The sequence below is a fragment of the Neisseria sp. P0007.S010 genome (genome assembly GCF_051962875.1).
Lineage (GTDB): Bacteria > Pseudomonadota > Gammaproteobacteria > Burkholderiales > Neisseriaceae > Neisseria > Neisseria subflava_A.
On the sequence record NZ_JBQCUX010000006.1, the window covers coordinates 1 to 55,722 of the forward strand.

Annotated in this window: 55 protein-coding genes and 1 other RNA gene; 30 read left to right on the top strand and 26 right to left on the bottom strand. The window is 50.5% G+C overall.

Features of this window, described 5'->3' with window-relative positions; all coding sequences use genetic code 11:
• Positions 1-250: 250 nt before the first annotated feature.
• The 4 genes from dksA to ACTHR7_RS05610 all read right to left on the bottom strand — a co-directional run bounded on the left by dksA (position 251) and on the right by ACTHR7_RS05610 (position 3,029).
• Positions 251-667, bottom strand: coding sequence for an RNA polymerase-binding protein DksA (gene dksA, locus ACTHR7_RS05595; protein WP_049344904.1), 417 nt, complete (start codon positions 665-667; stop codon positions 251-253).
• Positions 668-899: 232 nt separating this feature from the next.
• On the bottom strand, positions 900-1,457 hold the full coding sequence (locus ACTHR7_RS05600; RefSeq protein ID WP_440370489.1) for a YggT family protein: 558 nt from the start codon (positions 1,455-1,457) through the stop codon (positions 900-902).
• A 2-nt stretch (positions 1,458-1,459) separates the two neighbouring features.
• Positions 1,460-2,257 (bottom strand): pyrroline-5-carboxylate reductase, encoded by a 798-nt coding sequence (proC, locus tag ACTHR7_RS05605; protein WP_293203672.1) that lies wholly within the window; start codon positions 2,255-2,257, stop codon positions 1,460-1,462.
• Between the two features lie 76 nt (positions 2,258-2,333).
• On the bottom strand, positions 2,334-3,029 hold the full coding sequence (locus ACTHR7_RS05610) for a YggS family pyridoxal phosphate-dependent enzyme (RefSeq protein ID WP_293203671.1): 696 nt from the start codon (positions 3,027-3,029) through the stop codon (positions 2,334-2,336).
• Positions 3,030-3,146: 117 nt separating this feature from the next.
• Between ACTHR7_RS05610 and ACTHR7_RS05615 the strand changes: the two genes are divergently transcribed.
• The 3 genes from ACTHR7_RS05615 to yccS all read left to right on the top strand — a co-directional run bounded on the left by ACTHR7_RS05615 (position 3,147) and on the right by yccS (position 7,808).
• Positions 3,147-4,193, top strand: a complete 1,047-nt coding sequence (locus ACTHR7_RS05615) for a type IV pilus twitching motility protein PilT (RefSeq protein ID WP_004519239.1) — start codon at positions 3,147-3,149, stop codon at positions 4,191-4,193.
• Between the two features lie 85 nt (positions 4,194-4,278).
• On the top strand, positions 4,279-5,508 hold the full coding sequence (locus ACTHR7_RS05620; protein WP_440370490.1) for a PilT/PilU family type 4a pilus ATPase: 1,230 nt from the start codon (positions 4,279-4,281) through the stop codon (positions 5,506-5,508).
• A gap of 164 nt (positions 5,509-5,672) precedes the next feature.
• Positions 5,673-7,808 (top strand): YccS family putative transporter, encoded by a 2,136-nt coding sequence (gene yccS, locus ACTHR7_RS05625; RefSeq protein WP_440370491.1) that lies wholly within the window; start codon positions 5,673-5,675, stop codon positions 7,806-7,808.
• Positions 7,809-7,971: 163 nt separating this feature from the next.
• On the opposite strand, the gene ACTHR7_RS05630 is transcribed toward yccS, so the two are convergent.
• Positions 7,972-9,150, bottom strand: coding sequence for a phosphoglycerate kinase (locus ACTHR7_RS05630; RefSeq protein WP_004519232.1), 1,179 nt, complete (start codon positions 9,148-9,150; stop codon positions 7,972-7,974).
• 195 nt (positions 9,151-9,345) lie between these two features.
• Here ACTHR7_RS05630 and ACTHR7_RS05635 point away from each other — a divergent pair, with 195 nt between their 5' ends.
• The 3 genes from ACTHR7_RS05635 (at position 9,346) to ACTHR7_RS05645 (ending at position 12,543) form a co-directional block, all read left to right on the top strand.
• Positions 9,346-10,695: a M16 family metallopeptidase gene (locus ACTHR7_RS05635; protein WP_440370492.1), complete on the top strand. Its 1,350-nt coding sequence runs from the start codon at positions 9,346-9,348 to the stop codon at positions 10,693-10,695.
• Between the two features lie 58 nt (positions 10,696-10,753).
• Complete coding sequence (locus tag ACTHR7_RS05640) at positions 10,754-12,052, top strand: M16 family metallopeptidase (protein ID WP_039861906.1); 1,299 nt, start codon at positions 10,754-10,756, stop codon at positions 12,050-12,052.
• 131 nt (positions 12,053-12,183) lie between these two features.
• Positions 12,184-12,543: a DUF2628 domain-containing protein gene (locus ACTHR7_RS05645; RefSeq protein WP_036492509.1), complete on the top strand. Its 360-nt coding sequence runs from the start codon at positions 12,184-12,186 to the stop codon at positions 12,541-12,543.
• 77 nt (positions 12,544-12,620) lie between these two features.
• Here the strand turns inward: ACTHR7_RS05645 and glmS are convergent, their stop codons facing one another.
• The 4 genes from glmS to ACTHR7_RS05665 all read right to left on the bottom strand — a co-directional run bounded on the left by glmS (position 12,621) and on the right by ACTHR7_RS05665 (position 17,086).
• Positions 12,621-14,459, bottom strand: a complete 1,839-nt coding sequence (gene glmS / locus ACTHR7_RS05650; RefSeq protein ID WP_440370493.1) for a glutamine--fructose-6-phosphate transaminase (isomerizing) — start codon at positions 14,457-14,459, stop codon at positions 12,621-12,623.
• Between the two features lie 161 nt (positions 14,460-14,620).
• Entirely contained in the window at positions 14,621-15,994 is a 1,374-nt protein-coding gene (gene glmU / locus ACTHR7_RS05655) for a bifunctional UDP-N-acetylglucosamine diphosphorylase/glucosamine-1-phosphate N-acetyltransferase GlmU (protein ID WP_440370494.1), read from the bottom strand.
• A gap of 98 nt (positions 15,995-16,092) precedes the next feature.
• A complete protein-coding gene (locus tag ACTHR7_RS05660) occupies positions 16,093-16,377 on the bottom strand; it encodes a hypothetical protein (protein ID WP_107868174.1) in 285 nt (94 codons plus the stop codon).
• A 61-nt stretch (positions 16,378-16,438) separates the two neighbouring features.
• Positions 16,439-17,086, bottom strand: coding sequence for a pyrimidine 5'-nucleotidase (locus ACTHR7_RS05665; protein WP_070646408.1), 648 nt, complete (start codon positions 17,084-17,086; stop codon positions 16,439-16,441).
• A gap of 64 nt (positions 17,087-17,150) precedes the next feature.
• On the opposite strand from ACTHR7_RS05665, the gene ACTHR7_RS05670 reads away from it, so the two are divergent.
• From ACTHR7_RS05670 to ACTHR7_RS05680, 3 genes are all read left to right on the top strand, one after another.
• Complete coding sequence (locus ACTHR7_RS05670; RefSeq protein ID WP_440370495.1) at positions 17,151-18,152, top strand: thiamine ABC transporter substrate-binding protein; 1,002 nt, start codon at positions 17,151-17,153, stop codon at positions 18,150-18,152.
• Positions 18,153-18,265: 113 nt separating this feature from the next.
• Positions 18,266-19,111 (top strand): mechanosensitive ion channel family protein, encoded by an 846-nt coding sequence (locus ACTHR7_RS05675; protein WP_440370496.1) that lies wholly within the window; start codon positions 18,266-18,268, stop codon positions 19,109-19,111.
• Positions 19,112-19,186: 75 nt separating this feature from the next.
• Complete coding sequence (locus ACTHR7_RS05680; RefSeq protein WP_070646414.1) at positions 19,187-19,654, top strand: CinA family protein; 468 nt, start codon at positions 19,187-19,189, stop codon at positions 19,652-19,654.
• Positions 19,655-19,732: 78 nt separating this feature from the next.
• Here ACTHR7_RS05680 and efeB read toward each other — a convergent pair whose 3' ends face one another.
• From efeB to efeU, 3 genes are all read right to left on the bottom strand, one after another.
• Positions 19,733-20,998 (bottom strand): iron uptake transporter deferrochelatase/peroxidase subunit, encoded by a 1,266-nt coding sequence (gene efeB / locus ACTHR7_RS05685; RefSeq protein WP_107848557.1) that lies wholly within the window; start codon positions 20,996-20,998, stop codon positions 19,733-19,735.
• 134 nt (positions 20,999-21,132) lie between these two features.
• On the bottom strand, positions 21,133-22,299 hold the full coding sequence (efeO, locus tag ACTHR7_RS05690; protein ID WP_070606591.1) for an iron uptake system protein EfeO: 1,167 nt from the start codon (positions 22,297-22,299) through the stop codon (positions 21,133-21,135).
• Between the two features lie 12 nt (positions 22,300-22,311).
• Entirely contained in the window at positions 22,312-23,136 is an 825-nt protein-coding gene (gene efeU / locus ACTHR7_RS05695; RefSeq protein WP_049335644.1) for an iron uptake transporter permease EfeU, read from the bottom strand.
• Between the two features lie 380 nt (positions 23,137-23,516).
• Between efeU and ACTHR7_RS05700 the strand changes: the two genes are divergently transcribed.
• The 3 genes from ACTHR7_RS05700 (at position 23,517) to ACTHR7_RS05710 (ending at position 25,535) form a co-directional block, all read left to right on the top strand.
• Entirely contained in the window at positions 23,517-24,692 is a 1,176-nt protein-coding gene (locus ACTHR7_RS05700) for a cytochrome-c peroxidase (protein ID WP_440370497.1), read from the top strand.
• A 138-nt stretch (positions 24,693-24,830) separates the two neighbouring features.
• Positions 24,831-25,160 carry an FKBP-type peptidyl-prolyl cis-trans isomerase gene (locus ACTHR7_RS05705; RefSeq protein WP_094192864.1) on the top strand — a complete coding sequence of 110 codons (330 nt, stop codon included), beginning with the start codon at positions 24,831-24,833 and terminating at the stop codon, positions 25,158-25,160.
• A gap of 126 nt (positions 25,161-25,286) precedes the next feature.
• Complete coding sequence (locus tag ACTHR7_RS05710; RefSeq protein ID WP_003686612.1) at positions 25,287-25,535, top strand: BolA family protein; 249 nt, start codon at positions 25,287-25,289, stop codon at positions 25,533-25,535.
• 300 nt (positions 25,536-25,835) lie between these two features.
• Here ACTHR7_RS05710 and ACTHR7_RS05715 read toward each other — a convergent pair whose 3' ends face one another.
• Both ACTHR7_RS05715 and bioH read right to left on the bottom strand, forming a co-directional pair.
• Positions 25,836-26,630 carry a class I SAM-dependent methyltransferase gene (locus tag ACTHR7_RS05715; protein WP_440370498.1) on the bottom strand — a complete coding sequence of 265 codons (795 nt, stop codon included), beginning with the start codon at positions 26,628-26,630 and terminating at the stop codon, positions 25,836-25,838.
• 55 nt (positions 26,631-26,685) lie between these two features.
• Entirely contained in the window at positions 26,686-27,432 is a 747-nt protein-coding gene (gene bioH, locus ACTHR7_RS05720) for a pimeloyl-ACP methyl ester esterase BioH (protein ID WP_440370499.1), read from the bottom strand.
• Between bioH and ACTHR7_RS05725 the strand changes: the two genes are divergently transcribed.
• The 7 genes from ACTHR7_RS05725 to rnpB all read left to right on the top strand — a co-directional run bounded on the left by ACTHR7_RS05725 (position 27,431) and on the right by rnpB (position 31,551).
• Positions 27,431-28,147, top strand: a complete 717-nt coding sequence (locus tag ACTHR7_RS05725; protein WP_440370500.1) for a ComF family protein — start codon at positions 27,431-27,433, stop codon at positions 28,145-28,147. The genes bioH and ACTHR7_RS05725 overlap by 2 nt on opposite strands.
• A 64-nt stretch (positions 28,148-28,211) precedes the next feature.
• On the top strand, positions 28,212-28,676 hold the full coding sequence (gene trmL, locus ACTHR7_RS05730) for a tRNA (uridine(34)/cytosine(34)/5-carboxymethylaminomethyluridine(34)-2'-O)-methyltransferase TrmL (RefSeq protein ID WP_070461542.1): 465 nt from the start codon (positions 28,212-28,214) through the stop codon (positions 28,674-28,676).
• A gap of 48 nt (positions 28,677-28,724) precedes the next feature.
• Positions 28,725-29,444 carry a septal ring lytic transglycosylase RlpA family protein gene (locus tag ACTHR7_RS05735; RefSeq protein ID WP_315039115.1) on the top strand — a complete coding sequence of 240 codons (720 nt, stop codon included), beginning with the start codon at positions 28,725-28,727 and terminating at the stop codon, positions 29,442-29,444.
• 98 nt (positions 29,445-29,542) lie between these two features.
• Positions 29,543-30,127 (top strand): Holliday junction branch migration protein RuvA, encoded by a 585-nt coding sequence (gene ruvA, locus ACTHR7_RS05740; RefSeq protein ID WP_049322986.1) that lies wholly within the window; start codon positions 29,543-29,545, stop codon positions 30,125-30,127.
• A gap of 13 nt (positions 30,128-30,140) precedes the next feature.
• The gene (locus ACTHR7_RS05745) at positions 30,141-30,374 is read left to right on the top strand and encodes a methionine-binding protein (protein ID WP_440370501.1); all 234 of its coding nucleotides are present in this window, start codon (positions 30,141-30,143) and stop codon (positions 30,372-30,374) included.
• 54 nt (positions 30,375-30,428) lie between these two features.
• Positions 30,429-31,136 carry a hypothetical protein gene (locus ACTHR7_RS05750; protein ID WP_293203653.1) on the top strand — a complete coding sequence of 236 codons (708 nt, stop codon included), beginning with the start codon at positions 30,429-30,431 and terminating at the stop codon, positions 31,134-31,136.
• A 53-nt stretch (positions 31,137-31,189) separates the two neighbouring features.
• Positions 31,190-31,551, top strand: an RNA gene (gene rnpB / locus ACTHR7_RS05755) — RNase P RNA component class A.
• 106 nt (positions 31,552-31,657) lie between these two features.
• On the opposite strand, the gene mltA is transcribed toward rnpB, so the two are convergent.
• The 4 genes from mltA to ACTHR7_RS05775 form a co-directional block, all read right to left on the bottom strand.
• Positions 31,658-32,980, bottom strand: a complete 1,323-nt coding sequence (gene mltA, locus ACTHR7_RS05760; protein WP_440370502.1) for a murein transglycosylase A — start codon at positions 32,978-32,980, stop codon at positions 31,658-31,660.
• 91 nt (positions 32,981-33,071) lie between these two features.
• Positions 33,072-34,991, bottom strand: a complete 1,920-nt coding sequence (gene tet(M) / locus ACTHR7_RS05765; RefSeq protein WP_063856397.1) for a tetracycline resistance ribosomal protection protein Tet(M) — start codon at positions 34,989-34,991, stop codon at positions 33,072-33,074.
• A gap of 15 nt (positions 34,992-35,006) precedes the next feature.
• Positions 35,007-35,093 carry a tetracycline resistance determinant leader peptide gene (locus ACTHR7_RS05770; RefSeq protein WP_011058339.1) on the bottom strand — a complete coding sequence of 29 codons (87 nt, stop codon included), beginning with the start codon at positions 35,091-35,093 and terminating at the stop codon, positions 35,007-35,009.
• A gap of 237 nt (positions 35,094-35,330) precedes the next feature.
• Positions 35,331-35,903 (bottom strand): RDD family protein, encoded by a 573-nt coding sequence (locus ACTHR7_RS05775; protein ID WP_070587859.1) that lies wholly within the window; start codon positions 35,901-35,903, stop codon positions 35,331-35,333.
• Positions 35,904-36,143: 240 nt separating this feature from the next.
• Here ACTHR7_RS05775 and asd point away from each other — a divergent pair, with 240 nt between their 5' ends.
• Entirely contained in the window at positions 36,144-37,259 is a 1,116-nt protein-coding gene (asd, locus tag ACTHR7_RS05780; RefSeq protein ID WP_049344926.1) for an aspartate-semialdehyde dehydrogenase, read from the top strand.
• 91 nt (positions 37,260-37,350) lie between these two features.
• On the opposite strand, the gene ACTHR7_RS05785 is transcribed toward asd, so the two are convergent.
• Positions 37,351-38,148, bottom strand: a complete 798-nt coding sequence (locus tag ACTHR7_RS05785; RefSeq protein WP_440370530.1) for a factor H-binding protein — start codon at positions 38,146-38,148, stop codon at positions 37,351-37,353.
• A gap of 197 nt (positions 38,149-38,345) precedes the next feature.
• On the opposite strand from ACTHR7_RS05785, the gene ACTHR7_RS05790 reads away from it, so the two are divergent.
• The gene (locus ACTHR7_RS05790) at positions 38,346-38,828 is read left to right on the top strand and encodes a dihydrofolate reductase (protein WP_440370503.1); all 483 of its coding nucleotides are present in this window, start codon (positions 38,346-38,348) and stop codon (positions 38,826-38,828) included.
• An 84-nt stretch (positions 38,829-38,912) separates the two neighbouring features.
• On the opposite strand, the gene ACTHR7_RS05795 is transcribed toward ACTHR7_RS05790, so the two are convergent.
• On the bottom strand, positions 38,913-39,179 hold the full coding sequence (locus tag ACTHR7_RS05795; RefSeq protein WP_003686685.1) for a DUF3079 domain-containing protein: 267 nt from the start codon (positions 39,177-39,179) through the stop codon (positions 38,913-38,915).
• Positions 39,180-39,346: 167 nt separating this feature from the next.
• Here ACTHR7_RS05795 and ACTHR7_RS05800 point away from each other — a divergent pair, with 167 nt between their 5' ends.
• A complete protein-coding gene (locus tag ACTHR7_RS05800) occupies positions 39,347-39,802 on the top strand; it encodes a GNAT family N-acetyltransferase (RefSeq protein ID WP_440370504.1) in 456 nt (151 codons plus the stop codon).
• A 68-nt stretch (positions 39,803-39,870) separates the two neighbouring features.
• Here ACTHR7_RS05800 and dinG read toward each other — a convergent pair whose 3' ends face one another.
• Complete coding sequence (dinG, locus tag ACTHR7_RS05805; RefSeq protein ID WP_440370505.1) at positions 39,871-42,021, bottom strand: ATP-dependent DNA helicase DinG; 2,151 nt, start codon at positions 42,019-42,021, stop codon at positions 39,871-39,873.
• Between the two features lie 164 nt (positions 42,022-42,185).
• Positions 42,186-42,404: a DUF2061 domain-containing protein gene (locus ACTHR7_RS05810; RefSeq protein ID WP_003686746.1), complete on the bottom strand. Its 219-nt coding sequence runs from the start codon at positions 42,402-42,404 to the stop codon at positions 42,186-42,188.
• 128 nt (positions 42,405-42,532) lie between these two features.
• Between ACTHR7_RS05810 and ACTHR7_RS05815 the strand changes: the two genes are divergently transcribed.
• Positions 42,533-43,483 carry a D-2-hydroxyacid dehydrogenase gene (locus ACTHR7_RS05815; protein ID WP_107868150.1) on the top strand — a complete coding sequence of 317 codons (951 nt, stop codon included), beginning with the start codon at positions 42,533-42,535 and terminating at the stop codon, positions 43,481-43,483.
• 195 nt (positions 43,484-43,678) lie between these two features.
• On the opposite strand, the gene gnd is transcribed toward ACTHR7_RS05815, so the two are convergent.
• A complete protein-coding gene (gnd, locus tag ACTHR7_RS05820) occupies positions 43,679-45,127 on the bottom strand; it encodes a decarboxylating NADP(+)-dependent phosphogluconate dehydrogenase (protein ID WP_440370506.1) in 1,449 nt (482 codons plus the stop codon).
• Between the two features lie 481 nt (positions 45,128-45,608).
• On the opposite strand from gnd, the gene ggt reads away from it, so the two are divergent.
• Positions 45,609-47,378 carry a gamma-glutamyltransferase gene (gene ggt / locus ACTHR7_RS05825; protein ID WP_107868149.1) on the top strand — a complete coding sequence of 590 codons (1,770 nt, stop codon included), beginning with the start codon at positions 45,609-45,611 and terminating at the stop codon, positions 47,376-47,378.
• A 236-nt stretch (positions 47,379-47,614) separates the two neighbouring features.
• Here ggt and lpxC read toward each other — a convergent pair whose 3' ends face one another.
• Positions 47,615-48,529 (bottom strand): UDP-3-O-acyl-N-acetylglucosamine deacetylase, encoded by a 915-nt coding sequence (gene lpxC / locus ACTHR7_RS05830; RefSeq protein WP_440370507.1) that lies wholly within the window; start codon positions 48,527-48,529, stop codon positions 47,615-47,617.
• A gap of 651 nt (positions 48,530-49,180) precedes the next feature.
• Between lpxC and gap the strand changes: the two genes are divergently transcribed.
• Positions 49,181-50,185 carry a type I glyceraldehyde-3-phosphate dehydrogenase gene (gene gap, locus ACTHR7_RS05835; RefSeq protein WP_049335677.1) on the top strand — a complete coding sequence of 335 codons (1,005 nt, stop codon included), beginning with the start codon at positions 49,181-49,183 and terminating at the stop codon, positions 50,183-50,185.
• Between the two features lie 95 nt (positions 50,186-50,280).
• On the opposite strand, the gene tsaA is transcribed toward gap, so the two are convergent.
• Positions 50,281-50,955 carry a tRNA (N6-threonylcarbamoyladenosine(37)-N6)-methyltransferase TrmO gene (tsaA, locus tag ACTHR7_RS05840; protein ID WP_107868148.1) on the bottom strand — a complete coding sequence of 225 codons (675 nt, stop codon included), beginning with the start codon at positions 50,953-50,955 and terminating at the stop codon, positions 50,281-50,283.
• A gap of 169 nt (positions 50,956-51,124) precedes the next feature.
• Here tsaA and ACTHR7_RS05845 point away from each other — a divergent pair, with 169 nt between their 5' ends.
• The 5 genes from ACTHR7_RS05845 (at position 51,125) to ACTHR7_RS05865 (ending at position 55,316) form a co-directional block, all read left to right on the top strand.
• Positions 51,125-51,757, top strand: coding sequence for a nicotinamidase (locus ACTHR7_RS05845; protein WP_107868147.1), 633 nt, complete (start codon positions 51,125-51,127; stop codon positions 51,755-51,757).
• A 40-nt stretch (positions 51,758-51,797) separates the two neighbouring features.
• Positions 51,798-52,766, top strand: a complete 969-nt coding sequence (gene waaC, locus ACTHR7_RS05850) for a lipopolysaccharide heptosyltransferase I (protein ID WP_107868146.1) — start codon at positions 51,798-51,800, stop codon at positions 52,764-52,766.
• 184 nt (positions 52,767-52,950) lie between these two features.
• Positions 52,951-53,700, top strand: coding sequence for an electron transfer flavoprotein subunit beta/FixA family protein (locus ACTHR7_RS05855; protein ID WP_107868145.1), 750 nt, complete (start codon positions 52,951-52,953; stop codon positions 53,698-53,700).
• A gap of 10 nt (positions 53,701-53,710) precedes the next feature.
• The gene (locus tag ACTHR7_RS05860; RefSeq protein WP_107868144.1) at positions 53,711-54,643 is read left to right on the top strand and encodes an electron transfer flavoprotein subunit alpha/FixB family protein; all 933 of its coding nucleotides are present in this window, start codon (positions 53,711-53,713) and stop codon (positions 54,641-54,643) included.
• A 61-nt stretch (positions 54,644-54,704) separates the two neighbouring features.
• Positions 54,705-55,316 (top strand): IMPACT family protein, encoded by a 612-nt coding sequence (locus ACTHR7_RS05865; protein ID WP_049333071.1) that lies wholly within the window; start codon positions 54,705-54,707, stop codon positions 55,314-55,316.
• Between the two features lie 54 nt (positions 55,317-55,370).
• Here the strand turns inward: ACTHR7_RS05865 and ACTHR7_RS05870 are convergent, their stop codons facing one another.
• On the bottom strand, positions 55,371-55,682 hold the full coding sequence (locus ACTHR7_RS05870; protein WP_107868143.1) for a DUF4298 domain-containing protein: 312 nt from the start codon (positions 55,680-55,682) through the stop codon (positions 55,371-55,373).
• Between the last annotated feature and the right edge of the window lie 40 nt (positions 55,683-55,722).

A 55,722-nucleotide genomic window follows, 5' to 3' on the forward strand; every position in this document is an offset into this window, starting at 1 on the left:
CTGTCTGCTTCGTTTTCTTCACCGCGTCAGCAGCGAAGAACCGAACTATACGCCCCATCACAAAACCAGTCAACACCTTTCGCAAAATTATTTTCAGAAATTTAACCACTTCCCTGTTTTAACAGGGTTTTTATTTTATAAAAAATACAATCAAACTTCCTACACAATCCATACATACAAAAAAACACAAAACAAAGGCCGTCTGAAATGCTCTTTCAGACGGCCTTTTGAGGTTTCTATATCTATATTCTTAGTCGGCGAACTGTTTTTTCATTCGTTCGCGTCGCTCTTGCGCTTCTACGGACAATGTCGCGGTCGGACGTGCCAGCAGGCGTTTGAGGCCGATGGGTTCGCCGGTATCGGCACAGAAACCGTAATCACCTTCGTCAATGCTGCGGATAGTCGCTTGCACTTTATTGAGAAGTTTACGCTCGCGGTCACGGGTGCGCAGTTCTAAAGCGTATTCTTCTTCTTGAGTAGCTCGGTCGGCAGGATCGGGAGCGGATTCGTGCTCTTGAAGATGGCCGGTAGTGGTGTTTGCATTTTCAATCAGCTCTTCTTGCATTTTAACCAGTAGTTCGCGGAAGAAGGCCAATTGGTCGCTGTTCATGTAGTCCTCTTCAGGACCATCCCAGTTTAAAATATCTTGTTCTGTCAGCTTTGCCATGGTGTCTGCTTTCGGTTTGTTGTTAATGATTTGGATGCTACGGGTTTGCTTTTATTGGGTTTTCTTAAATTTCCGTTTTGGAAATTGGGCGAATCATATCATGTTTTACCTATTCATTTGTTCCTTATATTTCGATTTGCACTTTTTTGCACTACCTTACATCTAAATGTATTAAAGCGCTTTTTAGGACGTTGTATTTTTGGTCGTTAATACCTGTAGCCTTTCAGACGGCCTATTGAAGCAACCACAGATTGGTTTGCTGGATAAATTGGGGAAACCACCTGGCCAACCACAACCATAATAAGAGTGCCAACAAACTGCCTGAAAAATCGTATCGCCCTACGCGTAAGAAGGAAAACGGTTTGAGCAATGGTTGCAGGATTCGTTCAATGGCATAAGTCAACGGCGAATAGCGGCCCTGTATGCTGGACACCATTCTAATAATCAGACCGATAAGTAATGTATAGGCCGCGGCTTTCAGCATATGGAGTACGGCAAACCAGAAGTTTGCCAAAATCAGCTTATTGCTGATGGACAGCGCCGGCGAGATGAAAATAATGGCGGTACAGGCAAGGTAGTACACCAGAAAACCTGCTGGCAGGCAGTACCAATCGGTTTTCGCGCCGGATGGAAATGCTTTTTGCCAAGGTTTGGTCAACCAGCCTGTTGCCTGTATGCTGAATTTAAGCAGGGGGTGTTCTGCTGCCAATCCTGCGTATCGGAGCAAAAAGCGCGTGATACACAGGATGGCAATAGCGTCTGCCAATAATAAGAGCAAGTCGCCTCGCATGTTCAGACGGCCTTATATTGTTGCGCCATTTCTTGCGAACGTTTGACGCAGGCTTCTACGCCCTGTTCGATGGCTTCGGCAACGTGACGGGCTTTGAAGGTTTCGATGGCTTCGTGTGTCGTGCCGCCTTTGGAAGTTACGTTTTGCTGTAATTGTGCGAATGCTTCGCCGGTTTGTTCGGCCAAAGCCACTGCGCCTTTAAATGTGGCGAGGCTCAGTTCGCGTGCATCTTGTTCGTTGAAACCTTGTGCCAAAGCCGCATTTTGGAGCGCGCCCAACAGATAGAAAACATAGGCGGGGCCGCTGCCGCTGATGCCGGTAATATTGTGGAGTTGCTCTTCCTCGTTCAGCCAAACGGTCGTGCCGACAGAGCGCATGATGCCGTCTGCGGCTGTGCGGTCGGCTTCTGAAACGCCTGCATCGGCAAACATACCGGATACGCCCAAGCCGATTTTGGCCGGCGTATTGGGCATGATGCGCACGATACGGCGTGTGCCGCCTAGATAATGGCTGAGGGTATCGATGGACAAACCTGCCGCTACGGACAACACCAGCGCTCCATTTAAACGGATGTTTTGACAGGCTGCCTGCATGTCTTGCGGTTTGACGGCGAGAATAAGGACGTCGTCCGCACTCAATTCGGGCAGGTTTTCAGAAGTGGTTACGCCCAATTCTTGCACCAGTTGCGCACGTCTTTCAGCGCCGCGTTCGACAATGTGGACACGATAGCCGTCTTGTTTGACCAAACCGCCTGCAATGGCCGTCGCCATATTGCCACCGCCGAGAAAATAGATATTCATATATATGTCACTCCTTTGTGATATCGATCAGGCCGTCTGAAACTGCTGTCTGCCCTGTTCAGACGGCCTATTACTTTTATTGAGGATAATGCCGCTTGCCGAAAATCGCGCTGCCGATGCGGACATGGGTTGCGCCGCATTCTACCGCGATTGGCATATCTCCGGACATACCCATAGACAAAACATCTGCTTCGACGCCAGCCGCATTCAACTCAGCCAACAGCCACTGCATAGTGTGAAACTGGCTGCGCAACTCATCGTCGCTGCTGTCGGCCTTGGCCACACACATCAATCCGCGCACTTTAATATTCGGCAACTTGGCCACTTCAAGGGCCAGCGCAACCGCTTCATCGGGCGCCACGCCGTGTTTTGCTTCTTCCGCGGCAATGTTCACTTCAATGCACACCTGCAACAGCGACATTTCAGACGGCCTTTGTTCACTCAACCGCCGCGCCGTTTTCAGACGGCCTATCGTATGCACCCAATGTGCGCGTTCGGCCACAAATTTGGTTTTATTAGACTGCACATCGCCGATAACGTGCCAAACAATATCCGGCAGATCGGCCAACGTTTCCGTTTTTTCAAACCATTCCTGAATATAGTTCTCGCCGAAATCGCGCTGACCGGCCGCATACACTTCACGGATATCGTCTGCCGGAAAGGTCTTGCTGACCGCTACCAGCTTTACCGCATCCGCAGGCCGTCCGACAGCCTCAGCCGCCTGTTCAACCGCCCGGCATACGTCCTGATAGTTTTGTTGCAATACCGACATGGTTTTCTCCTTTAACCCGTTCATCACTCGGCATTTTGAAAATTTTACTTGGTCGAACGGATTTATCTATTTAAAATAAAGCGATTTTATTATTCTAAACCAAAACAAGGCCACATTATGCAGATTACCGACTTACTCGCGTTCGGCGTGAAAAACAAAGCCTCCGACCTCCATTTGAGTTCGGGCATTTCCCCTATGATACGCGTACACGGCGACATCCGCCGCATCAACCTGCCCGAGATGAGTTCGGAAGAAGTCGGTACCATGATTACCTCGGTCATGAACGACCACCAACGCAAGCTCTATCAACAGGATTTTGAAGTCGATTTCTCATTTGAGCTGCCTAATGTTGCCCGTTTCCGCGTCAACGCCTTTATGACCGAACGCGGCCCGGCCGCCGTATTCCGTACCATTCCGAGCACCGTCCTGACGCTGGAAGAATTGCGTGCGCCGCGCATTTTCCAAAAAATTGCCGAAAATCCACGCGGGTTGGTCTTGGTAACCGGCCCGACCGGTTCGGGTAAATCCACCACGCTGGCAGCGATGGTCAACTACATCAACGAAACCCAACCGGCCCACATTCTGACCATCGAAGACCCGATTGAGTTCGTCCACCAAAGCAAAAAGGCACTCATCAACCAGCGCGAACTGCATCAGCACACCCACAGCTTTACCAACGCCCTGCGCTCCGCCCTGCGCGAAGACCCCGATGTGATTTTGATCGGTGAGATGCGCGACCCTGAAACCATCTCCCTCGCCCTGACCGCCGCCGAAACCGGCCACTTGGTTTTCGGCACGCTGCACACGACCGGCGCCGCCAAAACCATCGACCGTATTGTCGACGTATTCCCAGCCGGCGAAAAAGAAATCGTGCGCTCCATGTTGTCCGAATCCTTGCGCGCCATCATTTCCCAAACCCTGCTGAAAACCCGCGACGGCAACGGCCGCGTCGCCGCACACGAAATCCTGATTTCCACACCGGCCGTGCGCAACCTCATCCGCGAGAACAAAATCGCTCAAATCAACGCCGCCCTCCAAACCGGTCAGGCCCACGGTATGCAAACCCTCGATCAAGCCCTGCAAACCCTTGTCCGCCAAGGCACCATCAGCCCCGAGCTGGCACGCAGCAAAGCGCAAAACATCGAAAACCTCTCTGTTTTCTAAACCATACCCAGGCCGTCTGAACCCATCATCCCGTTTTCAGACGGCCTTTCAGCCTGACCGAATACCCGTTTTAAAGAGAATCATCATGAGCGACCTCGCCCCTCTGCACGACCTGTTAAGCGAAATGGTGCAAGCCTACTCACAAAAAAACCAAGCACCGCACATCCCCACCCCGGCCGAAATCGGCACACATCTTCACCCCCTGCTCGACCGTATGTGTGAAGAGGCCGAAAAACGCAACGCATCCGACATCTTCATCAGCGCAGGCTTTCCCCCAGCCATCAAAGTCGGCGGCACCCTCACGCCCATGCCCCACAAAGCGCTGACCGGCGCGGACACCGCCGCCATCGCCGAATCCACCATGAACCCCGACCAGCTCGAAGCCTTCAACCGCGACTGGGAAATCAACTATTCCGTCCAATCGCGCAGCAACACGCGCTACCGCGTCAACGCCTACCACGAGCAAGGCCGCGTCGGCATGGTATTGCGCCGCGTCAGCCAAGACATTCCCGAAATGAAGACACTCGGCTTACCCGAAAAGCTCCAAGAGCTTGCACTCGCGCCGCGCGGCCTACTGATCCTCGCCGGCCCGACCGGTTCGGGTAAATCCACCACCATGGCCTCCATGCTCAACTACCGCAACCAAAAGCTGCCCGGCCATATCGTTACCATCGAAGACCCCATCGAGTTTATCTACAAACCTTGCCGCAGCATCTTCACCCAGCGCGAAATCGGCATCGATACCGACAACTGGAAAACCGCCGTTCAAAGCGCCATGCGTCAAGCACCCGATGTCGTCTGTATCGGCGAAGTCCGCAGCGAAGAAAGCATGGAATACGCCCTCCAACTGGCTCAAACCGGCCATCTGTGCGTTTTCACCATCCATGCCAGCACGGCCTCCCAAACCATCGAGCGCATCATCAACTTCTATCCGGAAGACCGCCGCCAACAGGTTTTGATGGATTTGGCGTTAAACCTCGTCGGCATCATCGGCCAACGCCTCACCATCAAGAAAAACCGCCAACGCACGGCCATTACCGACCTCCTGCTCAACACGCCGGCCATGCAGGACTTGATTTTCAAAGGCGAATTGCTAGAAATCCGCGACCTGATGGCACGCTCAGGCAGCAACGGTATGCAGACTTTCGACCAAAACCTCTTCAACCTCTACGCACAAGGCCAAATCGAACTCAGCGAAGCCCTGCGCCAAGCAGTATCCGCCAACGATTTGCGCCTGCGCATTCAAATGCACGACGAGGGCAACAATACCGAACGCCTCTACGACCGCATCAGCGACCTCAACCTGATGACCTAATGGCGCAAGCCAAAAAAAGGCCGTCTGAACGGACGTGGAAACGAAATCAAGTATTTCCCCGTATCCGTTCAGACGGCCTTATCTCATTTAAAGCATTCTGAAACCGACTGAAAATCCTGTTAAAATCCAATCATTCATCTCATAACAAATAAAACAACCCAATCATGAAAACTCCGCCGCTCAAACCTCTGATCATTGCCTCCCTACCCGTCTTCGCCAGCGTGTTCATCGCCGCCACCCTCGTTTGGCACTTCGACACGCCCAAGCTCGTCATGCCCTTCGTACTCGGCATTATTGCCGGCGGTTTAGTCGATTTGGACAACCGCCTCACAGGCCGTCTGAAAAACATCGTCATCACCGTTGCCCTGTTCACCCTCTCCTCGCTGCTTGCCCAAAGCACCATCGGCACAGGCGTTCCCTTCATCTTGGCCATGACCCTGATGACTTTCGGCTTCACCATCCTCGGCACCGTCGGCCTCAAATACCGCACCTTCGCTTTCGGTGCGCTCGCCGTCGCCACTTACACCACGCTGACCTACACACCCGAGACCTACTGGCTGACCAACCCCGTCATGATTCTGTTGGGCACTGTCCTATACAGCGTCAACACCCTGATCTTCCAAATTATCCTGCCCCACCGCCCCGTCCAAGAAACCGTCGCCAACGCCTACGACGCACTCAGCAACTACTTCGATGCCAAAGCCGACTTTTTCGATCCCGACGAAGCCGCATGGTTGGGCAACCGCCAAATCGACTTGGCCATGAGCAACACCGGCGTGATTACTGCCTTCAACCAATGCCGCGGCGCACTTTTCTACCGATTGCGCGGCCAACACCGCCATCCGCGTACCGCCAAAATGCTGCGCTACTACCTCTGCGCGCAAGACATGCACGAACGCATCAGCTCCGCCCACGTCGATTACAGCGAAATGGCCGAGCAGCTCAAAAATACCGACCTCATCTTCCGCATCCGCCGCCTGCTCGAAATGCAAGGCCAGGCGTGCCGCAACGTTGCCGCCTCCCTGCGCAACAACAAACCCTACGCATACAGCAAACGCCTCGGCCGCGCCATGGAAGGCTGCCGCCAGTCCCTCAGCCATTTTGCCGAGACCCATGCCGACAATGCCAACCTCCACAATATCCGCCGCCTGCTCGACAACCTCAGCAGCGTCGATTACCAACTGCGGCAACTGCAAAACGATGCGTCCCTTGCCGAAAACGACAACGCCGACACCCGCATCGCCGCCCTTGAAAACACCAAGTTCCGCAATATCGGCGAAACCGTCCTCAGCCAGCTCAATTTCGACTCCGGCGTCTTCCGCCATGCCACCCGCCTCTCCATCGTCGTGGCCGCGGCCTGTATCATTGTCGAAATCCTTCATCTCAACCTCGGCTACTGGATTCTGCTGACCGCCCTTTTCGTCTGCCAACCCAACTACACCGCCACCAAAAGCCGCGTGTACCAACGTATCGCCGGCACGATTCTCGGCGTGATTGTCGGTTCGCTCGTCCCCTACTTCACCCCGTCTGTTGAAACCAAGCTCTGGATTGTCATCGCCAGCACCACCCTGTTCTTCATGACCCGAAGCTACAAATACAGCTTCTCCACCTTCTTCATCACCATCCAAGCCCTGACCAGCCTCTCGCTTGCCGGTCTGGACGTGTACCACGCCATGCCCATCCGCATCATCGACACCATTGTCGGTTCCGTTATCGCATGGGCCGCCGCCACCTACCTCTGGCCCGATTGGCGTTACCTCACCCTCAGCCACACCGCCGCCCAAACCATTACTGCCAACGGCCGCTATCTCGACGCCATCCTCGACCAGCTGCAAAACGGCAGCCGCGACGATTTCGACTACCGCCTCACCCGCCGCCAAGCCCACGAAAGCATCGCCGCCCTCAGCAGCACCCTGTCGGACATGAGCAGCAACCCGAAAAAATACCAAGACCGCCTGCAAGACGGTTTTACCCTGCTCAAAACCAGCTATGCGCTGACCGGCCACATTTCCGCGCTCGGCGCATACCGCGACCAAGTCCGAATCGACGGCAACGACGGCTTTGCACCCTATGCCAAGCTGACCCACCACATCGCCGAGTTGCTGACCCAAATGCCCCAAACCGACCCCGAGGCTTTTGAAACGGCCATGACCCAAATCCGTCAGGAATTTGCCGAGCTTGAACAAAACACACAAGCGCAACAAGACCACATCCTCAAACACCAGCTCGACCTGATCATCCGCCAGCTTACCCCGTGCTACCAGGCATTGCACCGACAAGCCGACGTGGAGGCCGTTTGAAAAGAGCCGGACACTTTCCAGCCTGTTTAGCAACAAGTCTGCCAATCATCGGCGTTGAGTCCAGCTAAACACTTACTCGAATAAAAACCAAAACAAAAGGCCGTCTGAAACCTGATTTCCAGATTTCAGACGGCCTTTATTCAGCCATCGATATTAAAACCGATTATGCGCCGCGTTTTTCCAAAGCAGCAACGGCAGGCAACTCTTTGCCTTCCAAGAATTCGAGGAACGCGCCGCCGCCGGTGGAGATGTAGCTGATTTGATCGGTTACGCCGAATTTAGCAATTGCCGCCAAAGTGTCGCCGCCGCCGGCAATCGAGAACGCATCGCTTTGGGCAATCGCTTCGGCCAATACTTTGGTACCGCCGGCAAATTGGTCAAACTCAAACACGCCGACCGGGCCGTTCCATACGACCGTACCGGCAGCTTTGAGCAAATCGGCCAAAGCAGCGGCGGATTTTGGGCCGATGTCCAAAATCATGTCGTCTTCGGCAACGTCGGCAATGTCTTTCACCACCGCTTCCGCATCGGCGGCAAAGGCTTTAGCGACAACCACATCGGTCGGCAGCGGAACAGAGCCGCCTTTGGCCGCCATTTTCGCCATGATTTTTTTGGATTCTTCCACCAAATCGTGTTCGGCCAAAGATTTGCCGATGGCTTTGCCTTCTGCCAACAGGAAGGTATTGGCAATACCGCCGCCGACGATGAGTTGGTCGACTTTGTCGGCCAAAGATTCGAGGATGGTCAGCTTGGTGGACACTTTGCTGCCGGCAACGATGGCAACCATCGGATGAGCCGGTTGTTTCAGGGCTTTGCCCAAAGCGTCGAGTTCGCCCGCCATCAACACGCCGGCGCAGGCAACGGGCGCGGCTTGGGCAACGGCTTCAGTTGAAGCTTGGGCGCGGTGGGCGGTACCGAATGCGTCGTTAACGAATACGTCGCACAAAGAAGCGTAGGCTTTGCCCAGCTCCAAGTCGTTTTTCTTCTCGCCTTTGTTGATGCGCACGTTTTGCAACATCACGACATCACCGGCGTTCAAAGTTGGTTTGTTTTCACGCCAGTCGTTCAATACTTTCACGTCTTTGCCCAACAGTTTGCCCAAATGCGCGGCAACAGGCGCTACATCGTCTTCAGGATGGAATTCGCCTTCGGTCGGACGGCCGAGGTGGGTCATCACGATCACAGACGCGCCGTTGTCCAAGCAGTATTTGATGGATGCGAGCGAAGCACGGATACGGGTGTCGTCGCTGATGTTGCCGTCTTTGAACGGTACGTTCATATCGGCGCGGATCAGAACGGTTTTGCCTTGAACATTTTGTTCGGTCAGTTTCAAAAATGCCATGATGATTCCTTTGTGATGATTGGGAACGGGAATGTTTGGGATTATCCGCGAATGAGGCGCGACGGTAAAGATTGGCAACGGCCGTGCTTGATGTGAATCAGCAGATAAAGCCGCAGGCCGTCTGAAACATTCGGCCAATCTTTGCAGATTTTCCGCTATACTTTGGCGATTGATTTTCATTTTACGGATTGAACCATGTTACGCCGAATTGCTTTAATGCTTGCCTTCGCGCTGCCTGCCGCTTCATGGGCGCAGACGCTTTCTGAAACCCTGCCCAACGGTCTGAAAATCATCGTCAAAGAAGACCACCGCGCGCCTGTGGCCGTTTCGCAGATTTGGTACAAAATCGGCAGCGTGGATGAGAAACCGGGCAAAAGCGGCCTGAGCCACGCTTTGGAACACATGATGTTTAAAGGCACGAAAGACGTTCCCTCCGGCGAGTTCAATCGCCGCGTGTCCGAGCTGGGCGGGCAAAACAACGCCTACACCAGCCGCAATGAAACGGTGTATTACGAAAACGTCGCCGCCGCCAACCTGCCCGAGATTCTGAAGCTCGAAGCCGACCGCATGCACAACCTCAACTTCAGCGACAAAGAATTCCTCAACGAGATGAACGTCATCCGTGAAGAACGCCGCCAGCGCACTGAAGACACGGCCGACGGCAAAATGTGGGAGCAAGCCTATCTTGCCGCCTTTACCCAACCGTCGATGCGCGCCTCCGTCATCGGCTACATGAAAGATTTGCACACCCTAAAAGCCGATGACCTGCGCGCGTGGTACAAACAATATTACGCGCCCAACAATGCCGTATTGGTCATTGTCGGCGATGTCGATGCCAAACAAACGCTTCAGACGGCCGCCAAACTCTTTGGCGATATTCCGGCCAAAGCCCAGCCGCCGCGTAACAAGCTCCATACCGAACCCTATTTGCGCAAGCCTGTTACGGTCAAAGCCACTTCTCCGGTCACACACCAGCCGCTGATTGCCATCAACTTCCGTGTGCCGAAACTCCAAAAATTCGACGACGCAATGCCTTTTGCCCTCGACGTCCTCTCCGATATTTTGGCAGGCAACGCGTCCAGCCGTTTTGATAAAAACCTCGTGCGCGGCAAGCAAACCGCATTGAACGCAGGCACGCATTACGACATCATCAGCCGTGAAATGCCGCTGTTCAGCGTCATAGCCATGCCTGCCGAAGGCGTGAAAACCGATACTCTGATTGCCCAGCTGCGCCAAGAAATCAAAGACATTGCCGACAACGGCGTTTCCGAAGAAGAATTGCAGCGCGTCAAAACCCAGGCAGCAGTCAACGAAATCTACGCCAAAGACTCCATGTCTTCCCAAGCCTCCATGATGGGGCGCCTCGAAGCGCGCGGTTTCCAATATACCGACGAACAAGAAATCCACCGCCGCTTACAGGCAGTCAGCGCGCAAGAAGTACAGGTCGCCGCCCGGATGTTGACCGACGAGCGCATGAGTACCGTCATCATCGAGCCGCAAAAAACAGCCACCGCGCCAAGCAAAAAAGCTGCCAAACGCCGATAAACATCAGGCCGTCTGAAAGCCCATACCCTTTCAGACGGCCTTAACAGAAAGCCACAACATGAAACCCACCCTGCTCGCCCTTGCCCTACTCCTGCCCTTAAGCGTCCAAGCCGCCACCGACATCCAGCGCTGGCGCAACCACGACGGCACCCAAATCCTCCTTGTCGAACGCCACGAAAACCCCATCATCGACCTTGAAGTCAGCTTCAAGGGCGCAGGCAGCGTCGCCAATCTGGACGGCAAAAGCCAAGTTGCCGAATTTACCGCCGCCCTTCTGACCGACGGCACCCAAGAACTGGACGAAGAAGCCTTCAATGCCGAAGCCGACAACATCGGCGCACAAATCAGCAGCGACAGCAATGCCGAAAGCGCATCCGCAGGCTTCCGCAGCCTCAGCAAAGCCGACATCCGCGACAAAGCCGCCAACTTGCTCAACCACTCGCTGACCCGTCCGCGCTTTGACGAAGCCGTTTTCCGCCGCCGTCAAATCCAATCCATTACCGGCTTGCAACAACAGGAAACCACCCCCGACTACACCGCCACGCGCGAACTGACCAAGCTCATCTATCCGAACCACCCCTACGGCAGCGGCGCAAACATAACCGTCGACAGCCTCAAACAAGTTAGTCTGGACGACATCCGCGCCTTCCACCGCACCCACTACGGCAAAGACAACGCCATCGTCGCCATCGTCGGCGACCTCAACCGCAAACAGGCAGAGCAACTGGTCGAGCTCGTCCTCAAAGACCTGCCGGTCAAAGCCACTGCAACCCACGCCATCCCTCCCGTTTCCAAACAAACCGCTCAACGCCGCGACATCCCCTTTGCCGGCACACAGGCACAAGTCCTGCTCGGCACCTCCCTCATCAAACGCCATGACCCCGACTACTACGCCCTCGTTGCCGGCAACTACATCCTCGGTGGCGGCGGTTTCGACAGCCGCCTCATGAAAGTTTTGCGCGACCAACACGGCTACACCTACGGCGTATACAGCAGCCTCGCCCCGGCGACAGAAGAAGGTACGTTTGCGGTTTCCTACTCCACCCAAAAGAAAAACACCAAAGCCTCACTGGCCGACACCCAAGCCGTCATCGAGCAGTTTATCGCCGAAGGCCCGACCGAAGCCGAGCTGAAACAGGCCAAAGCCAATATCGTCGGCGGCTTCCCCCTGCGCTATGACTCCAACGACAAACTGCTCAACTACCTGAGCCTGATCGGCCTCTACGACCTGCCCAACGACTACTTGGAAGCCTATCCCAAAGCCATCAACAGCCTGACCGTCGAACAAGTCCGCGACGCATGGCAACGCCGCATCAAATTCAAAGACCTCAACACCGTCGTTGTCGGTGCAGAATAAAACGCTTTAAAACAACAGGCCGTCTGAAAGATTTTTCAGACGGCCTGTTTTCTTAATTATTCAAATCGTTTATGTTATCGTGATACAATCACTTGTTTTTTCAATTTTTGATCGTAAAAGGAATATATTTTATGAAAACTTACAAAATATTCAAAAATCCGACAGGTCAATATGAAGCTGTCAAACAAGGTTGGTCTTGGCCTGCATTTTTCTTTGGCGGCATCTGGGCATGCGTGAAAAAAATATGGGGTTTGGGTATCGGAATCTTTGTTGTATTTATAATTTTGAATTTAATCGCCGGTGACAATCCGGCCATGGGAAGCCTTGTCAGCGCACTTGGCTTCGGTGTAGGCATTGTACTTGGCTTACAAGGCAACAAATTGCGTGAAGGAAATCTGAAAAAACGCGGCTATCAAGAAGCACCTAAAATCATTCAGGCCAATAACCCGGAAGCTGCTGTCGCACAATACATTTCCGAATACGAAAAATAAATCGGATTCTTAAAACATAAAGGCCGTCTGAAACCTTGAAACAAGTTTCAGACGGCCTTTTTTTACCGGTTTATTACTTACTCAACCGTTACCGATTTAGCCAGGTTACGCGGTTTGTCCACGTCTGTACCGCGTGCGAGGGCGGCGTGGTAAGACAGGAGTTGCACGGGGATGGTGTGCACGATCGGCGAGAGTACGCCGACATGGCGTGGGGCGCGGATAACGTGCACGCCTTCGGTGGCGTTGAAGTTGCTGTCGAGGTCGGCGAAGACAAAGAGTTCGCCGCCGCGTGCGCCGACTTCCTGCATATTGGCTTTTACTTTGTCCAACAGGCTGTCGTTCGGGGCAATCACGACAACAGGCATGTTCTCGTCCACCAAAGCCAACGGACCGTGTTTCAACTCACCCGCAGGATACGCTTCGGCGTGGATATAGGTAATCTCTTTCAGCTTCAATGCGCCTTCAAGGGCGATTGGGAAGTGGATACCGCGACCCAAGAATAGTGCGCTGGTTTTCTTGGCAAAATTTTGCGCCCAAGCGGCGATTTGCGGCTCCAGATTGAGAGCGTGCTGAATGCTGCCCGGCAGTTGGCGCAATTCTTCAACGTATTCACGCGCTTGTTCGTCAGAAACCAGGCCGCGCTGTTTGCCCAAGGTAACGGCCAGGCCGAACAAGACAACCAGTTGGGTCGTGAACGCTTTGGTAGAAGCGACGCCGATTTCTGCGCCGGCGCGTGTGTACAGTACCAACTCGCTTTCACGCGGCAGGGCGGATTCCATCACGTTACAAATAGACAAGCTGTGTTTGTGTCCCAAGGATTGCGCGTATTTCAGGGCTTCCATGGTATCCAAGGTTTCGCCGGATTGGGAAATGGTGATGACCAGTTGTTTCGGATCGGCAATCACGTCTCGGTAGCGGTATTCGCTGGCAATTTCCACGTCGGTTGGCACTTTGGCAATGGATTCGAGCCAGTATTTGGCGGTCAGTGCGGCATAGTAGGACGTACCGCAGGCAAGGATTTTGATGCTGTGGATATCGTCGAACACTTCGCGTGCATTCGCGCCGAAGTTTTCAGGTTCGAAACCGCCGTCCAAGAAGACTTCGGCAGTATCAGCAATGGCGCGGGGCTGTTCGTGGATTTCTTTTTGCATGAAGTGGCTGTATGGGCCCAACTCCAAAGAAGCCAGAGACAACTCGGACACTTTAATCGCGCGTTCGGTTTGCGCACCGGTTTTGTCGAGCAGTTTTTCGATACCGTTTGCGTTCAGCAGGGCGATGTCGCCGTCTTCCAAGTAAGCGATGCGGCGGGTAAAGGCGATCACGGCGGATACGTCGGAAGCGATAAAGGTTTCTTGGTCGCCCAAGGCCACCAACAGCGGGCAGCCCATGCGTGCAACAACCATTTGTTCAGGGTTGTCTTGTGCGATAACGGCAATGGCGTACGCACCGTGGAAACGGGCAGTCGCAGCTTGGACGGCTTCAAACAGTTTGCCGCCGTTTTGCGTGTATTCGTGGTTGACGCTGTGGGCGATGACTTCGGTATCGGTTTGCGATTCGAAGGTGTAACCCAACGCTTGCAGGCGTTCGCGTTCGGCTTCAAAGTTTTCGATGATGCCGTTGTGGACAACCGCGATCATGCCGCCGGAAATGTGAGGGTGGGCGTTAGGCTCGGTTACGCCGCCGTGGGTTGCCCAACGGGTATGGCCGATGCCGATATGGCCGAACACGCCATTTTCACGTGCTGCATCTTCCATCAGCTGCACACGGCCGACACGGCGGACGCGTTTGATTTTGCCGTCCATGTTTACGGCAATACCCGACGAATCGTAGCCTCGGTATTCAAGGCGTTTGAGACCGTCGGTCAGAAAATCGACTACATTGTGATTGGCGCGAATAGCACCTACGATACCGCACATATAAGTTCCTTAGTATCAAAAGTTTGAAAAAATGACTGCTGCTCCGGCTCCCGAAAGCGGCAGTCGGAAAACGCCGTTTTATATTCATTGAAACGGCAAATCTGGGTTTCAGACGGCCTGTTGTTTCTCAAGGCCGTCTGAAAACAAATAAAAGACCAGCCTTACTTCTTATCGCCTTTTTCCGGACGCACCCAGCCTTCGATGACGGTTTGGCGCGAACGGGCGAGGACGAGTTTGCCGCCTTCGCAGTTGCGGGTAATCGCGCTGCCCGCGCCTGTCGTCACTTTGTTGCCGAGGGTAACGGGGGCAACCAGTACGCAGTTTGAACCGATGCGTACTTCGTCACCGATGACGGTTTTGTGTTTGTTCACGCCGTCGTAGTTGGCAATAATCGTGCCGGCGCCGAAGTTGGTTTTGCTGCCGATCTCGGCATCACCGATGTAGGTGAGGTGGTTGGCTTTGGTGCCGTTGCCGATGGTGGCGTTTTTGACTTCGACGAAGTTGCCGATGTGTACGTCGTCGGCCAGTTTGGCTTGCGGACGCAAACGAGCGTATGGGCCGATTTGGTTGTTTTCGCCGACTTCGCAACCTTCAAAATGGGAGAATGGGGCGATTTTGGTGTTGGCACCGATTTTGGCGTTTTTGATCACGCAGTTGGCACCGATTTCGACGTTGTCGCCGAGTTCGACTTCGCCTTCGATGACGACGTTGACGTCAATCACGACATCTTGTCCGTATTTCAGACGGCCGCGTAAATCGAAACGCGCCGGATCGCGCAGGGTTACGCCTGCTTTGAGCAATTCTTGCGCCTGCTCGGTTTGGAAAATACGCTCGAGTTCGGCCAGTTGGAGTTTGTTGTTCACGCCTGCGGCCAGATGGGAGGCGCGGACTTGGACGGGATGAACTTTGATACCGTCGGCAACGGCTTTGGCGATGAGGTCGGTCAGATAGTATTCGCCTTGGGCATTGTTGCTGGAAAGGCTGTTCAACCAAGCTTCGAGTTTGGCGTTGGGCAGAACCAAAATGCCGGTGTTGATTTCTTTCACGGCTTTTTGGGCGGCATCGGCGTCTTTTTCTTCGACAATGGCGGTTACGCTGCCGTTGCTGTCGCGGATGATGCGGCCCAAACCTGTCGGGTCGTTGGGCACGTCGGTCAGCAGGCCGACTTCGTCGCCTGCGGCTTCGAGCAGGGTTTCGAGGGTGGCTGCGTCAATCAGGGGGACGTCGCCGTACAACACCAGCGTGCGGCCTTCGGCAGACAGGTGCGGCAGGGCGGTTTTGACGGCGTGGCCGGTACCGAGCTGTTCGGTTTGCTCAACCCAAACGACATCGCGTTTGACGGTGTCCAAGACTTGCTCTTTGCCGTGGCCGATGACGACGCAGATGTTTTGCGGATTCAGGGAGGCGGCGGTGTCGATAACGCGCTCAACCATGGGAAGGCCGCCGATGCGGTGCAGCACTTTGGGTATTTTGGAGTACATGCGCGTGCCTTTGCCGGCGGCGAGGATGACGATATTTAAAGCTGTCTGAGCCATGATACGGTTTCCGTTGTCGTTGTTTGAGGCCGTCTGAAAAGTGGGGCAACAAGTGTTGATTGTTTTTCACTCCGTTTCAGACGGCCTTGGGGATATTGTTATTCGGTTGCTGGCTGTTGGTTGGCAAATTGCGGTTTTTGCCAGTGCTGGCCGCGTTCGCCGTGTTCAGCGTGATCCGCTTGATGGGATTGGACGGCGCGGCGCTCTGGGCGGAACTGGTTGTAATTCATGTTTTTAGAATAAGTACCGTCCTGATAAACGATAGGCGTGCCGTTAGCATATTTTTGGCGTACGGCGGTACGGCCGGATTCGTTGGTGTAGGTTTCCCAAGAGCAACCGGCCAAAACGGCGGCGGCGGTCAGAATTAAAGCGAGTTTATGCATGATGTTGTCCTTGTTTTTAAATGTCGGCAATACCGTGTATTGTACTTGTTTTTGCAAAACTTCACGGCAGTTTTGTGCAAACTTCAAGCAAACCCTGCATATCTTTCGCTATGCCGTCGGCAAATGGCAGCGGATGGGCCTTTTCGCCGTACCAAACGGTCTTCATGCCCAAGGCTTTGGCTTGGTGCAGATTGTCGGCGCTGTCGTCCACCATAATGCACTGTTCGGGTTTGACGCCCAACAGGCGGCAGACGTTGAGATAGGCCTGCGGATTAGGTTTGTAGAGCAGGCCGAAGTCGTCCGTGCCGAACAAGCCGTCAAAATGCGCTTCCAAGCCCAACGTTTCAACCAATGCGCGGACATAAAACGAAGGCCCATTGGAAAATACGGCTTTTCGCCCTTTCAGACGGCCTAAAACATTATCAGTTCCATCCATACCCTCCACCTTTACCAAAATTTGCTTAAGTGGATGACTTTCAAGCAGAAATTCATCGATATCAACTTCGGGATGGTGGATTTGCAAACCAGCAAGCGTCGCGCCGTATCGGTGCCAATAATCTTGGCGCAGTTGGGAGGCGGCTTCTTCGGAAAGCTTCAGACGGCCTGCCATGTATTCGGTCATGGCGCGGTTGATGATGTAGAAAATGCCGGCTTCGGCATTGTGCAAAGTATTGTCGAGGTCAAACAGCCAAACGGGGGAATGATTCATATCGTGCCTTGATATGCAGATTTTGTTATGATATTTCGTATTTTACCCGCACAAAGGAAAGAGAATGAAACTGAAATTGTCCGCAGTGGCTCTATTACTGGCCTCGGCAAACCTGTACGCCCAAACCGAAGTACGTCTGGCCGTGCACAAATCCTTCAGCCTGCCCCAATCCGTCATCGCGCAATTTGAAAAAGCCAACGATGCCAAAGTGTCCGTCATCAAGGCAGGCAGCGGCAACGAAATGCTCAACAAGCTGATTTTGAGCAAAGCCAACCCGATTGCCGATGCAGTTTACGGTTTGGACAACGCCAACATCGGCAAAGCCAAAGCCGCCGGCGTCCTCGCCGCCAGCCAACCCAAATCCGCACCCGTAACCGCCTCCCTGCCCGATGCGCTGGCCGTCGATTACGCCTATGTCGCCATCAACTACGACAAAAAATGGTTTGAACAGAAAAAACTGCCCCTGCCGCAAACCCTGCAAGATTTGACCAAACCGGAATATAAAAACCTTCTGGTGACCCCGTCTCCCGCCACATCCTCGCCCGGCCTCTCCTTCCTCTTGGCCAACATCGGCGGCATGGGTGAAGAAGGCGCATTCAAATGGTGGGCGCAAATGCGCCAAAACGGCGTAAAAGTTGCCAAAGGCTGGAGCGAAGCCTACTACACCGACTTCACCCAAAACGGCGGCGCCTACCCCCTCGTGGTCAGCTATGCCACCAGTCCGGCGGCCGAAGTCCACTACTCCAAAGGCAAATACAGCACCCCGCCCACCGGCAACCTCTTCCTCAAAGGCGGCACATTCCGCCAAGTTGAAGGCGCGGCCGTTTTGAAAGGCACAAAACAACCCGAGCTGGCGGCCAAACTGGTGAGCTGGCTGCAAAGCGGCGAAGTGCAAAAAGCCCTGCCTGCCGAAATGTGGGTCTATCCGGCAGTCAAAAACACGCCGCTGCCCAAAGTATTCGAATTTGCCCAAACCCCGAAACACAGCGATTCCCCCAACCGCGCCGACATCAACACCAAACAAAAACAATGGGTGAGCCGTTGGAGCAAAACCGTTTTACGTTAAGCTGAAAAGAATTTAGGAAAGATTAAAGGCCGTCTGAAAAAACAAATCATTAGTTTTTCAGACGGCCTTGTTTTACAATGACCTTTTAAACAACTTCACACGCACACACAATTATGAATTTCGATCTTCAAGTCCTCTCCTCCTTCTCCGGTTGGGAACAACTCGCCCAAACCGGCATGTCTTTCGGCATGAACCTGCTGGCCGCCTTGGCCATCTTCTTTATCGGCCGCTGGGTCGCCACGCGCGTGGTGACACTGATGAAAGCCGCGCTGACTCGCGCCAAAGTCGATAAAACACTGGTCAGCTTCCTCGGCAACGTCGCCAACATCGGCCTACTGATCCTCATCATCATCGCCGCACTGGGTAAACTCGGCATTCCGACCACTTCCGTGACCGCCTTGATCGGTGGCGCAGGCTTGGCCGTGGCTTTGTCTTTGAAAGACCAACTGTCCAACTTCGCCGCCGGCGTGCTGATTATCCTGTTCCGCCCGTTTAAAGTCGGTGACTTTATCCGCGTCAACGGTTTTGAAGGCATCGTCCGCGAAATCAAAATGGTGCAGACCTCTTTGAGTACGCCGGACAACGAAGAAGTCGTCCTGCCCAACAGCGTGGTCATGACCAATAGCATCACCAACCGCTCCTCCCTGCCCCTGTGCCGCGCCCAAGTCGTTGTCGGCGTCGATTACGCCTGCGACTTGAAAGCCGCCAAAGCCGCCGTATTGAGAGCGGCAACCGAGCATCCATTATGTGTTCAAACCGAAGAACGACCTGCCGTCGTATATATTACCAACCTTGCCGCCAGCGCCATCGAAATCACGCTTTGGGCATGGACGAACGAAGCGGATTTGGCCTTATTCCGATTTGGTTTGAATGAGCAGGTCGTCGAAAACCTGCGCGAAGCCAACATCAACATCCCATTCCCACAATGTGATGTCCACCTCATTCAGCCGAAAGACTGATTTCAGCTTTCAGGCCGTCTGAAACCCGGCGGGTCGAACACCCGCCCCATTCCACCATTTCCATAAGGAGCCGCCATGTCCCATCTGCAAACTATCGCCGAACACCTGACCAGCCGCCGTCAAACCGTTACCTGCGCCGAGTCCTGCACCGGCGGCCTGCTTGCCGGTGCGCTGACCTCCCTCTCCGGCAGCTCGCAATGGTTTCATCAAAGCTTCGTCACATACAGCAACCAAGCCAAGCAGGAGCGTCTCGGTGTCATGCCCGATACCTTGCTGAAACACGGTGCGGTCAGCCGCGAGACCGTCTATGAAATGGCACGCGGCGCAAAGGCCGTGGCGCAGGCAGATTACGCCTTGAGTATTTCCGGCATCGCCGGCCCCGGCGGCGGCAGCGCGGCCAAACCGGTCGGCACAGTCTGGTTCGGCCTGGCCACGCCCGAAGGTTCGTTTGAACAAACCGCGCTTTTCACAGGCGACCGCGAAGCAGTAAGGGCGCAAGCCGTCGAATACGCATTGGCTTTCTTGGCGGAACATTTGGTTTAATAGAAAAAACACAGGCCGTCTGAAATCTGGAAATCAGGTTTCAGACGGCCTTTTTATCTATTCAAACCATCGGCGGATTTATACGCCCAAAAGCTCTTTGCCGAGGAAGCTGCCTTTTTCGACACCCGGCAGGACGAAGAAATAGCCGCCGCCAAACGGGCTGATGTATTCCTCCAGCGGCTCGCCGTTGAGCAGGTTTTGCACGAAGATGAAGCCGTCGGCAAGGTTGGCCTGATAGCAGATGAACACCAAGCCGACATCAAGTTGGCCGTTGGCGGCTAGGCCGCGCGAGTAGTTGAAGGCGCGGCGGTAGAGCAGGTGTTTTTTCATGAACTCAGGATCGCGCGGATTGGCAAGGCGCATATGGCTGTCTTTGGGCGTGATTTTGCCGTCGGCGTCTTTGGCGAAATCGGCGGTGTCGCCTTCTTTTTTACCGTCCATGGGCGCACCGCTGTATTTGCGCCGGCCGAAAATATCGGTTTGTTCCTGCATCGGGGTGCGGTCCCAAAATTCGACAAAGTGGCGGATGAGGCGGACGGCCTGATAGCTGCCGTTTTTCGCCCATGCCGGTTCGTCCAAGCTGTTGGCGGCAACGCCCGTCCACAGAACTTGATCGGCGACTTTGGGATCTTCGACTTTGGGATTGCCTGAGCCGTCGCGGAAACCTAAAAGGTTGCGCGCGGCAATGGCGCCGGGTTCGGCTTTAGGGAGCCAACCGTCTATGCTCCAGCGGATGACGGCAAACTGGGCGGTGTTTTTGATGATGTCGCGCAGGGCGGCTTGGCAGGTTTCGGGGGAGAATGCGCAAATTTGCAGGCTGAGGTCGCCGTCGCACCAAGATTTTTGGAGTTTGTCGTTGGGGAAATCGCGCATTTCCTGCAGGTGTTTCGGCTTTTTGTCTTTGAGGCCGAAGCGGTCGTCAAAGAGGCTGCTGCCGACGCCGACGGTAACCGTCAGCCCGTCGGGACGGAATTGTTTGCCGAGGATGCCGCTGCCTGCAGGCGGGAGTTTGTCGTCGCCGTCTTGGTATTCGCCGCCTTGGGTGAGGAATTCGATGCGGGCGGTCAGGGCGCGGAACAGGTTTTCAAGTTGTTTGGCGTCTTTGGCGGTAACGTCAAAGGCACACATGATGCCGAAGAGCTGGTGTGGCGTGACGATGCCTGCCTGATGCTCGCCGTAACACGGATAGGCCAGCTCGGAATGTTGGTTGTTTTGGGTCTCGGCGGCGGCTTCGCCTTGTTTTTTACCGGCAAAATAACCAGCAACGCCGATGGCACCGGCGGCAAGGGCAGTTTTGAAAAGGGTTCGTTTTTCGGGTTGTGCCGGTTGTTTGTTTTGGCTCATTATTTGCTCCTTGGCAGGGAACGGAAAGATTGCAATCGTATGAAGTAAGGTCGGTTTTCAAGTATATTTGTGTGGGCGACAATAAGATTCAGACGGCCTTTCAATATCCAAAGGCCGTCTGAAAACGCGTTATCTTATTTCAAACCCAAAATGCCGCGCAGTTTGGCCAAATCTTCTGCCAAGGCATTAATCGGCGCCTGCAGGGCTTTGCGGTCTTCTTCGCTCAGTTTGTCGTACAGCTCGAAGCCGTCTTGTTTTTTGTATTTCGCCAAAATGTCTTCAACCTGTTTGAAGTTGGCATCGGTTTTTTCCAACAACGCTTTGTCTTTGGCTTCGATCAGCGGACGGAACAAATCAACGATTTTTTTGGAGCCTTCCACATTGGCTTGGAAGTCGCTCAAGTCGGTATGGCTGTAACGGTCTTCTTCGCCGCTGATTTTGCTGCCGGCCACTTCTTCAATCAGTTCGGACGCGCCGCCGACCACTTTGCCTGGAGGGAATGCCAATGCGTCGATTTCTTTTTGCAGGGCTTCGACATCGGTCATCAGTTTGGCTGCAATTTCCTTCACGCCGGATACGTCTTTTTCTACCCAAAGGGCGTGTTCGATACGGTGGAAGCCGGTAAATCCGGCATCTTTCGCACCGTCTTTGAAGTCGTCTTCACGCGCATCGATGACGGGGTCGAGTTCGCTGAAAAGCTCGGCAATCGGTTCGATACGTTCGTAATGGACGCGGGTGGCGGCAAACAGGGATTTGGCCTTTTCAATGTCGCCGGCTTTAACGGCTTCGGTAAAGGTTTTGGTTTTCGCCACCAGCTCTTTAACCTCGCCTTGAACGTAAGCTTTATAGTCGGCGAGCGGTTGGGACAGTTTTTCCAAATCCGCTTCGTTGGCAGTATCTTTGAAGCCGCTGTCGGTAACAATCAGCTTACCGCGCGGATTGGTCAACAGGCCGCAAGTCATTTCATATTCGCCCGGCAGCAGGGTAACGGTCATTTTGTCGGATAAACCCGGGGCGATGTTTTCACGCTCGTCCACCACCATCACGCCTTTCAGGATTTCCCATTCCAGCTTGCGGCCGCTGTCGTTTTTGATGTTGAACACGACTTGGCCGCTGGGGACGGTCAATTCCATCGGTTCGCAGGCAGTATCGTTCACACCGATATTGACCGAACCGTCGGCATTGGCGGCAGCGGATGCGCCTGAAGCGGCAGGCGCGGCTTTCTCGGCTTCAGGCGGCTGACACGCGGTCAAACTCAAAGCCAGCATTACAGACAAAGCAGTCAGATTGAATTTTTTCATTTTACTTCCTTCTTATTTAGTTAACGTTTTTGCCGGCGCGCTGCCGCGCAAAAACCAAATCATGACGGGAACCAGATACAGCAGCCAAATCAGGACTTCGCCTTCGGTCGGATGGTCGGTATAGCCGAAGAAACCGCCGAGCAGCACGCCTAAAGGGCTGTCCTCATGCAAATATTTCGAGGTATCGAAAGCGATGTCCTGCATCGCATTCCATACGCCAGCCTCATGCAGCGCGCGAAACGAACCGGCCAGCAGACCGGCTGCCACCACAATCAAAAACGCGCCCGTCCAACGGAAAAACTTCGCCAAGTTCAGGCGCATACCGCCCTGATAAATCAGCGTACCGATGACAACCGCCGCCAACAGTCCCAACACCGCGCCTATCGGCATAGACCACGTCGGGCTTTGCTGGAACACGGCCAGCAGGAAAAACACGCTTTCCAAACCTTCGCGCGCCACGGCCAAAAACGCCATGCCGACCAAAGCCCAGCCCTGGCCGCTACCGTGGTTCAAGGCCGACTGGACAGAATCCTGAAGATGCTGTTTCATCGAACGCGCGGCCTTCTTCATCCACAAAATCATGTACGTCAGCATTGCTACGGCCACCAGGCCGATGACGCCGACCACCAATTCCTGTTCTTTTTGCGGAATCTCGCCCGTAACGGAATGAATGCCGTAACCGATACCCAAACACATGGCCGCAGCCAAAAACACGCCCAGCCAAACCTTCGGCATCAGCTCGCTGTGTCCCGACTGTTTCAAAAAACTGGCAACAATGCCGACGATCAGGGCGGCTTCGATGCCCTCGCGCAGCATAATCAAGAAAGCAATCAGCATAAAAAACTCTAAAGTGAAACGTTCATTTGTTAACGCATTTATAACGCTTTACGCTTAATAACGCAAATTATTTTCATTTTTTAATACCCCTATATTTATTAAGATTTTTTAAAAGAAAATAACGAACGTAATCAATAAAAACTAAAAGGCCGTCTGAATTTTGTTTTTTCAGACGGCCTTAAAAACCATAACTACCTGTAAATAAATAATAAAAAAGTTTCATGGTATAAAATTCTCTATCGGTTATATTTTCAAAATTTATCAAAATTAAAAGGTTGATTTATTGCAAGAATTAACAGCAACTTATCTTATATAGTTCAAACACTGCTGCCACAACCAGCAAATCATTACATAACAAATGCATAACAAAGGAACCTCCTATGCCACGTTTGAAACTCTACCAAATCGTTCTGGCTTTGGCCGTTTCTGCCGCGTTGACCGCCTGCGGTGAGAAAACTGCACAAACTACTGAAACTCCTCAAGCTGCTTCTGCCGCGAGCGGTGCCGATGCTGCCGCAAGCACCGCCGCTGTTTCGGCCCCTCAAAATTCTGCCGATGTTTCTGCCGAAGACAAAGCCCTGTTGGAACGCGCGCAAGCTACGTTCAAACCTTTGCCTGACTTAGCCGAAATGCAAAAAGTTCGTCCGTTTACCGAAGAACAGGTCAAACTCGGCCAACAACTTTGGTACGAAAACCGCCTGTCCAAAGGCAACACCGTCAGCTGTAACTCTTGCCACAACTTGGCAACTGCCGGCGTAGACAACATGCCGACCAGCGCGGGTCACAAAAGCCAATTCGGCGGCCGTAACTCCCCAACTGCCCTGAATGCCGCCTTGTTGGGCAGCCAATTCTGGGACGGCCGTGCAGCCGATGTGGAAGAACAAGCCGGCGGCCCATTGCTCAACCCGGTTGAAATGGCCAACGCTACCGAAGCCGATGCCGCCGCCAAAATCGCCGGTATCCCTGAATACCAAGAAAAATTCAAAGCCGCATTCCCTGAAGACGGCGCGGTTTCCTTCAAAAACATCACCACCGCATTGGGCGCGTTTGAACGTACCCTGCTGACCCCGACCCGTTGGGACGACTACCTGAAAGGCAACGTATCTGCCCTGAGCGAACAAGAACGCAAAGGCGTACGCGCATTTATGGACAACGGCTGTATCGCTTGTCACAGCGGCGTCAACTTGGGCGGTAGCATGTTCCAAAAATTCGGTTTGGTGGATGGTCCTTACTGGAAACACATCGACGATCCTAAACACGACAAAGGCCGTGCGGACGTAACCAAAAAAGCCGAAGACGAATTCTTCTTCCGTGTTCCCGGCTTGAGAAACGTTGAACGTACCTATCCATACTTCCACAACGGCAGCGTTTGGGAACTGGATAAAGCCGTCAACATCATGGCAAAAGCGCAATTGGGTAAAACCTTGGCTCCGGAAGACACTGAAAACATCGTTGCCTTCTTGAAAGCCCTCTCCGGCAATGTTCCAGAGTCTGCCCGAACCATGCCTGAGCTGCCCGTCTCCCACGATGTCAAATCCCAACCTGACAACAAATAAGGTTTAGCATAAAACAAGGCCGTCTGAAAATCCGTTTCAGACGGCCTTTTTGTTGCCGGCCATATGGGCGCATTTGTTTCACGATTCCACACAATATGGTAATCTTGAACCGATTTTCACCATACATCCGAAAGGAACATCATGAGCCTGATTATTGAAGACTTGCAAGAAGGCCACGGCAAAGAAGCCGTCAAAGGCAAAGAAATCACCGTACATTACACCGGCTGGTTGGAAGACGGTACCAAATTCGACTCCAGCCTCGACCGCCGTCAACCGCTGACCATCACTCTAGGCGTCGGCCAAGTAATTAAAGGTTGGGACGAAGGCTTCGGCGGCATGAAAGAAGGCGGAAAACGCAAGCTGACCATTCCTTCCGAAATGGGCTACGGCGCACACGGTGCCGGCGGCGTGATTCCTCCGCACGCAACTTTGATTTTTGAAGTCGAGCTGCTGAAAGTGTACGAATAAGCATTTGACGCTTCCAAAGGCCGAGGCCGTCTGAAACCCGAAGTTTGGTTTTTCAGACGGCCTGTTTTTATCAAGATTCGGTATAATGCCCTCTTTTACAAGCAAACCATTTCCCAAGGAACCCCCATGCTTTTACCCGAACAAGTCAAAACCCTGATTGAAGGCGTTACCCCTTGCGAACACGTCGAAGTCGAAGGCGACGGCCATCACTTCTTCGCCGTAATCGTTTCCTCCTCATTTGAAGGCAAAGCCCGCCTCGCCCGCCACCGCCTGATTAAAGACGGTCTCAAGCCGCAACTCGAAAGCAACGAATTGCACGCGCTGTCGATTTCCGTTGCCGCCACTCCGGCCGAATGGGCTGCCAAACAGGCTTAATTTGGAATCAAACAAAAGGCCGTCTGAAAACTTTTCAGACGGCCTTTTTCATACATGTCAAACAGCGCAGACAATCAATATAGTGGATTAAATTTAAATCAGGACAAGGCAACGAAGCCGCAGACAGTACAGATAGTACGGAACCGATTCTCTTGGTGCTTCAGCACCTTAGAGAATCGTTCTCTTTGAGCTAAGGCGAGGCAACGCCGTACTGGTTTAAAGTTAATCCACTATACAAACGCCAAACCGCATTCGACAACACGCAATCGCGGTGTAAACCCTACCGGCACAACCGCCAAACTAGCCCTGCCGTTTCGGGAAAAACTGCACCACGTTCTCCCCTTGCGGCAACACCAATTTCTTCACGGCATGACCGTACACAGTTTCAAGCGTGATGTTCAGACAGCCTTCGTTGGCAAAAATCTTATCCACACATTCCTTGGCCGCTTGCGGATTGCTGAACTTCAACGCATTCCACAATCCCAAGGTTTCCATGTCCTGCCAAAATGTCCCGGCTTTTTTATAGCTCAACTCAAGCTTGGCCGTGTCGGTTACCGGATCGTAAAAGCCGTTGTCGGCGAGCATATCGCCCAAGTCGTGCATATCAATCAGCGTGGGCGCTTCGCATTCGATGCCTTCATGCTTCAGACGGCCTGTCAGCTCGCTCAGGCTGTCACGGCCAAAGTGCGTGAAAAACAATAATCCGTCGGTTTTTAAAGCAGCGGCCCAGTTTTTCAATACCGGCAAAATATCGTTGGCGCGGCTGAGGCTGAGGTTGGCCCACAACATATCGGCGGATGCTTCGGGCAACGGCGCGGTCAGGGCTTGGCAATGCTGCGAGATGGTTTTGCCGGTCAGCTTCTGCCAGAAACCGCCTTTGCGCGCGGCGGCGGCGGTTTTCAAAAAGTCGGCATCCGGATCGTATTCTTCAAACACGGCGTCGGGATAACGCGCGGCCAGCAGGCTGCGGCTGATGTCGGCATCGGCACCAATCAGCATGATGCGTTTGGGTGCATTGCGGACCAGCTGCAGGCGCTCGTCGGTGTCTTGGGCGAGATGGCGGTGAATCTGCCAGCGTTTGTCTTGTTCGGTCATAGTGGGTCGTGTCAGCGGGCTTTGCCCGGCAATGTTTTTATGGTTTAAGGCTATTTCAGACGGCCTTTTCGACAAAATTGCGGTAGGTTTCGACAAATTCGTCGGCATGGCTTAAAAAGGGCGCGTGTGCGGCTTTGTCGATAAGGACCAGCTCGCTGTTGCTCAAATGGCGGTGTAAATATTCGCCCATGCGCGGCGGCGTAATGGCGTCTTTCTGTCCAAACACCAGCAGTGACGGCGTTTGAATAAGCGGCAACAGCGGACGCGCGTCGGCATGGTTGACCGCTTCAAGCGCGGCCTGTAAGGCGGAAGGCGTGCCGCAACGCGCCAAATCGGGCAGCACCCGGTTTAAGATTTCGCTTGAATGCGGCGTATGCAGCAGTTGCAGTTGTAGAAACTGTTTAATATGTTTGGCATAATCCTGCTGGAATGCGCCGACCATCTTGCCCAAGGCAGGTTGCGCCAAGCCTTCGGGATAATCCGTGTCGGCAGTCAATCGGGCAAAACTTGCCGTCAGGCAGAGCGATTGGATTTTGTCGGGATAAAGCGCGGTCAGATACAGGGCAACCAGTCCGCCCAGCGACCAGCCGAGAATGTGTGCCGGCGTGTCGATTTGTCCGGCAAAGGTTTCGGCAACAGCGGCAATATCAAACGGCTCGGTAAAAGGCGCATCGCCGTGTCCGGGCAAATCAAGCGCGCGGACGTCCCAATCGGCAGGCAGGCGCGGTATCAAATCGTCGAATACATGGCGGTTCGCCGCCCAACCGTGTATCAGATAAACTTTTTTGGCGGAGTGTGGCATGAATGTTCTTTCTTGGTGGCGCAGTTTGAAACAGCTCAATGCGCGATGTTGCGTATTATGCCACGATTCCGTTTCAGACGGCCTTTGCAGAGGCTGCGTAAACGATTTGACGGAATATTTTATCGACGCAGCACAAAGCTGCCCTTTGTGTTTCCGCCATGTCGCGGGCGGGGCAGTGTGCGGCAGTTGTCAGAAAAAGCCGCCCGCATTTGATAGAATGTGGGCCTCGCTGTATTACGAACCACCCGTCAGCAGCATGATACGCGAGCTGAAACACTTGGCCGATTTGGGCATGAGCCGTCCGTTGGCGGATTTAATGTGCCAAAACGCACCGGACTGGCTGGCGACAGAACACTTCGATTTCGTCCTGCCCATGCCTTTGAGCAAAGAGCGGCGGCTCAAGCGCGGATTCAACCAAAGCGAGGTGTTGACGGATATTTTGGCAAAACGCTACGGCTGGACGCTGCTGCCGCGCCACGCGGTTTTCAGACGGCACGGCGAGCCGCAAAGTACGCTGAAAAGCGACGAACGTCGGCGAAATATCAAGAATGCATTTAAAATCAAAACTGAATTGCCGAAGGCGTGTAATATTCTGTTAATTGATGATGTCTTTACCACCGGTTCGACTTTAAACGAATTGGCGAAAACGCTGAAAAAATCAGGCGCAGGTAAGATTTTTTGCTGGAGTTTGGCGCGTCCGCCAATGAAAAAATAGCTTAAAGTTTTTGACACCCATGGAACATTTCGGCATTATGCCACTCTATAAGTGATTGATTTATATGTTTACCATAGTTTTGTACCAACCCGAAATCCCGCCCAATACGGGCAATATCATCCGCCTTTGCGCCAATACCGGTGCCGATTTGCACTTGGTCAAGCCGCTTGGGTTTCCGCTGGATTCGTCCAAAATGAAACGCGCGGGCTTGGATTATCACGAGTTTGCCAAACTGACGGTACATGAAAATTTCGATGATTGCCTCAAGGCCCTTGAAGGCCGTCGCATTTTCGCGCTGACCACCAAAGGTTCTACCCGACCCGACGAAGTTTCCTTCCGCGAAGGCGACGTGTTGCTGTTTGGTCCCGAAACGCGCGGCCTGCCTGCCGAAGTTCTCGACAGCCTGCCTGCCGGACAAAAAATCCGCCTGCCGATGATGCCCGACAGCAGGAGCATGAATCTTTCCAATACCGTCGCCGTTATTCTGTTTGAAGCATGGCGACAAAACGGTTTCGCAGGCGGCGTATAACAGGCCGTCTGAAACCGCTGCGTTATCAACTCAAGAACGGAACCCGTTTTGACTTTTACCAAAAAAACCCTCCTTTCCTTAGCCGCCGCCACCATCGGCGTCCTTTCCATCAATGCCGCCGTCGCCGACAGCGTGGTCCGAGTCGAAAAACTGCATCCTTCTGCCAACCGCAGTTACAAAGTTGCCGGCAAACGCTACACGCCGCTGACCAAAGTTTCCTCTTTCAGCCAAACCGGCAAAGCCTCATGGTACGGCAGCCAATTCCACGGCCGTAAAACTTCCAGCGGCGAGCGTTACAATATGAACGCCCTCTCCGCCGCCCACAAAACCCTCCCTATTCCCAGCTACGCACGTGTGACCAATATGCAAACCGGCAAAAGCGTCATCGTCCGTGTCAACGACCGCGGCCCTTTCCACGGCAACCGCGTCATCGATGTTTCCAAAGCCGCCGCCCAACAATTGGGTTTCATCAACCAAGGCACAGCCAACGTCAAAGTTGAACAAATCATCCCCGGCCAAACCGCCGCTCAAACCATTATTACTCCAAACAACAAAGAATTTTTTGTTGATTTGAAATCCTTCGGTACCGAACGCGAAGCGCAAGCCTATTTGAACCAAACCGCACAAAGCCTGCCATCCGACAGCAAAATCATGCTTGAAAAACGCAACTACGAATACGTTGTCAAAATGGGTCCGTTCAGCAGCCAAGAACGTGCCGCCGAAGCAGGCGAACGCGCCCGTCATCTGAACCTGGCATCCGCCATCTGATTTCGTCCGCGTTACCGCTGAAGTTTGATACAATACAAGGCCGTCTGAAACCCGATTGCAAGGTTTCAGACGGCCTTTTTTAATCACAGGGGAACACCATGATCAGCAGGCTCACAGGCAAATTGATTGAGAAAAATCCGCCGCAGGTCGTTATCGACGTCAACGGCGTCGGTTATGAAGCCGACGTTTCCATGCAAACTTTCTACAACCTGCCTCCCGTTGGCGAAACCGTCCATCTCTACACCCAGCTTGTCGTCCGCGAAGACGCGCATTTGCTGTTTGGTTTCGCCTCGGCCGAGGAACGCGCCACCTTCCGCCAACTGGTCAAAGTCAGCGGCATCGGTGCCAAAACCGCATTGGGCATTTTGTCGGCCATGAATGCCGACGAGCTGGCGCAAGCCGTCGCCGAAGAAGACGTCAAACGCCTCTCCTCCGCCCCCGGCATCGGCAAAAAAACCGCCGAACGCATGGTGTTGGAACTGCGCGGCAAACTTGTATCCCATACCGTTTCAGACGGCCTGTTTGCGCCTGATGCCGTTGCCGACGAAAGCCAAGACATCATCAATACCCTGCTTGCCCTCGGCTACAACGAACGCGAAGCCAAAGCCGCCACCAAAGGCATTCCCAAAGGTACGGAAGTCGGCGAAGGCGTGCGCCTGGCCTTGAAAAACCTGCTCAAATAAGGCCGTCTGAAACATGAAGGCATTGGCACTGAGCATCACCCTCTTGCTGAGCGCGTGCGTCTATACCGAGACTCCGTATGGGCGCACCGCCGTCTTGGACCTGCCCGTCCACTCGCAAACCACCGTCAACAAAACCGTGACCATCAACGCCCCGCCCGGGACGACCGTCATCTATCAAGACAGCGAACCCGTCCGCAATTACCCGGCCTATCCCGTTTATCCCCGCCGGGTTTATCGTTATCGATAAACAACGCTGACCGTTTGAAACTATAGGTTCAGACGGCCTGTTGAGAGACCAACCATGAAATACATCCTTCCCCTGCTTTTACTCCTGAGCGCCTGCACACCGGACACCAAGACCACGGATGCCGCATCCGCCCCCAAAACACACGGCTTTGCACACCGCCTGACCGAAGGCGAAAAACTACTGACCCAAGCCCTCATCAAACAAGACCTCGCCGCCTACTTCAAACACGAAACCGGCGGCGCATTTGCCGAACAAGCCCCCTTATTCTCGGCCCAGCAACTTGCCGAACAGAAAAACATCCCCAAAAACGATGCCATCGGCGTTTACGGCAAAATCATCAAAACCCAAGGCCGCACCGCCTGGCTGCAAACCGACAAGCAAACCCTCAAACTCGATTTGGCCGAACCGCTGCAAGAAGCTCAAGGCGAAGTTACCCTCGTCTGCCAACATGAAAACACCACATTCCAAGACTGCCAAACAGAAGAAAACTTCGCCCGACGCTTTACCGAACAAATCTTCTCGGCGGTCGAGTCCGGACGCGTATCCGCCCAAACAGACGCACCGGCCGAAGAAATCATGGCCGGCCGCCTCATCCCGTTTTTAAGTGCCGCCAGCGACTTTACCGGCAACTTCAAAGCCTGCGCCACCACCATGACCGAATACTGCACCAGCCGCCTGGCACGCGAAATGCCCGAATCCGCAGTCCGCAAAAAAGCACAGGAATTGGGTTTGACCGAAATAGCATTTAAAAAGAAAAAATAAATATTTAGGCCGTCTGAACCCTATGGCGGCTGTGTTATAATCCGCACCTCATACAGGTCGGACAGACAGTCGCCGCGTATCGCGTAAGGCATACGGGGAGGAAAGTCCGGGCTCCACAGAGCAGAATGCCGGCTAACGGCCGGGCGCGGCAACGCGACGGAAAGTGGAACAGAAAGCAATACCGCCGATGATTGCCTTCGGGCAAAACAGGTAAGGGTGAAAAGGTGCGGTAAGAGCGCACCGTGCATTTGGTAACAAAGCGCAGCAGGCTAAACCCCATTCGGAGCAAGACCAAACAGAACGCAATGACGCTGCTCGCCGAGCGTTCGGGTAGGTTGCTTGAGCACACCAGCAATGATGTGCCTAGAGGAATGACTGTCCGCGACAGAACCCGGCTTATCGTCCGAGCTGTATGTCCCCATACCGCGGCAGGTTTTAAAAACCTGCCGCATTTTTATAGAAATAAAAAGGCCGTCTAAAACCTCAATCTTGGTTTCAGACGGCCTTTTTTAAACCGCTGTTTATGGACGGTATTCCGGTTTCATGCCGTTGGGCAGGAGCTGCCATACATAGCCGGTGGTTTTCATTTTGCCGGCCACTTCGCCTGCTTCGTCACCATAACCCCAGAAATAATCCACACGGACCGCGCCTTTAATCGCGCTGCCGGTATCTTGCGCCATAATCAGGCGGTTGAGGGCTTTTTTGGTGGTCGGATGGGCAGTGGCGACAAATAATGGTGCGCCAAGCGTGATGTAGTGGCGGTCGATGGCACCGGCGTATTCGCCCATCAACGGCGTACCTAATGCGCCCACCGGGCCGGAATCGCCGCTGCCGGTCAGCTCGCGGAAGAAGACGTAGCTTGGGTTTTGTCCCAAAACTTCGGCAAGGCGGCCGGGGTTTTGCTTCATATAGGCCTTGATGCCCTGCATGCTGGTCTGACCCAGCGGCAGATAGCCTTTGTCCGCCATATAGCGGCCGATGGAAACATACGGATGTTCGTTTTTATCGGCAAATCCGACGCGGATGTATTTGCCGGACGGCGTTTTCAGACGGCCTGAACCTTGAATGTGCATAAAGAAAAGTTCGACCGGATCATCTGCATAACCCAAAATCGGCGCTTTGCCGTTAAGCGCGCCGCCGTTGATTTGGCTGCGGGTGTGGTAAGGAACAAAACGGCTGCCTTCAAAACGGCCTTTCAGCGCAGTGCTGCGTGCTGTAATCGGGAATCTGGACAAGTCAGCCGTGTATGTGCCGCTGTTGTCAATGACGCCGCTGTTTGGGCCGGTTTGGCGGATGCGGACGGTGGCTTTGCTGCCCCTCAAGTTTGCAGCCAGCGGAACGGAAACGAAATCGTTCGGAATGCCGTAAATAGGGAAACGGGATTGGCTCGTGGATTTGTCGTCGCCGCGCAGGACCGGTTCGTAATAACCGGTAATGGTGCCGGCAGGATTGCCGCCGTTATCGACGCGCCATGCGGTGAAATAGCGCTCGAAAAAGTGCTTGGCTTGGAAATGGTGCACCGGTGTTTGCATGGCCTGGATACAAACGTCCTGCCAGCCTTGGCGGTTTTTAAGTTTTTCACAGCCTAAACGGAAAGATTGCAGGCTTTTGGTAAAGTGTTGGAGGTCCCAGTGCGGCAATTCGTTGTAGGAAACTACGGTGTAGTTTGCTCCTCCCCCGCTCACTGTCGTACCGACGGGATCGGGCGTACCGGTGGGGCGGTCAGGGCCTTTGATAACGCTGGTGTCGGTTTCGGGGAGGTTTTTAATGCTTTTGCTCGGACAGGCGGCAAGAATGGCCGCGGCAATGCTGACGAGCGTAATGCGGTACAAATGTTTTTTCATGAAATCAATAGCGTGTCGAAAGGCCGTCTGAAAGCGATTTTTCAGACGGCCTATGTTGGAAAGTGCTGATTTTACATAAACATAAAATACACTAAGTTATTTTATTGAACATATATCGTACTTTATCTATCCGACTATTTGGACGACGAGGCTGGCAAACAGGTTCACCGGTAGTAACATGGTACCCTTTTAACTCTGTTAAACAAACACTACGTCCATTTGTAAAGAAAGTTAAATCACTACGATATTCTTGAATACACCGAGCAGGGATTTCTCCACTAAGAATGACCTCATTATTTTTCAATTGAGTGTCTACGATGTTCGCACAATATTTAGGAGCATCGTTGTATGCTCGTGAAAGATATTCCTGTGGCGCATAAATTTTAAAACTAAGATATGGCTCTAACAATTCTGTTCCAGCTTTTTTTAAGACTTGTTCCAATACAATAGGAGCAAGCATCCGAAAATCTGCTGGGGTACTAACAGGGCTATAGTATAAGCCATACTTAAAACAGATTTTACAATCCGTCACATTCCAACCATATAATCCTTGTTCGCAACCATAGCGTATCCCTTCCATAACTGCATTTTGAAATGATTGATTTAAGTATCCAAGAGAAACCGAGCTCTCATACTGCATTCCACTTCCCAACGGAAGCGGTGATACAGATAAACCAATGGAAGCCCAGAAAGGATTTGGCGGCACTTCGATGTGAATGGTATATTCTGCATTTTTTAACGGTCTCTCCATATAAATGACTGTAGGCTCTTTTAGTTCTATCTCCACATGATACTTTTCTTGCAACAGTGCACTAATCACTTCCATTTGTACTTTCCCTAAGAAAGAAAGTATGATTTCATGTGTCGCAGAATCCACATAATATCGCAGAAGCGGGTCACTGTCGGAGATTTCTAAAAGTGCATCAAGTAACATTTCCCTTTGTTGAGGTTTGCTCGGTTCAACAGTCGTTTGCAGCAGAGGGAGGGGATTTTCAATTCTCTCTCTCTGTGGCAATAGCTTTGTATCTCCAAGAACACTATTTAACTTCAAAAACTCATTCTGCAAAATAACAATTTCCCCGGAATAAGCCTTATCGATTTTACATAATTCACCATTTATTGAAGTATACATTTCTGTAATTTTTATTTTTTCCTTTTCCGATATTCTAACCGAATCTCGCAAATGCAGTACGCCACTATAAAGACGTATATATGCAAGACGCTGTCTTTTTTCCGAATACTCAATTTTGAAAACTTTTCCGCAAAGTTCAGACTGACCTCGATGTGTTGATGAATAAAATTTATTCGTAATCACTTCTATAAGGTTATCAATCCCTATATTGTTTTTTGCACTTCCGTGATAAACAGGGAACAGGGAACAATTATGAAATCTTATGCTTTCCTCTTGTTCGAGTTCTAATGCTTCCAATAATTTCCCAGACGTATATTTCTCCAAAAGGTAATCATTTCCTTCTATTACCATATCCCATTGTTCAGATTCGGTAAAGTTCATTACACGCATATTAGGATGCAGTTCTACCTTCTGTTTGATTACAATTTCGGCAGAAAGTTTCTCTTTAATATCCTGATAAACCGTTGATAAATCAATTCCATTTTGGTCAATCTTATTGATAAAAAAGATTGTGGGAATCCCCATTTTCCTAAGTGCATGAAATAATATACGAGTTTGTGCTTGTACGCCATCTTTTGCAGAAATCAGTAGAATTGCCCCATCTAAAACTGATAATGAACGATATACTTCTGCTAAGAAATCCATATGTCCTGGCGTGTCTATGATGTTCACCTTCGTATTTTCCCACTGAAAAGAGGTTATTCCTGTCTGAATTGTAATTCCTCTCTGACGTTCTAAAAGCGTATTATCCGTCCTCGTTGTACCTTTGTCCACGCTTCCTAATTCTGTAATCGCTCCACTGTTATATAATAAGCTTTCTGTTAAGGTAGTTTTTCCTGCATCAACATGAGCTAAAACTCCAATATTAATAATTTTCATGTGATTTTCCTCCATTCAAAAACCCAAAAGGGCATAAAAATCCCAGTGATAAATACTTTTATCACTGGGATTTTTATGCATAACCATAGGTATACAAAGCATACAGATATTCTCTGGATACTTTAGAATCACATGATAAAGGTATTCTTAAACTGGGTACAAAAAACTAAGCCCTCCTAAAAAAGGACATCTAATTATTTGTTCCCGCTATCAAATTGACAGTTTATTTAAGAATACCTTGCCGCATATTTATTAACTCCTTTTAAATAGTCACTTAAATAATAGCACGTAAGAGCATATTTGTAAAGGAATCTCCAATTTTTTATCAAAAAAAGCGATTTATCGGCGCGGCGGCAATTTGACGACAACCGTATCGGCCAGCATATCGTAGAGCGTGCGGCGGTCGCGTTTGACGGAAAAGAGCATGATGAAGTTGATGAAGGCTATAAGCAGAGAAATCAGGTTTCCACCCGTGTCACTTATTGCCAACGATACAATAGTTACCACAACACCAACAGCAAGCGCCCAAACAACTTCGCGGATTAAAACTGTTCCTTCAAAACCTGGATTATTCCCGTCACTTTTTAACACGCGGATGCCCATAATTTTTTTACCTAAAGACTGACCGTCCCGGCTCATGTAATACAGTTGGAAGATACCGAAAACCAAATAAACAGCCAAAGAAATAAAAAATGTTATGGCAAAATATTCAGGGGTATTAGAAAGAGAAGACTCCGAAACTAATTCTTTGCTTTCATCTAAAGTGAAAACTACCATCACAATGAATGGCAACCATATCAAAAAAGTAAACAGATTATTCAACAAATATGCCGCAACCCTCGCCCCCGGCGAAGCAATATGGACATCTACTATTTCTGTTTGGGGCAAATCCGACAAATTGATTTTGCTCATTTAATCTTCCTCTGTACCATTAATGAAATGCAATTTCATTGCCATCTTAACCTATTTTCCTATCATTCTAAAAATTTTCGATAAAAACCTTTACATTTTCCGCAGACGGCGTTAAAACGTTTGTTTTCCCCTTTTTTATAGTGGGTTAACAAAAATCTGAACAAAGCGGCAGGCGATGCCGTTCCGATTTTTGTTAATGCACTATAAACTTATCCGGATTTTCTTTGTAAGGAGTAACACATGAAAGTAGGTTTTGTCGGCTGGCGCGGTATGGTCGGCTCTGTTTTGATGCAGCGTATGAAAGAAGAAAACGACTTCGCCCATATTCCCGAAGCGTTTTTCTTTACCACTTCCAACGTCGGCGGTGCTGCCCCTGATTTCGGTCAGGCGGCCAAAACATTGTTGGATGCCAACGATGTTGCCAAATTGGCAAAAATGGACATCATCGTTACCTGTCAGGGCGGCGATTACACCAAATCCGTGTTCCAACCCCTGCGCGACAGCGGCTGGAACGGATACTGGGTTGACGCGGCTTCTTCCCTGCGCATGAAAGACGACGCGATTATCGTCCTCGACCCGGTCAACCGCAACGTCATCGACAACGGCCTCAAAAACGGCGTGAAAAACTACATCGGCGGCAACTGCACCGTTTCCCTGATGCTGATGGCTTTGGGCGGCCTGTTCCAAAACGATTTGGTCGAATGGGCAACCAGCATGACCTACCAAGCCGCTTCCGGCGCGGGTGCGAAAAACATGCGCGAACTCATCAGCGGCATGGGCGCGATTCACGCCCAAGTGGCAGACGAGCTTGCCGACCCTTCCAGCGCGATCCTCGACATCGACCGCAAAGTGTCCGATTTCCTGCGCAGCGAAGACTATCCGAAAGCCAACTTCGGCGTACCGCTCGCCGGCAGCCTGATTCCTTGGATTGACGTGGATTTGGGTAATGGCCAGTCCAAAGAAGAATGGAAGGGCGGCGTGGAAACCAACAAAATCCTCGGCCGCAGCGACAATCCGACCGTAATCGACGGCTTGTGCGTGCGCATCGGTTCTATGCGCTGCCACAGCCAAGCCATTACCCTGAAGCTGAAAAAAGACCTGCCTGTTTCTGAAATCGAAGCGATTTTGGCAGGCGCGAACGACTGGGTGAAAGTCATCCCCAACGAAAAAGAAGCCAGCATCCACGAGCTGACGCCCGCCAAAGTAACCGGCACGCTGTCTGTTCCCGTCGGCCGTATCCGCAAACTGGAAATGGGCGGCGAATACATCAGCGCGTTCACTGTCGGCGACCAACTCTTGTGGGGCGCTGCCGAACCGTTGCGCCGCGTATTGCGCATTATCTTGGGCAGCCTGTAATTGAGGTTGGCATGAAAAAAGCAACGGTTTGAGCCGTTGCTTTTTTTGGATAATAACAAGGCCGTCTGAACCTTTCAGACGGCCTTATTTCCTATTCTTTCTTACCGGCCAAACCGATTTCTTTGGTGGAATCGCCAACTTTGATTTGCGCCTTACCGGCAATTTCCTCAGCCTGCGGGCCGAAGAGTTTCAAATCGTAACGGCCGTTTTCGACACCGTTCAAACTGGTTTTACCGCTGATGGCGGCTTTGCCGTTGTTATTGGCAATGCCTGCGGCAAGCAGGTCGACATTATTGTGGGAAGCCATGCTGCTGATGTTGCCGTAACCTTGTTTTTTATCGAAATCGACGGTGTATTTCAGACGGCCGCTGCGGTCGTCGCCATTAAACGCGATACCCGAATACTGATAGCTGCCTTGTTTGGGCAAATTGTGATACGCAGTTTCATCGCCTTGGACTTCGCCGACGGTGAATGTGTATATATCGAGGTTTTGCAGCTTGCCTGCGTCATCGGCTTTTTGTTTGGTGTAACGCGCAGCAACAGTGGAATAATTTTGTTTATACACTTGGAAGTCGCCCGTTTCCAAAGTAATGACTTGGCCGTTTACCTTAATTTTTTGGGCGTAGTCGTAAGAAGATACTTTATCGGTTTTCAAAAAGCCGGTATCGAGTTTGCCGCCTTTTTGCAGGGTTTGCGTTTTACCGTTGGCCGTCAGCTCCAACGTACCGTTTTCAGGGACGGATTCATTCAATTCAACGGACAACACGCCTTTCGGATGCGGATTGAGCGGCTCGGTCACGGCATTCGACAAGCCACTTGTTGCGCCGCCGCAGGCAGCCAACATCAAAGACAGGGAAGCAGTCAAAGCAGAAATGCGGAGAGTTCTCATCATTTTTTCCTTTCCTTTTTTATTTGGTATGATATTTATCATATACCTAAAAAAATGAACAATAAATGATTTTTGTCAAAATTAAACATTTTGAATATTAATTTTATAAATATTGAAACATTTTTAGAATATCGGGCATTCAGTCCATCCAACCTCCCTTCCGCTATAATCATTTTATTTTGCAAACGGATTTCATCATGCCGAAAATCACCCTTATCGCCGCCTACGCCGCCCGCCGCTGTATCGGCATCAACAACACCATGCCTTGGCATTTGCCCGAGGATTTTGCCTTTTTCAAATCCTACACCACCGGCAAACCCGTCATTATGGGCCGCAAAACATGGGAATCGCTGCCGCGCAAACCGCTGCCCGGCCGTCAAAATATCGTCATCACCCGCCAAGATTATCAGGCCGAAGGCGCGCAAACGGCGGCTTCTTTGGAAGATGCGCTGGCTTTGTGTCAGGAGGTTGAAGAAGTCATCATCATGGGCGGCGCGCAAATTTATGCACAAGCCCTGCCGATTGCCACCGATTTGCGTTTGACCGAAGTCGGTTTGGATGTGGACGGCGATGCGTTTTTTCCTGAGTTTTCCACAGAAACATGGCAAGAAGCCTCTCGGGAAAACCATGTTTCCGCCAAAGGCATCGAATACGCGTTTGTGCATTATGTGAAGGCATAATCCGACAACGCAAAGGCCGTCTGAAACCCTGTTTTTCAGGTTTCAGACGGCCTTTTTTTATCTCGTTTGTTTACGGCATTCCGTTTAAGCCGTTTTGTTTTTCAAAGGCAGCTTGATATGCGGTTTGGCTGGCTTGGGTGCTTCTTTTAGTCCAAGTTCGATTTGCTGCTCTTCGCTCAACAAATTGCTCCAATCGCCTTTTTTATACCAGTCGCGGCCGTCCAACTCAATGGGATGTTGGATACGCTCGCAACCGTTGCCGCATTGCAAATCGTCTTCTTTGCAGTATTTGTCGCAACCCCAGCAGATACGCTCGGGATTTTTCGGGAAAATGGGAAATTTCTTAGCCATGATGTTCTTCTTTTGTTTGTGTGCGGTATGGGCAGAATTATAAGTGATTTGAATGGGGCTGGCGGCGGGTTTATCGTGTTTTACGCTGATTTTTTAAGATGTGTTAACCTTTCAGACGGCCTATACTGTAAAAACTATCCCTATTCGGTACAACAAGAGGACCCGATATGAACATATGCCGTCTGAAGCCTGAATTTGTCGAGCCTTTAGCCCTCGCACTGTTTGAGGAATGGCACGATTTTGAGCCGTGGTCGTCTCTGGATAAAATCCGTGCGTATTATGCGCAGTGCCTTAATGGGGATGATTTGCCGCTGGCGTTTGCGGCTGTGGATAACGAAGGGCGGCTGATGGGTTCGGCGGCATTAAAACGGTTTGATATGGCGTGTTTTCCTGAATACGAATATTGGCTGGGCGATGTGTTCGTTTTGCCGCAATTTCGCGGTTTGGGCGTAGGCAGGCAGCTGGTTTCGTTTTGTCTGGATAAAGCACGCGAACTGGGTTTGCCGCATCTGTTTCTCTATACGCCGGATGTGCAGGCTGTATATGAAAAGTTTGGCTGGAAAGAAATCACCCAAATTTGGCACAACGGGGAAACCGTATCCGTCATGAAATTGGATTTATAGCTTGAAAAGAATAAAAGGCCGTCTGAACATTTGGTTTCAGACGGCCTTTGTCTTTGAACAATCCACAACTACCCTATCCGCTTAAACGGCGGCAGACAAGCCAATAATTGTTGGCCGTAGCGTTGCGTTTTGACGCGGTTGTCGAGAATGGTCACGCGGCCGTAATCCTGTTCGGTACGGATAAGGCGGCCAACGGCTTGGATCAATTTGATGCTGGCTTCGGGTACCGTGATTTCAATAAAGGGATTGCCGCCGCGTTGTTCAATCCAACGGTTTTGGGTTTTCTCGATGGGGTTGTCCGGCATCGCAAACGGCAGCTTGGCAATAATGACTTGCACGCAGGCCGTGCCGGGCAGGTCGAGGCCTTCGGCAAAACTGTCGAGGCCGAAAATAATGCTGGCTTTGCCTTCGGCAATGGCTTGATGGTGCCTTTGTAAAAGAACAGCCTTGGGCAACTCGCCCTGCACAAGCAGAAGCGGCAAGTATTCATCAGGCAGGCGCAAAGCGACATCCTGCATTTGCTTGCGCGAGGAAAACAACACCAGCGTACCGATGGCTTCAACCGGCGAAACCAGTTTCGGCAACCATTCGACAATGGCGGCCGTGTGCGCATCAGGGTCTTTAGGGCTGGCGTGTACGGGTGGAATATACAGCTCGCCTTGCGTATCGAAATTAAACGGGCTTTCCAATGCAAGCGTGGTGGTTTCGTGCAGCCATAATAAGCCGGTTTGACGCAAAATCAGGTTGAAGCTACCGAGCGATTGCAGGGTGGCCGAAGTCAATACCGCGCCTGCCGCGCGCCGCCACAGGCTGTTGGCAAGGTGGGATGCGCTGCTGATGGGGCTGGCATTGAAAATATAGTCGTTTTTGTCTTCGGCACGGCGGGTTATCCATTTCGCCAACGGCTCTTCGCCTTCAATGGGAACGGTGGAGAGCAAATCCCAAACCGCGCTGATTTGTTCAATACGGGCGATAAAAAGGCCAAACTCGCTGGTCAGGCGGTCGATGAGCGCACCGTCCTGCTCTTTTTCGCGGCGCGCGGCGGAAAGCGCATCGTTCAAGCCGACAACGTGCTTGAGCAGACTGCGCGCGGCAATGGCCGTATTGGAAACGGTGGTTTCCAGGCCTTCGGGGATTTTGCCGTCTTCCCACAGCCAAGTCGGTTCGTTGTGTTTCCGCCTGTCGTTTTCAGACGACCCCAGACTTAAAGACGGCTCTTCCGCCAAGTGAAACTGCCATTCGTGCAGGCTGTCGAGCAAGGATGTGGCAGCTTCGTCGGCAAGGTTGGCAAGTTCGGCTTTATCGGTCAGTGCGGCAATTTTACCGGTAAGCTGCGGTAGTTTTTCCAGCGTCCAAACGGCAATATTCCATGAATGTTCGGCGGCAAAACGGCTGAGGGCTTTTTTGGGCAGGTGGTGCGCTTCGTCTATGCAATAGAAACTGTTTTCGGGCGCAGGCAGAATCACGCCGCCGCCCATGCTGATGTCGGCAAGCAGAAGATCGTGATTGGCAACAACGACATCGACGGTTTCCAAGACATCGCGTGCCAGGTAAAACGGGCATTCCGGACGGTTGGGACAGGCGGATTTCAGGCAACCGTGGCGATCGTTGGTCACTTTGAGCCAAATCGCGTCATCGATTTTTTCCGGCCAAGCATCGCGGTCACCATTAAAGCGGCGGGCGGAAAATTCATCGGCAATGTCGCGCAGCAGGTTCAACTCTTCCGGTTTTGGTTTGCTGTCCCACAACACTTTCGGCGCTTCAAAGCCAAGTAGGTTTTGCTGGGCGTTGTTTTGCGTCAGTTGATAGAGTTTGTAAGGGCAAAGATAACGGCCGCGCCCTTTGGCAAGCGCAAAGGTCAGCTCCAAACCGCTTTTTTCGACCAGAAACGGCAAATCGCGGTCAACCAACTGCTCTTGCAAAGCCACTGTTGCGCTGCTGACGATCAGCCGTTTGCCGCGCGTTTGCGCCATGATGCCGCCTGCCAAAAGGTAGGCCAATGATTTACCCACACCGGTCGGCCCTTCGATCACGGCAATACTCTCACCCTCGCGTTTGGGCGCTTCTTCGCCTTCTTCACGCGTCAACGTCCGCGAAAAAGCGTTGGCAATCGCCGCAATCATTTCCCGCTGCGAAGCGCGCGGACGGAAACCGGGCAGGTTTTTGCCGATGTTTTGGTAATGGTCGCGGATGGCGTTTTTTTCTAAATCGGTGAGCATTGAGGCCGTCTGAATGGGTTTGCAAGAATAGCGTATTTTAGCATTTTTACCTTCATGAAGCCTTCGTAAAGTCTTACTCTATTTTAGGGTTTGGCATTTTGATGGCGATGGACGAACCGCAAAGACATAATCGGTTTTAATCAAGCAAAGGGCCGTCTGAAACTTTAGCCGCACTGATGCAGAGGCACCCACAATTTTTGCTTGTCGGATTTGTTTTTCTCGTAGCGGTTCCACGCTTTTTCGTGAAAATAAAAGACGACGGTATTGACGATGGGTTCGACCAAAGCCACCGCGCTGGAAACGCCGATACTGCCGGTCAGAATATAGGCGACACTAAATGCGACGCTGAAATGCAAAATAGCAAATGTAATGGTTTTAATCATGCTGTTTTCCTGATACATTGATGTTTTAATCGCTACATAATAATTATTATCAACTAACGCGTAAATTTTAAATCCTTTATCCTAATTTAGATTTTATGAATCGATATTTTATTTCTGATAGGAATTTTATGACCCCGCTCCATATTGTCGTCCTCGACCGCGATACCCTCGTCAACCGCCCGTTTGATTTTGATTTTCCACATACATTGAGCAGCTACTGTACAACCGAAGCACACGAAACGCTGGAGCGCATCCGCGGCGCGGACATTGTGATTACCAACAAAGTCGTGATTTCCGCCCAAGCATTTGCCGAAAATCCACAACTCAAGCTGATTGCCGTTACCGCGACAGGCGTCAACAATGTGGACGTTGAGGCTGCCAAACAAAACGGCACGGCAGTGTGCAATATCCGCGCTTACGGCAATGAATCCGTGGCGGAACACGCGTTTATGATGATGATTACCCTGATGCGCAACCTGCCTGCCTACCAGCGCGATGTTGCGGCAGGCTTATGGGAAAACTCGCCGTTTTTCTGCCACCTCGGCGCACCGATGCGCGATTTAAACGGCAAAACGCTGGCGATTTTCGGGCGCGGCAATATCGGTAAAACGCTGGCAACTTATGCTCAGGCTTTCAAAATGAATGTCGTGTTCGCCGAACATAAAAATGCCCAAAGCGTCCGCGATGGTTATGTTTCCTTTGACGAAGCCATCCGCTCCGCCGATGTCGTATCGCTTAATTGCCCGCTCACGCCACAAACGGCCAATATGATAGGCGAAGCCGAATTGCAGCAAATGAAACCCGGTGCCATCCTCATCAACTGTGGGCGAGGCGGCTTGGTCGATGAAGCCGCTTTGGTTGCGGCGTTGAAATACGGCCAAATCGGCGGAGCAGGTTTTGACGTATTGACACAAGAGCCGCCGCGCGACGACAACCCTCTGCTGAAAGCCCGACTGCCCAACCTTATCGTCACACCACACATTGCATGGGCAAGCCAAGAGGCCGCCAACCGCCTGTTTGACATCCTTTTGGACAACATCAACCGCTTCGTGGCCGGCAATCCGCAAAATCTGGTTTAATCTATGGAAAACCTGTTGATAAGGTTGTGAACAATTTTAAAGACCGTCTGAAATATTCAGACGGCCTTTATTAATCTTTATTTATTTCATAAAGTTATCTATCAAATACTATAAATCGTTTCATTCTTCATTGTGGATAACCCTATAAAAAGGCCGTCTGAAATACTCAGACGGCCTTTTATTTGCCCAGGCAAATTAAATATCGTATGTGGTTGAAGCGGTATCGCCGCCCTTGCCTGTCCAGTTGGTATGGAAGAATTCGCCGCGCGGTTTGTCGGTACGCTCGTAAGTATGCGCGCCGAAGTAGTCGCGTTGCGCTTGCAGCAGGTTGGCCGGCAGACGCTCGGAAGTGTAACCGTCAAGGAAGGTAATGGCGGAAGCCATACAAGGCATCGGAATACCGCACTCGATCGCTTTGGCCACCACTTTACGCCATGCCGGCAGACAGGTTTCCAATACGCCTTTGAAATAAGGATCGGAACCCAAGAAGACCAAATCAGGATTGGCTTCGTATGCGTCGCGGATGTTGCCCAAGAACGCGCTGCGGATGATACAACCTTCGCGCCACAAGAGGGCGGTATTGCCGTAATTCAATGCCCAATCGTTGTTTTCGCTGGCTTCGCGGATCAGCATAAAGCCTTGTGCGTAGGAAATGATTTTGGATGCCAACAGGGCTTGGCGCAACGCATCCACCCATGCGGCTTTGTCGCCTTCAATCGGGGTAATGGTTTTGCCAAACAGGCTGTTTGCTTGGGCGCGTTGGTCTTTAAACGCAGACACGCAACGTGCAAATACGGCTTCGGAAATCAGGGTCAACGGGATACCCAAATCGAGGGCATTGATACCGGTCCATTTGCCTGTACCTTTTTGACCTGCGGTATCAAGGATTTTTTCGACCAAAGGTTCGCCGTTTTCATCTCTGTAACCCAAAATCGCAGCGGTAATTTCGACCAGATAAGAATCCAGTTCGGTTTTGTTCCACTCGTTGAAGATTTGGTGCATTTCATCATAAGACAGGCCTAAACCGTCTTTCATGAATTGGTACGCTTCGCAAATCAACTGCATGTCGCCGTATTCGATGCCGTTATGCACCATTTTGACGAAGTGGCCCGCACCGTCGCGGCCGACCCAGTCGCAGCAAGGCTCGCCTTGAGGCGTTTTGGCGGAGATGGCTTGGAAAATCGGTTTGACGGCAGGCCATGCGACTTCGTCGCCGCCGGGCATGATAGAAGGGCCGTGACGCGCGCCTTCTTCGCCACCGGATACGCCGGCACCGACAAAGCGAATGCCTTTTGCGGCCAGCTCGTGTGTACGGCGGGTGGAATCAGGATAATTGGCATTGCCGCCGTCAATAATAATGTCGCCTTCGTCCAAAAGCGGAACGAGTTGCTCGATAAAATCGTCAACAACAGAACCAGCGCGAACCATCATCATGATTTTGCGTGGTTTTTCTAATTTATCAACCAGATCTTGCAGTGAATATGCGCCGATAATATTGGTATTTTTGGCTGCGCCGTTTAAAAAATCATCTACTTTGCTGGTCGTACGGTTGAATGCGACAACTTTAAAACCATTGTCGTTCATGTTGAGAATCAGGTTTTGCCCCATCACGGCAAGGCCGATAACGCCAATGTCGCCTTTCATTTGGTGAAACTCCATTATTGATTAAATTTATCAAGCGTAACTCTAGCTGATTTACAACTTTTTAACAATCCTTAACTTTTTAATTTTTTGAAAAGATGCCTTTACGTTTCAGACGGCCTTTGCCTTTGGGAAAACAAACTATAAATTAGATTTTAAATAATAAATAGAAGATGATATTGAGTGCTGCCACAGATTGTTGATAACTTTGATTACAAAATTTTTTCAAATACTTAGCTGATATTTTTTGATGAGGATAAAGTATGGTCGGCCTTGTTTGCAGATGTGGATAAAAATTTCCTGCTGCTTCATTCTGTGGGTAACTTTTTGCCTGTGCACAATCTTAGCCTGTTTTATACTTCTCCAATCGGAACTGATTGACTATAGAAATAGTCAAATGGTTTTTTATTTCAAGCTGTTTTCATATTTCCTTTTATTTAAGCTGGGAAAAGGCCGTCTGAAAATATTTCAATAAGGTGTGCATATGAAGTTTTCCTTTAGTATTAACCTGTTATCCGTTTTGATTTTGGCTGCTTGTGCGCAACAGCCGATTCAAAAATCTCAAGTTTCCCTGCCTTCTGTATTTGTGGATAACCATGCGCCGGAGCAAGGAACAGGGCTGACGGAGCAGAAGTTAATCCGCGCCAAGCATTATATGGCGGCGTCTGCCAATCCGCTGGCAACTGAAGCCGGTTATGAAATTTTGAAGCGCGGCGGCAGTGCGATAGATGCGATGATTGCCATGCAGACAACTTTGGGACTGGTTGAGCCTCAGTCTTCCGGATTGGGCGGTGGTGCGTTTTTAGTGTATTGGGACAATAAGGCGAAAAAGCTGACGACGTTTGATGCCCGTGAAACAGCGCCAAAAGCGGCAACACCGGAACTTTTCTTGGACGAAAACGGTAAACCGATGGGCTTTATGAAAGCGGTGGTCGGCGGCCGTTCGGTTGGTGTGCCGGGGATTCCGAAACTGCTGGAAGATGTCCATAAGCGTTACGGCAAATTGCCGTGGACAAGTTTGTTTGAAAAACCGATTACTTTGGCGGAACAAGGTGTTGCCGTTTCTCCGCGTATGGCGAAATCCATCGAGCAAAATTTGGAACCCTTGCAACGTTATCCGCAAACTGCCGCGTATTTCCTGCCTGACGGCAAGCCTTTGGCTTCGGGAACGGTATTGAAAAATCCTGAATTTGCGCGTTCTGTGCGCCTGTTGGCGGAAAAAGGCAGTGCGCCGTTTTATCAGGGAATGCTGGCGCAGAATATTGTCCGTGCCGTTACCGGTGCTGTGGATAATCCTGGCAAAATCAGCATGGCGGATTTGAAAAACTATCAAGTTATCGAGCGTAAGCCGGTTTGTGCGCCGTATCGTGAATATGAAGTTTGCGGCATGGGCGCGCCAAGTTCCGGCGCAATCGCTTTGGGGCAGATTTTGGGCGTCTTGCAGAATCAGGATATGAAGGCGTTGGGTGCGGAAAATATCCACAGTTGGCGCTGGATAGGTGATGCGTCGCGGATTGCTTTTGCCGACCGTGATTATTATGTCGGCGATCCTGCGTTTGTGAATGTTCCGACCCGTGCCATGATTTCTCAGACTTATTTGAAACCGCGTGCCGAAGAAATCCGCAAGGCTGACAAGGCATTGGAAACTATTCAGGCAGGCAAGTTTGGCAAGGCATACGTGCAGGGCATGGCAATAGAGCTGCCGTCCACCAGCCACTTGGTGGTTGTGGATAAAGACGGCAACGTTGTATCGATGACGACTTCAATTGAAAACGCATTCGGTTCGGGTCTGATGGCAAACGGTTATCTGCTCAACAATGAATTAACTGATTTTGCCTTCAATCCCGTCGGTGCGGACGGTAAAACGGTGGCCAACAGCGTGGCAGGCGGCAAACGTCCGCGTTCTTCGATGGCGCCGACCATTGTGATGAAAGACGGCAAGCCTTATATGGCGGTTGGTTCGCCGGGCGGCAGCCGTATTATCGGTTTCGTTGCTAAAACGTTGGTGGCGCATATCGACTGGGGTATGGACATTCAGACGGCAATTTCACTGCCGAATATGCTCAATCGCGGCAGCCAGTATGAAATCGAGGATAAAACCGCTGCGGCGGATAAAGCGACTGCATTGGAAAAACTGGGCTACAAAGTCCAAATCCGCGATTTGAATTCCGGCGTGCAAGGCATTGTGATCGGCAAAGACAGTTTGCTCGGCGGCGCCGACCCGCGCCGTGAAGGCAAGGTCATGGGCGATTGATATTGTCGGTTTGACATGCAAAGGCCGTCTGAAACCTAGTTGTTCAGACGGCCTTTTAGTTTAGGAAAAAATATGGATAAGATGTGTATAAGAATAACGCTAAATTTTAATGTTTTTATTTTTCAATAAGATAAAAAGGATGAATATGTGGATAATTACTTGTGGAAAATGACATGATTTAGGCCGTCTGAAAGGTTCAGACGGCCTTTTCATTGGACTGCTTTATCTATTTTCTATCAGGCTGCCGGCAACTCGTGAAAAGCGGTGGGCAAATCTTCGTCATCGGCAAACTCAACCCATTCGTAAGCGGTTTCATCTGCCAAAACGGCACGCAACAGCGCATTATTGATGGCATGTCCTGATTTGTAACCTTCAAATGCACCGATAATCGGATGGCCGACAATGTACAAATCGCCAATCGCATCAAGGATTTTGTGGCGGACAAATTCATCGGGATAGCGCAAACCTTCCGGATTCAAAACATCCATATCGTCAATCACGATAGCATTGTTCAAATTGCCGCCCAGTCCGAGATTGTAGGCGCGCATCATTTCCACTTCGTGCATAAAGCCGAAGGTACGGGCGCGGGCAATCTCATCGATATAGGATTTTCCTGCAAAATCAATCTCGAAAGTAGGTGCACTGCGGTTGAATACGGGATGGTCAAATTCGATGGTTAAAGTAACTTTAAAGCCGTCATAAGGCGTAAAGCGCACCCATTTTCCGGTTTCTTTGATTTCAACGGGTTTGAGGATTTTTAAAAAACGTTTTTGGGCTTTTTGATCCACCACGCCTGCATCTTGTAAAAGGTAAATAAACGGCAGGCTGGAGCCGTCCATAATCGGAATTTCAGGCGCGTTTAATTCAATCAAGGCATTGTCGATGCCGTAGGCAGACAGTGCCGACATAATATGTTCAATCGTACCGATACGCACGCCTTTATCGGTAACGATGGTTGAAGAGAGGCGGGTATCGTTAATCAAATAAGGATTCAATTTGATTATTTCACCCATTTCTCCACTTAAATCAGTACGGCGAAACGAAATACCGCTGTTTTCTTCGGCAGGATGCAAAGTCAGAGCGACCCTTTCGCCCGAATGCAGGCCAACGCCGGTAACGCTTACTGATTTGGCTAAAGTCCGTTGCAGCATAATTGCTTCCTTTTAAAAAGTCTGATGGGCAAATGATACGTTAAAAAGGAAAAAACAAGCCATCATTTTTAATAGTATTTGCCAATATGGATGTTTTGCGAGAGAAACTTCTAGATTTAAATTATCCACAATAATATGTGAAATTGAAGTGGGTAATTTGAATTTTATCCACAGATTAATAGGGAAACTAAGATTCTATCCTTTTTTATTCCCGCATTCAGTTGGGGTTGGCCTCAAAGATAAAAAGGAATTATCAAATTGGTTTTAAAGAAAGTTATCCCGTTATCCACAGATAGTTTGGTTCTTCATCAAAATCATCATTTTAAGAATTAAAATATTATGATTTGAAGAAAACACTGAATGATCAACACAAAAATGGCAAAATAAGGAGGAAATAGAACTAAGTTTATGATTTCCATAAACTTATGAAACTTTTAAGATTGGAAAATGGTTTTTATGAAATAAAATATCAAAATTCAGGACTGATTCGATTTACCTGATATTTTTCTACAAACAAGAATTTCATATTTTCTTTATTTAAATCAAACAACTTAAAAGTAATTATCTTTAATCCTAGAAAGTAATTTTATTTCAGGATACAATGGCCTTACTGAAAAATTTTTCCCATTCCATCTAATTAGGAGTAGCAAAATGAGTATTAAAGTAGCGATTAATGGTTTTGGCCGTATCGGTCGTCTGGCATTACGTCAAATTGAAAAAGCCCAAGGTATCGAAGTCGTTGCTGTTAACGATTTGACTCCTGCCGATATGCTGCTGCACCTCTTTAAATACGACAGTACTCAAGGCCGTTTTGAAGGCTCTGCTGAATTGAAAGATGATGCGATTGTTGTGAACGGCAAAGAAATCAAGGTATTTGCCAATCCTAATCCTGAAGAATTGCCTTGGGGCGAGCTGGGTGTGGACGTTGTTCTCGAATGTACCGGTTTCTTTACCAATAAAACCAAAGCTGAAGCCCATATCCGTGCCGGTGCGCGCAAAGTTGTAATTTCTGCACCTGGCGGCAATGATGTGAAAACCGTTGTATATGGCGTAAACCAAGATATTTTGGACGGCAGCGAAACTGTTATTTCAGCCGCTTCTTGTACGACTAACTGTCTGGCCCCTATGGCTGCGGTATTGCAAAAAGAATTCGGTATTGTTGAAGGCCTGATGACCACCATCCACGCTTATACTGGCGACCAAAACACCCTTGACGCGCCACACCGTAAAGGCGACTTCCGCCGCGCCCGTGCCGCTGCATTGAATATCGTACCGAACAGCACCGGTGCCGCGAAAGCCATCGGCTTGGTTATCCCTGAGTTGAACGGCAAACTTGATGGCTCTGCTCAACGTGTTCCTGTTGCTACCGGCTCTTTGACCGAACTGGTTTCTGTTCTCGAACGCCCTGTTACCAAAGAAGAAATCAATGCAGCCATGAAAGCTGCCGCCAACGATGCTTTAGGCTACACTGAAGATCAAATCGTTTCTTCCGACGTTATCGGTATTGAATACGGCTCGCTTTTCGATGCGACTCAAACCCGCGTGATGACAGTTGGCGACAAACAATTGGTAAAAACCGTTGCTTGGTACGACAATGAGATGTCTTACACTTGCCAATTGGTTCGCACCTTGGAATTTTTTGCCAGCAAAATCTAAAGGATAACAGGCTGAATCAAACAGTCTGTGGATAATTAAAAGGCCGTCCGGAATATTCAGACGGCCTTTTGTGTGTAGATAAATTCAATTTGCAATCAGATTGTGGATAGTTTAATTACTGTGGCACATTTGTTTTCTATCCTAAACTGCACTTCATAATCCGCAATATTCATCACATAAACCCGTTCGGGAATATCTTGATAGGCAGGGCGAGGATCTTGGGCAATGCTTTGCTCAATGAGATGTTTTTTTTCTGTGGATAAATGTTCCGCAAGCGTACTTTCTGCCCAGACTACACTCAATTCTTCAGGTTTGCCGCTGACAAAGCCTGATGATGCATCAGGTTTGGATTCGACAAACGGGATGTAGGGTTTGATATCCACTACCGGAGTACCGTCCAACAGGTCTGCACCGCTGCAATAGATGCGGACAGGTTTGCCTGTTTCGATGCGTTCGAGTTTCAGTAGGGATAAACCGAGATGATTGGGGCGGTGTGGGCTGCGCGTGGCAAATACGCCCATTTTTTGTTTGCCTCCGAGTCGTGGCGGACGCACCATTTGCGCCCAACCTTCATCCAATACGCCGTGGAAAATAAAACTTATCCACACGTAGTCGAAATCTTCCAAGCCCCGAACGCTGTCTGCGGTAAATTCAGGAGTGAGTTCAATGCAAATTTCTGCCGCAGGAACCAAACCGGGTTGACGGGCAATGCCGAATTTTTGTTTGTAGGGGGAATGAACGGTTGCAATAGGCGTAATCAAATAGGACATAATTTGTGGATAAATATTCTGTGCAAACTGTCATCATATCACAGATGTTTTCCCACATTTTGCGGTAGTAATTTGTTATAATACAAAGCATTTATTCCAAATGTCCGTATATTGGTAATAAATGCTCAATTTAAATAATATAAAATAAAATCAATAGGTTAAATTAATCATGATTGTTTCTATCGATGTAGATGCACAAAAAACGTTTACGCCTTTGTGCCCGAAAGAATTGCCTGTTGCCGAAGGTCATCTGATTGTGGATGAACTCAATGCCCAAGCTGCATTGGCGGATTTACGCGTGATGACGAAAGATGCGCATCATACCGCGGCAAAATGGCTTGTGGATAATCCTATTGATATGTTGAAATCGACGGGTTTACCCGATGCGGATTTGACTTGGGTGTCGCATGCGATGGTTGGAACATATGGCTATGAGTTGTTGGATGGCCTGCCTTCAGCCAAGGAATACGATTATTGCGTTTGGAAAGGCGTTGATCCTGAGTTACATCCTTACGGCGCATGTTTTCACGATATTGAAGAAAAGCTCAGTACAGGTTTGATCGAATGGTTGCGCTGTCAAAATGCAGATACAGTCATTGTCGGCGGTTTGGCAACGGATTATTGTGTGAAAACGACGGTTTTACAATTGCTTAAAGGCGGGGCTTGGAAAGTCATCGTCAATCAGGCGGCTTGCCGTGGCATTGCTCCGGAAACCATCGAAACGGCATGGCAGGAAATGCGTTCTGCTGGTGCAATTATCTTAAAAAACGCTGAAAAAATTAAAAAATATATTAATAATTAATAAGTTAAAATTGTTTCACGTGAAACACCCTTCCCAAAATATGAAGATTTTACTTGTCCGCTTGTCCAGTATGGGCGATTTAATTCATACGTTGCCCGCAGTTGAAGATTTGGCTCGACAATGTCCTGATGTGGAGCTCCATTGGCTGTGTGAGGCAGGGTTTGCAGATATCGCCCACTTACATCCTTTTGTCAAAAAGGTTCATGTAATGAAATGGCGGCAGTGGCGTAAATACCTTTTTCAGGCTGAAACATGGCGTGAAATAGGCCGTCTGAAAACGGATTTACAGGCTGAATCTTTTGATTTTGTTTTAGATAGCCAAGGACTGATTAAAAGCGCATATTTTGCCAAAATGGCGAAATCCCCTATTTACGGCTTGGATAAACACAGCGCGCGTGAAAGTTTGGCTGCCCTTGCATACAGTAAAGCGTTTGCCGTGCCGAAAGGCAAAAATGCGGTTTGGCGAAACCGTGAATTATTCGCCCAAGTATTTGGTTATACAATGCCTGAAACGCAGGTATTTGGTTTGTCGGTTCCTGAATCAGGCCGTCTGAAAAATTTGCAATCCCCTTATTACGTTTCTTTGCATGCAACCAGTCGCGACAGTAAATTATGGCCGGTAGAACACTGGCGTGCATTATTGAAAAAGTTGAATGAAGAACAACAATGCAATGTATATTTGCCGTGGGGAAATGAAACCGAAAAAATGCGTGCCGAACAGATTGCAAGCGATTTACCGTTTGCTTCGGTTTGCGACAAAATGAATTTATTACAGGCTGCATTTTTATTGAAAAACGCAGAGGGTATTATTGGCGTAGATACCGGACTACTGCATCTTGCCAATGCGTTGGAAAAGCCTGTTGTAGGAATTTATACAGATACAGATCCGGTCAAGACCGGCGTTCAAGTTTCGGCTTATGCAAAAAATTTAGGCGGTATTGCTCAAATTCCCAATGTTGACGAGGTTTATCAAACCTTGATGGATTGTGTTGCAGCATATGGTAAATAATTGCAGGGGAGTTGGATTTATTTTCTGAGTAAATGCTTTAGAAATGATATAATTCCGCTCTATTTACCAAGATTTATACAAATTTGGTTTTATCATGTTGGTGAAAACCGAATTGGATTTTATATAAAGAATGTATCAAAAGCAGTATGCTAGATTTGATGGACATTCTTTTTAGGAGAATTGAATGAAAGCACTGGTCGCAGTAAAGCGCGTAGTGGACTATAACGTCAAAGTTCGTGTGAAAGCCGATGGTTCCGATGTGGATATCAGTAATGTCAAAATGTCGATGAACCCGTTTGATGAAATCGCGGTAGAAGAAGCTGTCCGTTTGAAAGAAGCCGGAAAAGTAAGCGAGATTGTTGCTGTTTCTCTTGGTGAGAAAAAATGCGAAGAGATATTGCGTACTGCTTTGGCGATGGGTGCCGACCGTGCGGTTCATGTTGAGACTGATGCGAAGTTGGAGCCTTTGGCCGTTGCGAAATTGCTGAAAGCTGTTGCGGATAAAGAAAATCCGCAAATTTTACTGCTGGGCAAACAGGCAATTGACGATGACGCCAACCAAGTTGCCCAAATGCTGGCTGCCTTGTTGAATGCGGCTCAAGGTACTTTTGCATCAAAAGTGCAAATTGAAGGCGAAGAAGCATTGGTAACCCGTGAAATTGACGGCGGCGAAGAGACTGTTGCGTTGAAGCTGCCTGCGGTCATCAGTGCAGATTTGCGTTTGAACGAACCACGCTTTGTCAAACTTCCTAATATCATGGCGGCAAAGAAAAAACCTTTGGAAAAATTGAGTCCTGCCGATTTGGCTGTGGATATTTCTCCGCGTTTGAATACCGTGAAATTTGCCGAACCTAAAGCACGTCAAGCTGGTGTGAAAGTGGCTGATGTTGCCGAGTTGGTTGAAAAGCTGAAAAACGAAGCCAAAGTGATCTAAGGAGTATGAAATGAGCGTATTGATTATTGCAGAACATAATAACCAACATTTGAATCCTGCTACTTTGCATGCGGTAACGGCTGCCGCCAAATTGGGTAATGTAGATTTATTGGTTGCCGGCAGTAATTCTGCTGCAGTGGTTGAAGAGGCGAAACAGGTTGCAGGCGTAGCGAAAGTTTTGGTAGCCGATGCGCCCTATTACGTTGAAGGTTTGGCAGAAGAATTAGCGCCTTTGGTTGTTAAACTGGCTGCGGATTACCGCTATGTGGCTGCGACTGCAACTGCGTTTGGTAAAAATCTGTTGCCCCGAGTAGCAGCCCTGTTGGATGTGCCACAAGTTTCGGATTTAACCGAAGTTGTGGATAACTCGACATTTGTCCGTCCGATTTATGCCGGTAATGCATTTGAAACTGTTCAATCCAGTTCTGAAAAATTGGTGCTGACTTTCCGTGCGACAGCATTCGATGCTGCCGGACAAGGCGGTAATGCAGAAGTGGTCACTGTTGAGGCAACGCCTGCTCAGAACCTGAGCCGTTTCGTAAGCCGTCAACTTTCCCAGTCTGACCGCCCTGAATTGACTCAGGCAAAAGTGATTGTTTCCGGTGGCCGTGCGTTGGGCAGCGCTGAAAAATTCAATGAAGTATTGACTCCGTTGGCTGATGTTTTGGGTGCGGCGATTGGTGCATCCCGTGCAGCAGTGGATGCCGAGTATGCGCCAAACGATGCCCAAGTCGGACAAACTGGTAAAGTGGTTGCGCCGCAACTGTACTTTGCTATCGGTATTTCCGGTGCTATCCAACACGTTGCCGGTATGCAGGACAGTAAAGTAATTGTTGCCATCAACAAAGATGCTGACGCTCCGATTTTCAATGTGGCAGATTACGGCTTGGTTGGTGATTTGTTTGAAGTTGTGCCTCAATTGACTGAAGCACTGAAAAACTAATGTTTCACGTGAAACGTTCAGACGGCCTTTGTTATATAAGGCCGTCTGAAAATATTTTGGCATGATTACGACCTATAAAACCATTACCACACCGACACAGGCTGAATTTAAAGATAAAGGCAGCCGCTTCATCGCATACGCCTATCCGATCCGCACTTTGGCCGATGTGAAGAAGTATCTCGACCCATTAAAGGAAGAGCATCACAAGGCGCGACATTGGTGCTACGCCTATCGATTGGGTGTGGATGGAATGCAGTTTCGTGCAAACGATGATGGAGAACCGTCTGGAAGCGCAGGCCGCCCTATTCTGGGACAGATTGATTCTGTCGGCGTAACGGATGTGTTGGTTGTGGTTGTACGTTATTTTGGCGGTACGCTATTAGGTGTTCCCGGTCTGATTCATGCTTATAAGGAATCGACAGCTCAGGCATTGGCGATAGCTGAAGTTGTTGAAAAGAATGTCGAAAAGACAGTTTGGTTGAAGTGTGAATATCCTGTTTTGAATGAGGCTATACGGATTGCCAAACAATATCAGGCTGATATTGTGGAACAGGATTTGCAGCTGGATTGTAAGTTGACTGTAAAAATAGCATTGGCCGATTATGAAGCTTGTATTGCTGCTTGGAAAAATACGCGCCAAATTGAAGTAGATACTGAAAAGCCGTTTGAATAAAAGGTCGTCTGAACATATTTGAGAAATCAAAAGTTTCAGACGGCCTTTGATGTTTTAGCCTTGGTATCTGTCTAGAGCATTTACGCTTGAGCGCAGGTGTTCCCAAGCCAGTTGATGAAATTCCCCCAGTGCGTTCCATAGGGCATCTTCGCTCATAATGCTGTATTCGCCCTGTGTACGCAAATCAACATCTGCACCTTCTTCAATGGCTTGATAGCATGCTTGGTATTCGTTGGTATAGAAGTCATCTATATCTTGCATGAGGCTTGCAGCATGTTTCCAGCGAGCGATATCTGCTTCCAGTTGCGGCAGTAATTCGCACCATTCGCGGTATTTGCTTTGAATTTCGTCAATACGTTTTTGCATGATTTGTCCTTTCGTTGTTTGAAATTAGAGTATGGTTGTC

What these genes read in the sequence shown, in the direction of transcription:
- ACTHR7_RS05860 (WP_107868144.1), top strand. Translation starts at nt 53,711, where the DNA reads ATGAGCGTATTGATTATTGCAGAACATAATAACCAACATTTGAATCCT.
- tsaA (WP_107868148.1), bottom strand. Translation starts at nt 50,955, where the DNA reads ATGTCCTATTTGATTACGCCTATTGCAACCGTTCATTCCCCCTACAAA.
- ACTHR7_RS05630 (WP_004519232.1), bottom strand. Translation starts at nt 9,150, where the DNA reads ATGGCATTTTTGAAACTGACCGAACAAAATGTTCAAGGCAAAACCGTT.
- gnd (WP_440370506.1), bottom strand. Translation starts at nt 45,127, where the DNA reads ATGAAAGGCGACATTGGCGTTATCGGCCTTGCCGTGATGGGGCAAAAC.
- ACTHR7_RS05865 (WP_049333071.1), top strand. Translation starts at nt 54,705, where the DNA reads ATGATTACGACCTATAAAACCATTACCACACCGACACAGGCTGAATTT.
- ACTHR7_RS05845 (WP_107868147.1), top strand. Translation starts at nt 51,125, where the DNA reads ATGATTGTTTCTATCGATGTAGATGCACAAAAAACGTTTACGCCTTTG.
- ACTHR7_RS05665 (WP_070646408.1), bottom strand. Translation starts at nt 17,086, where the DNA reads ATGAATCATTCCCCCGTTTGGCTGTTTGACCTCGACAATACTTTGCAC.
- ggt (WP_107868149.1), top strand. Translation starts at nt 45,609, where the DNA reads ATGAAGTTTTCCTTTAGTATTAACCTGTTATCCGTTTTGATTTTGGCT.
- trmL (WP_070461542.1), top strand. Translation starts at nt 28,212, where the DNA reads ATGTTTACCATAGTTTTGTACCAACCCGAAATCCCGCCCAATACGGGC.
- proC (WP_293203672.1), bottom strand. Translation starts at nt 2,257, where the DNA reads ATGAATATCTATTTTCTCGGCGGTGGCAATATGGCGACGGCCATTGCA.
- ACTHR7_RS05680 (WP_070646414.1), top strand. Translation starts at nt 19,187, where the DNA reads ATGTCCCATCTGCAAACTATCGCCGAACACCTGACCAGCCGCCGTCAA.
- ACTHR7_RS05800 (WP_440370504.1), top strand. Translation starts at nt 39,347, where the DNA reads ATGAACATATGCCGTCTGAAGCCTGAATTTGTCGAGCCTTTAGCCCTC.
- ACTHR7_RS05670 (WP_440370495.1), top strand. Translation starts at nt 17,151, where the DNA reads ATGAAACTGAAATTGTCCGCAGTGGCTCTATTACTGGCCTCGGCAAAC.
- ACTHR7_RS05795 (WP_003686685.1), bottom strand. Translation starts at nt 39,179, where the DNA reads ATGGCTAAGAAATTTCCCATTTTCCCGAAAAATCCCGAGCGTATCTGC.
- ACTHR7_RS05725 (WP_440370500.1), top strand. Translation starts at nt 27,431, where the DNA reads ATGAATGTTCTTTCTTGGTGGCGCAGTTTGAAACAGCTCAATGCGCGA.
- ACTHR7_RS05600 (WP_440370489.1), bottom strand. Translation starts at nt 1,457, where the DNA reads ATGCGAGGCGACTTGCTCTTATTATTGGCAGACGCTATTGCCATCCTG.
- ACTHR7_RS05660 (WP_107868174.1), bottom strand. Translation starts at nt 16,377, where the DNA reads ATGCATAAACTCGCTTTAATTCTGACCGCCGCCGCCGTTTTGGCCGGT.
- dinG (WP_440370505.1), bottom strand. Translation starts at nt 42,021, where the DNA reads ATGCTCACCGATTTAGAAAAAAACGCCATCCGCGACCATTACCAAAAC.
- glmU (WP_440370494.1), bottom strand. Translation starts at nt 15,994, where the DNA reads ATGGCTCAGACAGCTTTAAATATCGTCATCCTCGCCGCCGGCAAAGGC.
- bioH (WP_440370499.1), bottom strand. Translation starts at nt 27,432, where the DNA reads ATGCCACACTCCGCCAAAAAAGTTTATCTGATACACGGTTGGGCGGCG.
- ACTHR7_RS05770 (WP_011058339.1), bottom strand. Translation starts at nt 35,093, where the DNA reads ATGCTTTGTATACCTATGGTTATGCATAAAAATCCCAGTGATAAAAGT.
- ACTHR7_RS05700 (WP_440370497.1), top strand. Translation starts at nt 23,517, where the DNA reads ATGCCACGTTTGAAACTCTACCAAATCGTTCTGGCTTTGGCCGTTTCT.
- gap (WP_049335677.1), top strand. Translation starts at nt 49,181, where the DNA reads ATGAGTATTAAAGTAGCGATTAATGGTTTTGGCCGTATCGGTCGTCTG.
- ACTHR7_RS05750 (WP_293203653.1), top strand. Translation starts at nt 30,429, where the DNA reads ATGAAATACATCCTTCCCCTGCTTTTACTCCTGAGCGCCTGCACACCG.
- ACTHR7_RS05715 (WP_440370498.1), bottom strand. Translation starts at nt 26,630, where the DNA reads ATGACCGAACAAGACAAACGCTGGCAGATTCACCGCCATCTCGCCCAA.
- ACTHR7_RS05620 (WP_440370490.1), top strand. Translation starts at nt 4,279, where the DNA reads ATGAGCGACCTCGCCCCTCTGCACGACCTGTTAAGCGAAATGGTGCAA.
- ACTHR7_RS05710 (WP_003686612.1), top strand. Translation starts at nt 25,287, where the DNA reads ATGCTTTTACCCGAACAAGTCAAAACCCTGATTGAAGGCGTTACCCCT.
- ACTHR7_RS05610 (WP_293203671.1), bottom strand. Translation starts at nt 3,029, where the DNA reads ATGTCGGTATTGCAACAAAACTATCAGGACGTATGCCGGGCGGTTGAA.
- ACTHR7_RS05785 (WP_440370530.1), bottom strand. Translation starts at nt 38,148, where the DNA reads ATGAGAACTCTCCGCATTTCTGCTTTGACTGCTTCCCTGTCTTTGATG.
- ACTHR7_RS05675 (WP_440370496.1), top strand. Translation starts at nt 18,266, where the DNA reads ATGAATTTCGATCTTCAAGTCCTCTCCTCCTTCTCCGGTTGGGAACAA.
- ACTHR7_RS05810 (WP_003686746.1), bottom strand. Translation starts at nt 42,404, where the DNA reads ATGATTAAAACCATTACATTTGCTATTTTGCATTTCAGCGTCGCATTT.
- efeB (WP_107848557.1), bottom strand. Translation starts at nt 20,998, where the DNA reads ATGAGCCAAAACAAACAACCGGCACAACCCGAAAAACGAACCCTTTTC.
- ACTHR7_RS05775 (WP_070587859.1), bottom strand. Translation starts at nt 35,903, where the DNA reads ATGAGCAAAATCAATTTGTCGGATTTGCCCCAAACAGAAATAGTAGAT.
- efeO (WP_070606591.1), bottom strand. Translation starts at nt 22,299, where the DNA reads ATGAAAAAATTCAATCTGACTGCTTTGTCTGTAATGCTGGCTTTGAGT.
- ACTHR7_RS05635 (WP_440370492.1), top strand. Translation starts at nt 9,346, where the DNA reads ATGTTACGCCGAATTGCTTTAATGCTTGCCTTCGCGCTGCCTGCCGCT.
- lpxC (WP_440370507.1), bottom strand. Translation starts at nt 48,529, where the DNA reads ATGCTGCAACGGACTTTAGCCAAATCAGTAAGCGTTACCGGCGTTGGC.
- ACTHR7_RS05645 (WP_036492509.1), top strand. Translation starts at nt 12,184, where the DNA reads ATGAAAACTTACAAAATATTCAAAAATCCGACAGGTCAATATGAAGCT.
- ACTHR7_RS05790 (WP_440370503.1), top strand. Translation starts at nt 38,346, where the DNA reads ATGCCGAAAATCACCCTTATCGCCGCCTACGCCGCCCGCCGCTGTATC.
- ACTHR7_RS05640 (WP_039861906.1), top strand. Translation starts at nt 10,754, where the DNA reads ATGAAACCCACCCTGCTCGCCCTTGCCCTACTCCTGCCCTTAAGCGTC.
- ruvA (WP_049322986.1), top strand. Translation starts at nt 29,543, where the DNA reads ATGATCAGCAGGCTCACAGGCAAATTGATTGAGAAAAATCCGCCGCAG.
- dksA (WP_049344904.1), bottom strand. Translation starts at nt 667, where the DNA reads ATGGCAAAGCTGACAGAACAAGATATTTTAAACTGGGATGGTCCTGAA.
- mltA (WP_440370502.1), bottom strand. Translation starts at nt 32,980, where the DNA reads ATGAAAAAACATTTGTACCGCATTACGCTCGTCAGCATTGCCGCGGCC.
- asd (WP_049344926.1), top strand. Translation starts at nt 36,144, where the DNA reads ATGAAAGTAGGTTTTGTCGGCTGGCGCGGTATGGTCGGCTCTGTTTTG.
- ACTHR7_RS05615 (WP_004519239.1), top strand. Translation starts at nt 3,147, where the DNA reads ATGCAGATTACCGACTTACTCGCGTTCGGCGTGAAAAACAAAGCCTCC.
- waaC (WP_107868146.1), top strand. Translation starts at nt 51,798, where the DNA reads ATGAAGATTTTACTTGTCCGCTTGTCCAGTATGGGCGATTTAATTCAT.
- ACTHR7_RS05870 (WP_107868143.1), bottom strand. Translation starts at nt 55,682, where the DNA reads ATGCAAAAACGTATTGACGAAATTCAAAGCAAATACCGCGAATGGTGC.
- ACTHR7_RS05815 (WP_107868150.1), top strand. Translation starts at nt 42,533, where the DNA reads ATGACCCCGCTCCATATTGTCGTCCTCGACCGCGATACCCTCGTCAAC.
- efeU (WP_049335644.1), bottom strand. Translation starts at nt 23,136, where the DNA reads ATGCTGATTGCTTTCTTGATTATGCTGCGCGAGGGCATCGAAGCCGCC.
- ACTHR7_RS05855 (WP_107868145.1), top strand. Translation starts at nt 52,951, where the DNA reads ATGAAAGCACTGGTCGCAGTAAAGCGCGTAGTGGACTATAACGTCAAA.
- glmS (WP_440370493.1), bottom strand. Translation starts at nt 14,459, where the DNA reads ATGTGCGGTATCGTAGGTGCTATTCGCGCCAATCACAATGTAGTCGAT.
- yccS (WP_440370491.1), top strand. Translation starts at nt 5,673, where the DNA reads ATGAAAACTCCGCCGCTCAAACCTCTGATCATTGCCTCCCTACCCGTC.
- ACTHR7_RS05745 (WP_440370501.1), top strand. Translation starts at nt 30,141, where the DNA reads ATGAAGGCATTGGCACTGAGCATCACCCTCTTGCTGAGCGCGTGCGTC.